A 56978-nucleotide genomic window follows, 5' to 3' on the forward strand; every position below is an offset into this window, starting at 1 on the left:
CCCCCCCCCCCGCCGATAAACAACAAAATATTGATGCGACCTGGCAAACGCTGGTGCAGATTACGCCGGAACAGATGAGCAATCTGGTCATAAACGCCGATGAAAACATCCTTCAGGGCTGGTTAGACCTGCTTAACGTCTACCGCTCCAACAGCAGCGATCCGGAGATGCTTAAGTCGGCCATCAGTGACTGGCAGGCGCGCTACCCTAACAATCCCGCGGCAAAAATGCTGCCCGCCGCGCTGAACCAGATGCAAAACTATCAGCCTTCCTCAACCGGTAAAATTGCGCTGCTGCTGCCGCTCAGCGGTCAGGCTCAGGTCTTTGCGAACGCCATTAAGAAAGGATTTGATGACGCCAGAAACGGTGTGCTGGCGCAGTCTGCGGCGGTAGCGCAGCCGGCGGAAAGCGCCACAGCAGCCGGCACGCCTGACGCTAACCCCGCCGATCCGGCAACGGTCGTCAGCCCTTCCGCCGCGCCGATTGAAGCACCGGGCGCTACCGACGGTGAGCCAAATCCGGTGCCGGTTGAGCAGCCTGCTGCGCCAGCTGCGCAGAACAGTAATGCCGCTCAGACCGCGCCGCCGTCCAGCGCGGCACAGGTTCAGGTTTACGACACCAGCACGCAACCCATCGATCAGGTCCTGGCGCAGGCGCAGCAGGATGGCGCAACGCTGGTCGTGGGCCCGCTGATCAAATCCAACGTTGAGAAGCTGGGCAGCATACAGACGCCGCTCAATATCCTCGCGCTGAACGAACCGGGTGAAATCCAGAACCATCCTAATCTGTGCTATTTTGCGCTTTCTCCTGAAGACGAAGCGCGTGATGCCGCCCATCATATGTGGGATCAGGGCGTGCGTTCGCCGCTGCTGATGGTGCCGCGCAGCTCGCTGGGCGATCGCGTCAGCAAAGCGTTCACCCAGGAATGGCAGACGCTGGGCGGCAGCACCGTTCTGCAACAGCAGTTTGGTTCAACCGCTGAGCTGAAACAGGGCATTAACAGCGGTGCTGGTCTGCGTCTCTCCGGTACGCCGGTGAATATCCAGCCGACGCAGCCTCAGGGCGTCACCATTGCCGGTCTGACCATTCCGGCACCGGTGGAAGAGACGCCGCCAGCGGCGGAAGGCGGCAGCGTTGATTCGGTTTATATCGTCGCCACGCAGAGCGAAATGGCGCTGATTAAACCGATGATCTCCATGCGCGTCAGCAGCCGCAGCATGGTAAAAATCTATGCCAGCTCGCGCAGCTATCAGGCAGGTGCCGGCCCGGATTATCGCCTGGAGATGGACGGTATACAGTTCAGCGATATTCCGCTGCTCTCCGGCACCAATCCGGCGCTGATGCAGCAGGCAGTGAAGAGCTTCAATAACGACTATTCGCTGGTGCGGCTGTATGCCATGGGCGTGGATGCCTGGACGCTGGCTAACCATTTTGACGATATGCGTCAGACGCCAGACTTCCGCATCCGCGGAGAAACCGGCAGCCTGAGCGCAACGCCGGAGTGCGTTATCAACAGGAAGTTGACATGGAACCAGTATCGTCAGGGGCAAATCGTCCCGGCCTCCTGAGCCGTCAGCAGGCGGGCGCGGCCAGTGAACGGCAGGCCCGCCGCCTGCTGGAGGAAGCTGGACTGGCATTTGAAGCCGCCAATGTGCGTTACCGGTCGGGCGAAATTGATCTGATCATGCGCGATCGGCAGACATGGATTTTTGTCGAAGTACGCTACCGGCGCAACGCCCTGTTTGGCGGCGCGGCGGCCAGCGTTACCCGCCGCAAACAGCAAAAACTGCTGCGCGCTGCCGCTTTATGGCTGCGCGAACAAGGAACCAGTCTGGACAGCGTCGACTGCCGTTTTGATGTGGTCGCCATAACCGGCTCAGAGATTGACTGGTTGCCCAATGCATTTACGGCGGAGTTATTCCCGCCAAGATAAACCAGGTGAAAGACGTGCTGGATAGAATAAAAGTCTGTTTTACTGAAAGTATTCAAACCCAGATTGCCGCCGCCGAAGCGTTACCCGATGCCATTTCGCGCGCGGCAATCACCATGGTACAGTCCCTGCTCAACGGCAATAAAATTCTGAGCTGCGGCAACGGTACGTCAAGCGCCAACGCCCAGCATTTTGCCGCCAGCATGATTAACCGGTATGAAACCGAGCGGCCCAGCCTGCCTGCCGTTGCCCTGAGTGCGGATAACGTCCTGCTGACGGCGATCGGGAATGACCGGCTGCATGATGAGATCTACGCCAAGCAGGTGCGTGCACTGGGCCACGCTGGCGATATTCTGCTGGCGATCTCAACCCGCGGTAACAGCCGTGATATCGTCAAGGCGGTCGAAGCTGCCGTAACGCGGGATATGACCATTGTCGCCCTGACCGGCTATGATGGCGGCGAACTCGCTGGCCTGCTGGGGCCGCACGACGTGGAAATTCGTATTCCCTCGCACCGAAGCGCGAGGATTCAGGAAATGCATATGTTAACCGTCAATTGCCTGTGCGATTTGATCGACAACACCTTGTTTCCCCACCAGGACGTTTAAGGAGCTTACATGAAAGCACTCTCCGCCATTGCCATTGTACTTACCGCGCTGATGCTGCAAGGCTGTGTGGCTGCGGTTGTCGGCAGCGCAGCGGTTGCGACCAAAACCGCCACGGATCCCCGCAGTATGGGAACTCAGGTGGACGACGGTACGCTGGAACTTCGCGTCAGCAACGCGCTGAGTAAAGATGAGCAGATTAAAACTGAGGCGCATATTGTCGCGACCGCCTATCAGGGCAAAGTGCTGTTAACCGGCCAGGCACCTAACGCTGAGATTGCCAGCCGCGCCAAACAGATTACGATGGGCGTGGATGGCGCCACCGAGGTCTATAACGAAATCCGTACCGGCAGCAAAGTAAGCTTTGGCACCGCCTCATCCGATACCTGGATCACCACAAAAATCCGCTCCCAGCTGCTGGGCAGCGACCAGGTGAAATCCTCAAACGTGAAGGTGACCACTGAAAATGGCGAAGTTTTCCTGCTCGGTCTGGTCACGGAGTCCGAAGCGAAAGCCGCCGCCGACGTTGCCAGCCGCGTCAGCGGCGTGAAGCACGTCACCACCGCCTTTACCATTCTCAAGTAACCGCGTCTCCGTCCGCGTCTCATCGCGCAGACGGAGAGGCATTTCCCGTCGCGGGACGCATGTAAGCGACGGGAAATGCCGCTGCCCTTGCTGCTACAACCGGCTTAAGCAATCCATGGCCACCCTTTTAAAACTGGCAAAATCGGGACTTTCACGCAGCCGCGTCATCGCTCTTTCACGCATAAAAGTCACAAAGAGATCGTAAATTGCCATCGCCTCTTCATACTCCGTTTTGCTGATCGCCAGCAGAAAAATAACGTAAGCCGTCTCTTCACCCCAGGCGATACCCTGCGGCGCCAGCACCGTGTATACCACCGTTTTTCTGGCCAGCAGCCCCAGCGAATGCGGCAGCGCGATCCCTTCGCCCAGCATCGTACTGACAATGGCCTCCCGCTCCTCAACCGAGGCGTAGAACGTGTCATCGACCACGCCTTCCGCTTCAAGCTGGTGACACAGGAGGCGGAACAGTTCCGTCTGATTCATCGGCTGGTCAACAATCAGGAAATGGCTGGCGTCGAAAAACTTCTCCAGCATATAAGGGCGGGTACGATCCACCAATACCAGCTTGCCGATCTGCTCGAGCTGATATTCCGTCGGGAAAGGTGACATCACTACGACCGGCTTATCCTTCTCGCTCAGCCTGACGGTAGAGATGACAAAATCCTCCTCAATACTTGCCTGCTGCTCATATTCCCGCAGCGAGACAATATTACTGACGATGATTTGTGGATATTTGCGTAACAGCATCGCCTGGATCATGCGTACCGTGGAGTTCCCGGTATCGCAGACCAGCAGGATCTGCGGGTGACGCTGATAGCCCACGTTATAGTGCCGCTCAAGACCGACGCCAATATGCAGCACCAGAAAACCGATCTCATTTTCGCTGATCGCATAGGGCGTATATTTTCCCCAGCTGGAGACAGCCGCCAAGGTGACATCATAGGCCATCGGATAGTGCTGCTTAATATTGGTCAGTAGCGGATTGGGGATAGTAATCTGATAGCGGATGCGGGTAATCATCGTTTTGATGTGCGTCAGCAAGTCGGCCCGCAGTTGCGGATCGTTTTGCAGATTGAAGTTGTAGTGCGTATTAATGTAGCTGAGGATGTAGTCCACCAGCGATTCACTGTCATCCGGGCTGATGGCGCTCGGCGCGATCTCTTGCACCCGACGCGCCGCGATATTGACCCGCAGACAGGCCTCCTCGGAAGAAGATATCGCCTTGCCGGTCATCGGCCTCATCAGGTTGATAATATGGCGGGCCGCCTCCCTGACGTCATCATCCACATCCTCTGCGCTGAACTCCGGCAGTGGATAGCCTTCGCTGATGCGCCGGATCGCCACGGCGCAGTACAGCCGCAGATAAAACTCGCTGTCGTCGGACATGCGGATATGAAAACGGCTGAAGCAGTCCTGCAACAGCGGCTGGAACGCCTCAAGCATACTGCTGTTCAGCACCTCCTGATTCAGCAGCGGGTCCTCGCTGTCCTCCTGCGCAATCTGATAAAGCTGATCCGTCAGGCAGGTGCGCATCGCCATCTCGCTGCCAAACAGCTTCATGCCGTGGCGGGGTTTCGTTTCAATCGCCAACTGATAACGTGCCAGCCGCTCCCTGACCTCAGCCATATCACTCTGTAGCGTGGCGCGGCTGACAAACCATTCGTCCGCCAGATCCTCCAGCTTCAGCGAGAAGGCTGAGGTGAGAAAACGGGTTAAAAGATAGTGTACGCGCGCGGCTGAAGTACGCGGAATGCGCAGCGGCGGCGACGACTGCTGGCGAAGCTGCCCGTAGCGGGCGGCATCCTCTATCTTAAGTTGATAGCCTTCGCCCCGGCTCAGGACAAAACGGGCGCCGTGATCGCCAAGGAGGTCATTCAGTGTGGTGATATCGGTACGCACGGTACGTGTTGATACCTCAAGACGGCGGGCAAGCTCGTCCTGCGGCAGGGTTTCGTTCTGGAGTAGATCAAAAAGCTGGGCAAGGCGCTGGTTTGGAAATCTCACGGTTCTCCCCGTCCTGATAGTAGGGGCCACATGCCGGCCCGCAAAATACGCTTCGGCGGCGTTGACGCCCGCTGCGAAGAGAAGCTTCTGGTCATGGATCGCTCCAGATGGCGTACCTGGTCTGAAGGAGAACAGTGTGTCACTGTCTACTTCCGGACTGAAACGCTGCGATCCATATCAGGGTCAAGGTACGCGTATCCTGAACTGCCGTCCAGACGCCAGCGATACACCCCTGTCGGGCTATCAGCTGGCCGGTGAACTGGCAATACCGTTGGTTTAAAGCTCAAGGTAACCTCTTCTGATACGCTGCACACGTTAGTGCATCAGCAGGTAACGCCTCCTGGGGCAGAATATGCTGGCAAAAAATCAGCCGGGTAAGATCTGTTTGCCGGCTGGATAAGCGCCTCTCAACACGGTGCGAGGATTACGCTACCTTAACCATCGCGCGTTATGCTGCTCAGCCCAAAGTACGCCAGGGGCTCAAAAGGCGGGCAGACTGCCCGCCACCGTAGTTTACCCCACCAGTTTTTTGGTTATTGCCAGCAGGGTGCTGACATCGGCTGGTCGGGTATTGCCGGATTCTTTATCAATAATGGAACTGTAGATATGCGGGATCACCCTGCTCACGCCAGCGTCGAGCGCGATCCTGAGGATCGCCTCATAGTTTTCCAGATCGATGCCGCCCGTAGGCTCAAGCCAGAAATCCTGCAGCGCGCAGGCCTCCGCCACGGCCCGAAACTCCTCTATCGCCTTCAGGCCGCCCATCGGGAAGTATTTTACCGAGCTGCCGCCCATGTCCTTGAGCATCGCGATGGCGGTTTCGATGGGGACGATACCGTCTGCCGCCTGTGAACTAAGCGGACCGGTCGAGATCTTCACCATGCCGGTTTTGCCGGTAGGGGAAATCAGACCGTTCACCAGCGTCTCATTCTGCCCGAGCAGCGCCCGGCTGGTTGCCACGCCGGTGAAGACCTGATTAACGTGCTGGGGCTGCACCTCAGCGGAAATGGCGCTGACCATCGCCGACTGATTAGGATCGCCTGCGCCCAGCCCGACGGAGAGCGCGTTATCGATCAGCGCGGCATACTCACGCATATCGGCCACCGCACTCGCCACGCTGTCATAGTTTTTCGACAGGACGCCCACCAGCACATGGCCTTCTGCCGCCTGCCAGATCTCCCGGGCGTTCTCTTTTGAACCGGCCAGCACGTTCAGGCATACACGGTTCTGATAAAATTTAGGTTGCAGCGTCATGCTTTGTTCTCTCCTGGCAGCAGGGCTTTAATGCAGAGATAAATCGTATTGAGCTGGTCGGGCGAAACGCTGCGCACGTCCACTTCAACGATGCCTTCGTTCGCCTTATAGCCGCGGAAATAGATGGCGATGTCGCCCGTTTTCAGCGCCTGTACCAGATCAGCGGTCGTCTGGCCAATGGCGGCTTCGTCAAAGTGAATTTCAGTACGGGCGATGTCGCGACCGGCTGCGTCCCAGACCACCCTGGCAGTAATGCCCGGCAGGTCACTCAGACTGGCGATAAAAGGCGTCATTTTTTCCACCATCTGCGCACCAGACACTTTCTCCTGCACCAGATAGTTTTCAATCGCCTGCGTCAGACCAAGAATGCCCTCTTTACCGACTTTCATGGCGCGGCCGATGCCCATAGACTGGCGCTTCACCCACTCCACGTACTGTCTGCGGCCCATTACCAGCCCGCTGGTGGGACCTTCGATGGCTTTGGCGCCGCTGTAGATCACCAGGTCCGCACCGTATTGGTAGTAACACTGCAAATCCTCTTCCGCCGCTGCATCCACAATCAGCGGCACGCCATGCTTGCGGGCGACAACTGCCGCCTGTTCCACATTGAGATGGCTTTTCTGCACGCAGTGGTGCGACTTAATGTAGAGGATCGCGGCGGTCTGTGGCGTGATAGCGGCAGCAAGCTGAGCCGGGGTGCATTCGTTAGCATAGCCCGCTTCGACCAGGCGCCCGCCGCCCATGGTCACCATGGTGCCGACCGGTGCTCCGTAATTGACGTTATGCCCTTTAGGTACAACGATATCATGCGGCACAATCAGCGGCGCGGCATGAAGATTTTCCAGCAGCCAGTCGTCATCCTTCACAATAACCGCAGCTACGGATTGCGCAATCCCAGCCGAGGCGCAGGAGACGACCACCGCATCCTCCGATCCCAGCAGCCCGGCAATATACGCCCCGGTTTTGTCGACCAGGTCTTTCATTTCAAAATAGTGATTCAGACCGTACTTCACCGTATCGACAACGTCAGCCGCAGGCGTTGAAACACCCAGGATGGTCATACGACCCGAGGCGTTGATGACCTGCTTCAGGTCATATTTTTCATAAATCGAAGACATGATGCTTTTTCCCTTCATCGGTAGTGAACCACTGGCCGCCTGCAACAGCGGCAAGCGGCACCAGCTGTTTCTCGCCCGCCACCGACTGCCCTTCGGAGTCGGTAAACAGACAGCTTTCCTCTTTGAGATCGAAAATGGTCAGGTCCGCGTCAAACCCGACTTCCAGCCTGCCCTTATCACGCAGACGCAATCCTTCCGCCGCCTGGGTGGTGACGCAGGTGATAATTTGCGGCAGCGTCATCCCGACGCTGAAGAATTTAGACATCACGTGCGCCAGGGTATAGACGGGGCCATTCAGCCGGTTACGACAGTAGATATCGGAGCTGATGGTATGCGGCAGGATCCCTTGTGCGATCGCCACACGCGCCACCTCAAAGCTGAAACTGGCGGTGCCGTGTCCCACATCCAGCCGGACGCCACGCTTCAGCGCGCGGCTTACCGACGCACGCAGCTCGCCCGATGGCGTCAGAACACGGTTAGGCTTACCGTTGTAGCAGTGGGTAATAATATCGCCGCTATGCAGCAGGTCGGCGATCTCATCAAGATCGGGTGGATTGTTGCCAATGTGTACCATTAACGGCAAACCGCCGGTTTCCTGCTGGATCGCTTTGGCCCGGATCAGCGGCTGAATGCCGTTAGCGCCCACCACGCTGCTGCTCATGCGTGCCTTGAGGCCGATAATAAAATCTGGCAGGCGACGGACCGCGTCGCAGATGCACCTCTTATCTATCTGGTTCATGTCCGCCAGTTCGTTCTGGGTAACGATACCGGTACGTGCAATGTTAAGCAGAGCATAGACATGGGTGCTGGCATGGCGGGTCAGCCGGTAAAATTCATCAACGTCATCCGCGCCCGTGCTGCCCGCATCCACCACGGTCGTGACGCCGGTTTCGACGCCCACCCGATCCGCCTCATCATGATAAATCGGCGATTTGGGATAGCAGTGAACGTGAGAGTCGATCCACCCCGCGCTCAGCCAGTAGCGGCCAGCAAGATCGCGCTCGGTAGCCGCTTCGCCCTGCACCTCGCCAAGCGCGGCGATTTTTCCATCGCGAACCGCGATGTCGGTCAGGCCGCCGTCAGCAAGGCGCGCCCGGCGAATGATTAAATCAAACATGGCAAACTCCTGTATCACCGGATGCCTGAGCATCCGTCAGCGCGGCCTGCCCATCGTTGAGCAGACCGCCAGTTCCTCAGAGCGCTACCGGGAAAAAAGCGCCCAGCAACATCGCACCCAGTATCGCGCCCCCCGTAATTGGCTTATTCCAGAGGTAGAACAGCAGCGCGCCAAGCAGCGATCCCAGGCCAATCGGAATGGAGGCGGCCATCGCCGAAAGAATAATCAGCGGGCCAAGGAAGCGGCCTGAGGAGTTACCCGCGCCCATCATCACATCCGCCCCGTAGGTGGAATCGCTGTTATTGATGGTGAATTTACGCGCCAGAATAATGACGTAGCCAATCGCCAGGCCAATCACTAGTCCAGTGATAAGCGAGGCGGCGAAATTGGCAACGGGATAGATAATTCCAGCGCCGAGCAGCAGCGCAGGCACGCCCAGCCCCACGCCGGTCTGGATCGCGCCGCCAATGTCCAGAATCCCGACCAGCGAACCTTCGATAATGCGGGCGAACAGAAAGCTGGCACCGAACGCCGCTACCGCACCGTATACGCCGGTTTCCATACCGGCCCGCAGCATAGAGACGAAGGCTACTTCGTTAAAAGCGCCGAGGCCGTAGACGTAGTACATATGCGTACCCGCAAACACCCCGGCAGAGAGCAGGCCGACAAAAATCGGGAATGACCAGTCGGCATACCAGAAACCGCTTTTTGACTCTTCCATTTTCCGTCCTCTTATTTTCCGCTCAGGGTGTTATGAATCATCTCAAGCCAGCCTGGCGCGCCCAGCTGGAAGGATTCGAGCACTTTCAAATCGAAGCCGCGGAAGAATCCGCTGAGCACGAACAGCAGAACGATGGCGAACATCATGGTTTTGGTGACTTTGTTCCAGCCGCTTTCCTCAACGCCTTTACCGATCAGGATGCCCAGCACCAGACCCGGCACGGCATTGCCCATGATCAGCTGCGCCAGTCCGCCGAAAATCGTCGCCCAGAAGCCCGATTTTTTACCGGCATCAATCGCGGCCAGCCAGAAAATAACGGGCATCACGGTATTGACCAGCAGGTTAGCGGCCGGTACCAGCACCTTAACGGCCGTCACCTGTAATGCCGCCGGAACCGCCGACGCGGTGGTATTCAGAAAGGCCACCACGATCATGCCGATGATGCCGCAGGCGATCGCCATCTTCTTCGGATCGTGCATTGTTTCGGCCACGTTGCGGTTTTTCACCATCAGCGCGGCGGTGCCCCAGTGAGGGATAATGCGGTGATCAACGTCCTGCGTGAACGAGCCGGCAGCCACCGAAGAGGCCCAGGCGTTAAAGAAGAACCCGAGCCCAAATGAGAAGTGAGAAGCGGGATCGCCCTCACAGGAATTCAGTTCACCCAGTGTACGAAACGCCCCCATCCCCTGCGTCGTCGGCGCATGGAACATCCGCGCGGCACCTGCGCCTACGCCCACGCCGACAAGTCCGCCGATGATGAGCGACTTAAAGAGAATTATTAAAAACATCAGTCTTTCCTTTCAGGCTTACGCCAACGTTTTTAAATCAGGATTATTGCTGCCCTGAAGGGCAGACCTTTATTGTGTGACGAAATCAACTTTGTCCACGTCAATCAGGGTTACGCTGACGGTAATCTCCAGCTCCACGCTGTAGCTTCGTCGCTCTCTCGCCAGAAAGAAAAACAGGAATTTCTCTTTTCTGACGCGCTCCCGCGCCTGCACGACCTGCACCTCCTGCGGCTCAATACGCAGCAGCACCTTACTGGTCGATTTCAGCAGCGTGTTCTGCACCCGGCTCAACGCATCGGCAAAGGCGCGCGCTTTACTGTCACCTTTGCCGCTGACGTTGACCGTCGTCGTGAAGTGCTCCTTCATCGGTCAGCTACCATGCTTCTTGTTCCAGGCCTGAACCAGCTTTTCACCCAGCTCTTCCTTATCCATAAAGCCGAAACCCAGCACGTTCGCGCCTTCATTGATGGCGGTAACGCCTTCATCGATGGAGCGCATACCGTGCTTCGCTTTGTAGCCATACTTGTTCTGCGCGGTGATTGCCCCGGCACCGCCACTACCGCAAAAAGAGATGCCGAAGGAGGCGCCTTCCGCTTTCATCACGTCGCCCAGCTTCATATCCGCCGCCACGCCGGGCACCACGATGGCTTTGCCGCCCGCCTTCTCAATGCCAGCCGCCACTTTCTGGCCTTTACCTAAACGATCGCCGATGACTACGATGACTTGTGACATGCTTTATTCCTTATGTTGCCGTTGCATAATGTTGTTGGCTGATGGGTTCCCTGATGCAGTGAACCTCTCCGCGCGATTTAGTCGTTCTCTTTCGCCACTTCAAAATGAACCGAGAGCAGCCAGGCCTCTTCCTGGGGCAAATTGCCAAACAGATCGACCACCTGCTGCGCCAGTAACATCGATTGGGGTGAAATATCGTCAAACAGCTCTGCCTCCACCTCCGGCAGCGGCTCGCCCGTCAGCGATCGCAGCGCCATTGCTTTGACGTGTGAGACGAGCATTTGCTGCTGCACCGCCGTGGGAGTGATCCCTCTTGCCGCAAAGAGATCGGCGATTTGCGCCATGACTTTTTCCGCCAGTGCCTGGATCGCCAGGTCATCGTTAGCCGTACTCACCGATACCGCTCCATTTCCCACGCTATATTCCCCATTTACCGTTCCGGCCCTGGCGCGAAACGTCGTTAATGCCTGATGTTTAAATTAACGTTAAGGGCCCCAGGTTTGTAGACCGGGTTTTTCCACTTCAAAGTGGAAATCCCTTCACCCGGTTTCGACTGAATCACAAAACCACGCATTCAGCATAAAACAGACAATTATTTGCGGTTTATCACAGAAAATCTGGTTTTATTATGAATAGCCATCCTATCGCCCGTATCACGAGGCGATAAAAAATCAGCGCGGAAAAATAGATAGGAAAAACTTATGCTTAACCGCTGGGGTTGCCGACAAATAACGTGTTGGCAGGAGCAAGATGAAAGGAAATGACCAACGAATAAGATCGCGATGCGGTTAATAACCGCCATAACAACCTTGTCATTTTCTACAACACGAATATCTGCGGAGTAATTCCTCCTGAATGAAAAAAAATAAAAAACACAGTAACGAAAGGATGCTCCCTTATTAAAACCAACAGGATAAAATTTCTTTTTAGGTCGGTCGTCTGTTTACCCAAAAACGGGGGAATGGGTAATAAAAAAATAGAATCAGTTTTTGCGCTGGTAAAGCCTGATTAAACATCCACCAACGCCGCGTAAGCGTAAAAATATGTCCTCATAGAAGGCGGCATTGAATGTCTCCATGAGGACGTGCCAATACTTAAAAAGAAGTCTCTGCCAGCCATGTAAGATTTAAAATCAAAGATAATGACAGAGCCAAAACCTGTTGATGATCACGTCCACAGGATGTGATTTTCAGTTAGCAATAAAAAAGCGTCCTGAAGCGCGCCTGAGAGTGCTGGTAAAGGTAAATTGAGAGGAACTAAAAGAGGAAATAAAGCGTCCCGCACCATAAAGGGCACGGGACGAGCAAGGGCGGGACGATACTGTTAGCGCTCTGACGAGCTGGCTCTGCTCCCAAAGCCAGCACCTAACAAATCATCTCAGGCGCCCTTTAAAACGCGCGCTGAAACCCGTGCTGGTGTAAGCCGCTTACTGCCCGGCGATCTTCATTTCCGGCAGCAGTACGGAACCGCACTGAATATTGCTGCGGGTTTCGATGTCGCTGCCAACGGTAACGATGTTGCGCCACATGTCTTTCAGGTTGCCTGCGATGGTGATTTCACTCACCGGATACTGGATCTCGCCGTTTTCCACCCAGAAACCTGCCGCACCGCGGGAGTAGTCGCCGGTAATCCCGCTCACGCCCTGCCCCATTAGCTCCGTAACGACCAGCCCGGTGCCCATTCTTTTCAGCAGTTGCGCAAAATCGTCGCCCTGGCCGGCAATTCGCCAGTTGTGAATGCCGCCCGCATGGCCGGTGCTTTGCAGTCCCAGCTTGCGCGCTGAATAGTTGGTCAGTAGCCAGGTTTGTAATACGCCATCTTTGATGATGTCACGCTGGGTGGTGCGCACGCCTTCGCTGTCAAACGGCGAGGAAGCCAGTCCTTTCAGCAGATGCGGCTGCTCCTGGATCGTCAGCCATTCCGGTAAAATTTGTGTTCCCATCGCATCCAGCAGGAAAGTGGATTTCCGGTAGACGCTGCCGCCACTGATCGCGCCCACCAGATGGCCGAACAGGCCGGTCGCAACTTCCGCAGCGAAAATAACCGGGGCTTTCATGGTGGAGAGTTTGCGCGGCGAAAGGCGTGACAGCGTGCGACGCGCGCACTCTTCACCCACCCACTCTGGCGATTTCAGGTCTTCCATGGCCCGGCCAATGGTATAGGCGTAATCGCGTTCCATATCCCCGTTGGCTTCAGCAATCACGCTGCTGGAGATGGAGTGGCGGCTTGAGGCGTAGCCCTGCAGCATGCCGTGGCTGTTGCCGAACACCTTCATGCCGATATGGCTGTTAAAGCTGCCACCTTCGGTGTTGGTAATGCGGGAGTCGGTTTTCAGCGCGGCCTGCTCTGCCCGCGCCGCCAGCTCAATCGCCCGATCCGGATCGAGATCGGACGGATGGAACAGATCCAGATCCGGGGCATCGAAAGCCAGCAGTTCAGGATCCGCCACGCCGGCATAAGGATCGGGCGAAGTGAAACGGGCAATATCGATAGCCGCCTGCACTGTCCGTGCGATCGCTTCAGGACTCAGATCGGTCGACGACGCGCTTCCTTTGCGATTCTGATGATAGACGGTGATGCCAAGCGCACCATCGCTGTTGAATTCGACATTTTCCACTTCACCAAAACGGGTACTGACGCTGATGCCGGTCGTTTTTGTGACGGCAACTTCAGCGCCATCGGTCGTCGCCTTCGCCAGATCGAGTGCTGTTGCGACCGCCTGTTCAAGGGTTTTACGCTGTTCTGCAACTTGGGAGAGTAATTTCATCGACCTACCATATAATTAGCAGAGGGCTTTCTGGCCTGTGCCTGTGCCAGTTTTGCAAACTCTTCGGTGTTTAAGGTTAATTTGAGTCTAACAGACTCAGAGAACAATTTCGCAGTACCTCAGTTTCCTGATAGCATTAGCCTCTTTTTTAGGGAGCCTCCCATGACTAAACAGCCCGACGACTGGCTCGATGATGTACCAGATAACGAAGAAGAAGATGAAGAGATTATCTGGGTCAGCAAGAGTGAAATAAAACGTGATGCCGAGGAGCTGAAGCGCCTGGGTGCCGAACTGGTGGAACTGAGCAAGACCTCGCTGGACAAGATCCCGCTGGATGAAGATCTGCGCGCGGCGATCGAGCTGGCGCAGAAGATCAAAAAAGAGGGGCGTCGCCGCCAGCTACAGCTGATCGGTAAAATGCTGCGCTCGCGTGATGAAGACCCTATTCGTCAGGCACTCGACAAGCTGAAAAACCGCCATAATCAGCAGGTTGCGCTTTTCCACAAGCTGGAAGTGTTGCGCGACCGCCTGATCGAACAGGGCGACGATGCGATGACGGAAGTGCTGAATCTCTATCCCGATGCGGATCGTCAGCAGCTTCGCTCCATGATCCGTAATGCGCAAAAAGAAAAAGCGACGAATAAGCCGCCAAAAGCGTCCCGCCAGATTTTCCAGTATCTGCGCGAACTGGCGGAAGCCCGCTAGCGCCTGGCTCTCAGCCACCGCGCCTTAATGGCCCGCAGAGCACGCCGCAAGGGCGGCGGGCCGCTAATTTTCCCGCCGCTTTTATCCCAGACTCAGTCAGCCAGCCTGTCCAGCAGCTTCTGGTGAATACCACCGAAGCCGCCGTTGCTCATCACCAGGATGGTATCGCCCGGCTGCGCCGTTTTTGCCACCATCTCTACCAGCGTATCCACCTCTGCACTCCAGTGTGCGGGTTGTACACAGGCCTCGGCCACTTCCGCGACCTGCCAGGGAATATGGTGTGGCTGTAGCAGAAAGACCTCATCAGCCCGCGCCAGCGCTGGTGCCAGCGCATCCTTGCTGATCCCCATCTTCATGGTATTGGAACGCGGTTCCAGTACCGCCAGAATCCGGGCCGTACCGCCGACTTTGCTGCGTAGCGCCGTCAGGGTCGCCAGGATAGCGGTCGGATGATGCGCAAAATCATCGTAAACCTGAATACCGTTCGCTTCACCCCGCAGCTCCAGCCGGCGGCGCGCGTTAATAAAATCGTTCAGGGCGTGGGCGGCATCTTCCGGTTTGATCCCCACGTGCCGGGCGGCAGCGATGGCCATCAGACCGTTATGCATGTTGTGCTCGCCCACCAGCGACCAGTTCACTTCCGCCACGCGCTCGCCATCCAGCCAGACTTCCCAGTGAGACGCATCCACCGTCAGCTTTTTCGCCTGCCAGCGCCCTCCTTCGCCAAGGCTTTCCTGCTCGCTCCAGCAGCCCATGGCGATTACCTGCTTCAGGTTAACATCGTGCTCAGGGACCAAGATCCGGCCCTGCCCCGGCACAATGCGGATCAGGTGGTGAAACTGGCGCTGGATTGCCCGTAAATCGTCAAAAATATCCGCATGATCGAACTCAAGATTATTGAGGATCAGCGTACGCGGAGAGTAGTGAACAAATTTGGAGCGTTTGTCGAAGAAGGCACTGTCATATTCATCCGCTTCAATCACAAAGAACGGACTTTTACCTAAGGTCGCTGAAACATCGAAATTTCCCGGCACGCCACCGATCACAAAACCAGGTTCCAGACCACAGGCTTGCAGGATCCAGGCGGCCATGCCCGCCGTCGTCGTTTTACCATGCGTACCGGCGACCGCAATCACCCAGCGATCGCGCAGGACGAAATCGTGCAGCCACTGTGGGCCGGAAAGATAGGGAATATTTCGCTCAAGCACCGCTTCGACGCAGGCGTTACCGCGGGTCATTGCATTGCCGATGATCACCAGATCCGGTGGCGGATTAAGCTGGGAAGCATCGTAACCTTCTATTAAATCAATACCTTGACTTTCTAAAAGCGTGCTCATCGGTGGATAAACATTGGCATCTGAGCCCGTCACTTCATGACCTAATGCACGGGCAAGAACCGCCAGCCCGCCCATAAATGTGCCGCAGATACCGAGAATGTGAATACGCATAACAGGTCCGTTTACTGAAAAGTTCGTGGCACAGTGTAGCGCCCTCCTTGTGGGGAAGAAACGGATTTGCCCTATGTTCTTTCACGTTCATTCGGCTAAACTGCTTACGCATTCGTTAGCAGTTTGTAATTCAGGCTGCTGCTCAACCGCAGATTCAGGGATAGTGTTATGAAAACGTTAGGCGAATTTATCGTCGAGAAGCAACACGACTTTCCTCACGCCACTGGCGAACTGACGGCGCTGATTTCCGCCATCAAGCTGGGCGCGAAAATTATTCACCGTGATATCAACAAAGCCGGACTGGTCGATATTTTAGGCGCCAGCGGCGCTGAAAATGTGCAGGGCGAACAGCAGATGAAACTCGACCTGTTCGCCAACGAAAAGCTGAAAGCCGCGCTGAAAGCCCGTGGCATCGTTGCCGGTATCGCATCAGAAGAAGAAGATGAGATCGTCATCTTCGAAGGCGTTGAGAACGGTAAATACGTGGTGCTGATGGACCCCCTTGATGGTTCATCCAATATCGACGTCAACGTCTCTGTCGGTACGATCTTCTCCATCTACCGCCGCATCACCCCAATGGGAACACCGGTCACGGAAGCGGATTTCCTGCAGCCGGGCAGCCAGCAGGTTGCCGCGGGCTACGTAGTGTATGGCTCCTCCACCATGCTGGTATATACCACCGGCTGTGGCGTTCATGCCTTTACCTACGACCCTTCACTGGGCGTCTTCTGCCTTAGCGCGGAAAAAATGGCGTTTCCGGAAGAGGGCTACACCTACTCCATTAACGAAGGTAACTACATCCGTTTCCCACAGGGTGTGAAAAAGTACCTGAAGTTTTGCCAGGAAGAGGATCAGGCGACCCATCGTCCTTATACCTCCCGCTATATTGGCTCGCTGGTCGCGGATTTTCACCGTAACCTGCTGAAGGGGGGTATCTATCTCTACCCAAGCACCGCCAGCCATCCAAAAGGCAAACTGCGCCTGCTGTATGAGTGCAACCCTATGGCCTTCCTGGCGGAACAGGCTGGCGGCAAGGCGAGCGACGGCGCTAACCGTATTCTGGATCTGGTGCCGGAAACGCTGCACCAGCGCAGCCCCTTCTTTGTGGGCAATACGTCAATGGTCGAAGATACTGAGCGCTTCCTGCGCGAATATCCTGACGCGTAACCCTGACCTTTGAAGTCAGGGTAAAAGAGGGCAGATCGCCCTCTTTTTTATCTGGCGCGTCAGCTGTCAGACCACATGCAGTTTGAAGGCCGACATGGACTGAACCAGCTGCTGAGACTGCTCTTCCAGCGACTGCGTGGCTGCCGTGGCCTGTTCGACCAGCGCCGCATTCTGCTGAGCCACTTCATCCATCTGGGTCACCGCCATGTTGACCTGCTCAATCCCCCGACTCTGCTCCTCTGACGCGCTGGAGATCTCTTTCATAAGCGTCGTGACGCGCATCACTTCGCTGGTAATCTCATCCATCGTTTCCCCCGCCTGAGTCGCCATTTGCGCTCCTTCATCCACACGTCCCTGAGATTCAACAATCAGTTCCCGGATCTCTCTTGCAGCAGTGGCGCTGCGCTGCGCCAGGTTACGCACTTCACTTGCTACCACGGCAAAACCGCGTCCCTGCTCACCGGCGCGCGCTGCCTCTACCGAGGCGTTCAACGCCAGGATATTTGTCTGGAAAGCGATCCCATCAATCACGCCTAAAATATCGCCAATGCGTTTAGAACTGTGGGCAATTTGCTGCATTTTCTCAATGACGTAGCAGACCACTTCACTGCCACGATCGGCGCTTTCAGAAACAGACTGCGCCAGCTGGTGCGCCTGGCTGGCGTTTCCGGCGTTCAGCTTCACGGTGGCCGTTAGCTGCTCCATGCTGGCGGCGGTCTGTTCCAGCGAGGCGGCTGACTCTTCGGTGCGCTGCGACAGATTAAGGTTGCCGGAGGCGAGCTCCCGGCTGCCTGTGTCGATTTGCAGGCTGGCATCACGTACGCGACTAACGGAGAGTTGCAGGGAAGCCTGCATGCCAGCCAGCGCAGTATTAAGACGCCCCAGCTCATTTTTCCCGCCTTCCGGCAGATGCTGGGTAAGATCGCCTGCAGCGACGAACTCCAGATGCTCAATGGCCGCATCAAGCGGCTTAAGCAGAAGCGACCGTAGCAACAGCCAGGAGATGGTCAGCAGCGCCACGGTCAGGATGCCGCAAAAGAGGATCAGCAGGGTAAGCGTTTTTTCGTTGCTGGCCGCATCCGCCAACTGATCGTCCGTCACCTGCCCGGCATAGAGATTAAAATCATTTACCGCGTTACTGAATGCGAAGTTCAGCGACGAGAGATTCTCTTCAAGGACACGGTAGTATTCTCCAGAATCCTGCTGCTGGAGTGAGATGAGCATGGGGGTAATGCCTTTTTCAATATAGTTGTTATACGTTGCAACAACGGCATCAGCCAGCGTTTTACCCTTCGCCGTAACGGTACCTGCATCAACAAAACGCTTCAGCGCCTGATGAGAGTTTTCAATGTATTCCTGCGCACGTGCCGTTGCTTCATTTGCTTCATCCAGCAAACCAATTTCCAGCTTTCTGATGGAGAGCGCTCCTGCCGTCCTGGCACGCAGCAGCGAGGCATTAGATTGCGCCAGGCTGTTTAGCTCAATACCCTGAATACGGTTAATCACGTCCAGCGAGCGATTCCCTTTGCTGATGGCCAGAATGCCCATCACGCTGACGCTGAGCAGCATTAGCGTCATCAGCGCCAGCAGCACTAGTAGCCCGTTACGGATTGAAATTTTTCTAAGCATGATCGTGTTCGCCCCTCGTTAAGGCTGATGTGGCAGGATTCCAATGGACGAGAAAGGTATCGGTCAGCCGGATGCCAACCTTTAGCAGGTATAATGTAATCAGGTGCACTCATTGCGACTAAATTGATTTAGATCAATTTCTCCACAACCCAATGAAAAGGAAACCTTAATGAAAAAAAGCGTCCTGATAGCCGGTTTGCTGGGCACCTTTGCCTGCCATGCTGATGATCATCCGGTTGATGTCGCAGAGCAGCACTGTCTTCAGAGCGCTGTCACCACCCTGGCGATGCAGCAATGTTACAGCACAGCCAGCCGCGACTGGGAAAGTGAGATGAACAAGGCGTATACCAACCTTATGTCGCGGCTTAATGGTACACAAAAAGCCAAATTACGCAGCGCGCAGCGCGCCTGGCTGAAATACCGCGACGGCTGGCTGGAAGCCAGTAAAGCCCGGCTGAGCGAAGGAGGAACGCTGGCGTCGGTTGAAGTGGCGGCGCAGGGTGTGAATCTTGTTAAAAACCAGACGCTGGCGCTGAAATCCCTGGCGGCGGCTGGTTGCGCCAACCCCGATGATTGCTGAACTCCTCCCGGTTAAAGGCCGAAAGGCGCCGGGCGCTGCGCTTTCAGAACTGGAGCATTCCGAAAGGCCAAAAAGGAGGGATACTTTCATATTCAGTTGGCTATAATGAGCGTCACTCGATCTAGACTGAATGAAGGAAATGACCATGAGTTTGAACCTGGTTCCAGCGGGCAAAGATATGCCAGAAGACATCTATGTTGTTATCGAGATCCCGGCTAACGCCGATCCGATCAAATACGAAGTCGACAAAGATTCCGGCACCCTGTTCGTTGACCGCTTTATGTCTACCGCGATGTTCTATCCGTGCAACTACGGTTACATTAACCACACGCTGTCTTTAGACGGCGATCCGGTAGATGTGCTGGTCCCGACTCCTTACCCACTACAGCCTGGCTCGGTAATTCGCTGCCGTCCGGTTGGCGTGCTGAAAATGACCGACGAGTCTGGCGAAGATGCCAAGCTGGTCGCCGTGCCGCACAGCAAGCTGACCAAAGAGTACGATCACATTAAAGATGTGAACGACCTGCCGGAACTGCTGCGTGCGCAGATCACCCACTTCTTCGAGCAGTATAAAGCGCTGGAAAAAGGCAAATGGGTGAAAGTGGAAGGCTGGGACAATGCTGAAGCCGCCAAAGCAGAAATCGTGAGTTCTTTCGAACGCGCCGCGAAGAAGTAATTTTCGCTGACCATAAAAAAACACCGCTCACTGAGCGGTGTTTTTATTTATCCCTGTCGATCACTCCGGTTCCGGCGCAGGCGCATCGCGCAGCAGCCAGTCGCCGCTGTCGATACGTTTTTTACCCTTCACCGAACGCTGATAAACATAGAGCCATGCGCTGCCGTAAGGCGTGGATACCAGCTCTCGCTTATACTCCCCGCCTTTGGTTCTCAGCGCATCCAGCTCACCCAGCATTGAGGCATCCACGCGGTAAACTTCACAATAGACCTGTCCGCTACCCGTGATGACGCCAGGATAGTGACCCAAACTGTACAGTTCATAGCCGTCGATCAGATGATCGCCCAGCCACTGCCCGTTGGTCATCCAATGACTGTTGCCTTGCTTACGTCTTAAGCTGCCGTAGACAATTATTCGCATTGCTAGAACTCAAACTGATAGAGCACATCCAGTGCCTGGTCGATACCAGACACCGCTTCCAAATAAAGTTTTGGCATCAGGCGATAACGCAGGGTTAAGGTCGCCAGAGAATCAAATATGCCGACACCATATTTTACCTGTAGACCCGGCAGTACGTAGCCACTGACCTGAACCTGCTGGCTGTCACCGACGCCAGCCGTGTCCAGGGCCAGATTACTCACGCCGAAGGTCTCACCGATTTTACCCACAACCTGACCACTTTGCGCAAGCCCCAATCCCACCAGGGCGGAAGTTAATGCATCATTATCGCTGCCGTTAGCGTCCAGCCCCTGCCCGCGAAGCAGGTAGGACAGGGCTTCCTGCTGCGACATGGCGGGATCGGAGAAGACTTCCGCCTTCGGCTCATCGGCCAGACCGGTCACGCGCACCCCTGCAATCACATCATTTTCGGTGGCTTCCGGATTACGAATCGCCTCGATGTTCAGATATGGCTGGTCCGGCGGACCGGCAAACTGCAGTTCGCCCTTACGTACCACCAGATCCTGTCCGTAGGCGTGGAAACGCCCCGAAGGAATATTGATCTGCCCATTCAGACCCAGCCCGCGGCTGTCCTGCACCAGCTTCAGATCGCCGTTCAGTTTCGCTTTCAGGCCGAAGGCGCTGAGCCGGACGTCATTGCCGACGTGGATAATCAGATTGCTGTTGATCGGAATAGCAGTACTTTGCGGCGCGACAGGCTGCAGGTTTTTATCCAGCAGGACCTCATCGGAAGAGACGCCGACCGCGCTTTCTGGCACTTCCTGCACGGTAATACGCGCCCAGGGAATGTCCACGCGGCCATCCAGATTGAAGAGCTCCGGCGTGGCTTCAAACACCAGATCAGGTGACACATCCATTCTTACCATCGGCGGCACCGTGACGCGCAGGCGATCGCCCTTCGCCGCGACGCGCGCGCGCCAGGCGTCCAGCTGTCGCCAGTCAGCGTCGCCATTCAGCGCAATATTGCCATGCGCCGTCTGGATCATCCCCTGCAGCGTTGAGCTCATGCCGTTGAAGATCATATTGAGATTGGCGGACGTCAGCTCGACCGGCATAAAGCTGCCTTCAACATTGACATCTTTCAGGCCCAGCTGTCCAAATACCTGAGGCTGCTGCAGATTACCGCCCAGCCGCAGATTACTGTTCAGCATGCCTTTGATATCCTCGCCCTTCATCAGCGCCGGTTTAAGCAATGCCAGCGAAAGGTTAGCAATATTCACGTTGCCGGAGAGCGTGCGGCGACCTTCGGGATCGGCGATTTGTACGTTACCGTCAAGCTGACCGTTATTGGCAATGCGGATCAGCCAGTCAAGCTGCGCCCGGCCGTTACGCATTGCGGCATTCAGGTTGAGCGTATCAAAGGCGATCGGCAGCGTGTTGCCCTGAACATCCTGCACCACTTTAACGCCGTTGCCTTTCAGCGCCACCCGGCCCTCTGGCAACCCGCCGTCGGCACGCCAGCTGACGTCAGCATCGCCGCTGAATATGCCGCTGAGCGCAGTGGCATCGCCGAGGAAAGGTTTTATCATCGCCAGATCGAAGCGATTCAGCGTCACTCTCGCACGGCCTGACGGGCCGGCCTCAATGGTCTGAGGTACACAAAGTTCAGCGTTCGGATTGCGCCAGCAGTGCGGTCCAATACTGACGGTCTGCTTCGCGTTAAGGTAATCCAGCGCTATCGCCCGGGTTAACCGCCATTCGCCTACCGGCGTGTCAAAACGGGTATTGTTCAGCGCCCCTTTCCAGCGCTGCGCCTGACGATCGAAACTGCCGGTTAGCGCCAGCTGACCCGATACCGGTTCGCCGTCAACGGTGAGCTTCAGCTGATGCTGTTTTTCCGTTCCGCTGGCGTCAAGGACCAGCCGGGAAATCGCCAGCGCATCCTGTTTCAGCTGCTCAACGCGCAGCGCAAGCTTGCCCTGGACCTGCTCACCGGAAGTGACATCGCCATCAAGCTTAACGCGGCCTATCGTCAACGCCTGCCAGCGCAGGCCGGTGGCAGTCAGATCGGCCAGCAACTGCGGCGCGGTCAGATCGCCACGCGCTTTGATTGTTCCTTTTGCCACGCCGCCTAATCCCGGCAGCGCGTTATCCAGATGCTCCGCATCAATGCTGGCATCCAGATTCAGCTTGTCGCCAAGTGAACCTTTAAGATCGATATTGTTACGGCCCAGCACCAGCTTGATACCCGGAATGTTCCACTGGTTGTAGCTGTTGCCGTACAGGGATCCATCGGCGGTTACCGCGTTCTGCTTCACGTTACCGCGCAGCTGCAGTTCGGGAACCCGCACCTGCCAGCTACCGCCATAAAGGCTGCCGCGCGTGGTAATTTTCCCCGCCAGCTTTGCCGGCCAGTCGGGATACTGCTTCGCCGTGTTGATATCGGTCAGCGTCAGCTCGCTGCGCCAGCTGATCGCCTTGCTCCAGTCGAGCAGCGCGGTCAGATCGGCATGCCCCTGCAGCGCCGCCAGCCGCAGCTTATCGAGCGAGAACTGCTCAGCGTTGCCTTTACCGTCCAGTTGAACCGTCGCCGGAGGAATGTCCTGCCCCTGCAGCCCGGTTCTGAACGACATCACATAATCCGTCGCCTTACCCTTGATGCTGAAGTTCAGGTTATCGGCCTGATACTGCATTTCGCCGTTAAGCGGCCAGCGCAGCCGCGCGCTCTCCACCGTCATAGCGAGCGGAAGCCCTACTTCAGCCAGCTCGGTTTGCGCATTCAGCTGCATTCTTACCGGACCGGAGAGATTCAGCGCCAGATTGAGCTGCTCGCGCAGGCCGCCATCCACCGTCATTTTTATCTTCTCGCCCTTAAGCGGATCGATATTCAGCGCGCTGTAGAGCGTGAAGCTAACCGGCCAGTTGCCGGCCAGCGTCGCCTGCCCCTGCGCATTAAGCTGCCCCTGCGGTGAATCGACGTCGAGCGTCTCCAGGTGAAGCAGACGATCCTGAGTCCGGGCTTTCACCAGCAGACGATCGACAGCGATATCGGTATCTCCGGTGATGCGCAGCTGTTCACCCAGGATCTGCTGGATATTCACATCCAGCGGCAGGGTAAAGTCAGGAAGATCGGGCAGCAGCGGTTTGGCAAACATCGCTTTGATCGTTTCGCCCAGCGGCGGCTCGTCCGCTTCCGGCTGCTGCACTTTAGGCTGCACTACCTGCTCATTAGCGACTTCCGCCGCTTTTGGCAGGGCGATCAGCAGTCCCTGGATATGGGTTGGCGTCAGCGTCAGAGCGCGTTCCTGCCAGTGCATACCGGAGGTGAAATCGGCAAGAGAAATAGCCGTATCGTCGATTTTGACGTTGATGTTATGCAGTGCAAGCTGCCGCAGCGTAAGGGGATAAGGCGTACTCAGATCGCCAGAAGAGGACTCTTCAGCTACCGGTTCCTGCGAGGCGGGCGCCATTTTACTGCTGTCCACCACCACATTAACGTCCTTCAGCGAAAGATCGTTAATGCAGAAAGCGCTGTTTTTCAGGCAGCCCAGCTGGAGCGCCAGATGAAATTCTCCGGCATTGACAGTCACGCCCGGCATCTCATACTGCACCCCTTTCAGGGTCAGATTGCGCCAGCCGCCATCAACCTGTTTGATCTCAAGCCCAGGCACCCAGCGCGAAGCGCCGTTCAGTACCAGGTGCAGACCCGTCGTTGTGCCAATCAAAAATGCGATGCCACCGGTTAACAGCAGCAGAAAAATCAGAATGCCAACAAGGACCTTCTTCCAGCGACTCATAATTCAGGCCCCAATCCGATATAAAACTGAATGTCCCGCTTTTCGTCATCGCCAATGGGCCGGGCGATGTCCAGCTTGATTGGCCCGACCGGCGACTGCCAGCGCACGCCAACACCCGCGCCGGTTTTAAAATTGCTTTGCTTGATGTCATTGACCGCCTCACCGGAGTCGATAAACACCGCGCTCCACCATTTGCCGGTCACGTTGTACTGATACTCCAGTGAACCGGTCGCCATTTTCGACGCACCGGTCAGCTTGCCATCTTCATCGCGGGGTGAAATACCTTTGTATTTATAACCACGAATACTGCGGTCGCCCCCGGCGAAAAAACGCAAATCCGGCGGAACACGGTCGAAATCATTGGTTTCTATCCAGCCGAGGTTACCGCGCGCCACAAAGCGGTGCTTATCCGCCAGCGTACGTATCCAGACGTTTTGGGCCTGAATCACCGCAAAGTCCACATCCGACCCCCAGGTGGTGTCCGAGACATCGAGCGAGTAACGCTGCGAATCTCCCCAGACCGGCATCAGGCCACCCCGGGATCGGGTACGGTTAATGCTGACGCCAGGATAGAGCAGCATGGTGCTGTTGGTCACGTTCCCCTGGGTAAAGTGGTCGAAGCTCCAGCGAAGATTGATCGCCCGCTGCCAGCCGGTTGACGACTCCCAGTAGCGCGATGCCGCAAGCGTTGTAGAGTCAGATTTGGTGTCATTAAGATCGGTGCGCTTTAACCCGCCTTGCAGGAGGTAATACTGCTCTATCGGGCTTTTTAACAGTGGAATTTTATAGGTGAAATCGAGCTGTTGTTCGGGTTCGGATACATTGGCGCTGCTGGTGAAACTGTGCCCGTAGGCGTTGACCCAGGGTTTTCGCCAGGTCGCTTTTACACGGGGGCCAACGTCGGTCGAATAGCCAACGCCCGTTTCAATGGTGTTTTCCGTACGCGGGCTGACTACGCCATGCAGCGGCAAAATTTTGGTTTCGCGAGCCTCTGCGAACTCGGGAGCGACCACCACCGAATTAAACCAGCCGGTGGCGGAGAGTCGCCGGTTAAGTTCGGCCAGATCCCGGGAGCTGTAATAGTCTCCCTTTTTAAACGGCACCAGGTTTTGCAGATACTCTTCCCGAATTTGCGAGCCTTCAAAGCTGACGTCGCCGAAGCGGTAGCGCCTGCCGCTGTCGTAATCGATATCCCAGAACGCCTCGCGTCGCTCCACCGAGACGCCGAGCTGGCTTTTGGCAAAGTCGCCGTCGAAATAGCCCTTACGCAGCGCCATATTATTGAGCGAACCTTTAAAGCTGTCGTAATCGCTGTGGTTAAGTATGCCGCCGATTTTGCCTTTTCCGTCGCGTACCAGCGTCTGATAATCTTCATCCGTGCGGGCTTCGCCGCGGATAATCACCGTCTCGCCCGCCAGGCGGACAGGTTCTCCGGCGGACACTTTGGTCAGCAATACCTGGCGGTTACCGCCAGCTGGCGGTGGCTGAAGTTCAAAGTTAATCGTGGGTTCGTAATAGCCCAGCGCTTTCAGCCCTTCCTTTATAGCCTCGCTGACGCGTGCGCGAAAGCGCCCGTCTGACGAGACTTCATCGCCGGAGATGGTAGAAAGTCTGGCCCGGACATTTTTCTCTAACTCTCCCGTTAGTCCCGTTACCTGTAACCGCACGTTGGCGCTGTGTGCAACCGGAGCCGCTGCGATCAGACAGAACATGCAGTAAACTTGAATTCGTGGCACGCTTACTCCTGTTATTTTGCCCGCCCTGATCCCTGATGGGCAGAACATTTTCTTTTGAACCGTTAAACTTCCTGGCGTTCCGTTAACCCGGGAAAATTATTTCGCCCGTCACGAACCTCTTTTTAATAAGTAAAGCCAAATTCTTGACATATTGTGTGCAAAGAACCGGCACGTTACAACTCAGGATCGTGATTGAATGTCTCTGGAACGCCCGACCTGTTCACACTCAGATAAATCTCATGCCGCTTATCGCCGCAATTGTAAGCAGGGTTTACCACAGCTATAATCCACTGCGAAAGCCGTCCTGCGGCTGAAACACTGACTTCTGCCCCGGCTAATGCCGAATCGGTGCAGACATTTTTGGCACGGACAGCCCAGCGCCACCAGGCGGTACATACTCCTGACCGATTTTCACTCGCTGCCCAGGCCAAAAATGACAAGTACTTAACCCAAGGCGGATTCGCGCGATGTTATTAACAGCCACTGAATCACGTCATTTACTGGATGCATTATGTTAGACAGCTTGCTTGTCATTTTACTGCTGATTGCGATCAGCTCATTTTTTTCTCTTTCAGAAATCTCACTGGCGGCCGCGCGCAAAATTAAGCTCAAGCTGCTGGCGGACGAAGGCAATATCAACGCCCAGCGGGTGATGAAAATGCAGGAAACGCCCGGGATGTTCTTTACCGTGGTGCAGATTGGGCTGAACGCCGTAGCGATTCTCGGTGGCGTGGTCGGCGATGCGGCATTTTCCCCTGCCTTCCGCACGCTGTTTGAGCGCTTCACCGGGCCAGAACTGGCTGAGCAACTCAGTTTTATCTGCTCATTTACCGTGGTGACCAGTTTGTTCATTCTGTTTGCCGACCTCTTCCCTAAACGTCTTGGTATGATCGCCCCGGAAGTGATTGCGCTGAAAATCATCAATCCGATGCGTCTCTGCCTGTTTATTTTTCGCCCGCTGGTCTGGTTTTTCAACGGCGGCGCCAATATTATTTTCCGCCTGTTTAAGATTCCGTTAGTGCGTAAGGATGACATCACCTCTGATGATATCTATGCCGTGGTAGAGGCGGGTGCGCTGGCTGGCGTATTGCGTAAGCAGGAACATGAGTTGATCGAAAACGTCTTTGAGCTGGAGTCGCGTACCGTTCCCTCTTCGATGACCTCTCGTGAGAACGTAGTCTGGTTCAACCTGAACGAAGATGAATCAAGCCTGAAGGAAAAGATCGCCAATCATCCTCACTCTAAATTTCTGGTCTGTAATGACGACATCGACCATATCGTCGGCTATGTGGATTCAAAAGAGCTGCTGCTGCGCGTGCTGGGGAATCAAAGCATGGCGCTTAACAGCGGCGTGCAGATCCGCGCGGCGCTTATCGTACCGGATACGCTGACGCTGTCTGAAGCGCTTGAAAGTTTCAAAACGGCCGGTGAAGACTTCGCGGTTATCATGAATGAATATGCGCTGGTGGTGGGGATCATTACCCTCAATGACGTCATGACCACGCTAATGGGCGATCTGGTCGGCCAGGGGATGGAAGAGCAGATTGTCGCACGCGATGAGAATTCATGGCTGGTGGAAGGCGGTACGCCAATCGATGACGTGATGCGCGTGCTGGATATTGACGAGTTTCCGCAATCGGGCAATTACGAAACCATTGGCGGCTTTATGATGTATATGCTGCGTAAGATCCCTAAACGCACCGACTTCGTGAAGTTCCACGGTTACAAATTTGAAGTGGTTGATATCGACAGTTACCGCATTGACCAGCTGCTGGTGACGCGTATTGATGCCAAACCGGCGACAGCGCCCGTGCTGGTAAAAACGGTAGAAGAGTAAAAACAGAAAAGGCGCGAGAATTCGCGCCTCTAACTTTAGTTAAACTCGGTCTGCAAACGCAGCACCTGACGGTTAACTTCTGACATCACGCTGTAATGCTGTTTGTCTTTTACGCGTGGGATCAGGATTTTGCCTTTATCAAATTCAAAAGCGCCAACGTCTTTAATGTAAATTCTGCCACGAAACAGTGTTTTAACATATTTGGCTACCTGCAGCGGATTATATCGCTGGAAGATTTTCATTCTGGTTCAACTCCTCAATCATCAATGTACGCTGCGTCGTATCCAATCGCGGAACGACTCTGTGCAGTGCAAAGTGAAAATACTATAGACCAACATTCGCTTCCTGAAGTCCGAAAATCACCTTATTTTCCTGCTTTTACATATCATGACAGTGGGGTCTGTCAGCGATGTCCGGTAAAACAGTATAATCCTTCGTCTGACAGGGAAATGTGCCTTGTGTTGCAAAGATGTTAGCTCATAACGACAGGCGCAGTATCTGCGCTTATTATTGCAGGAACATGACCATCTGGTCCGATCACTAAAAGAGGGCTCAAATGCTGACTTCCCGCCTGCTACTGATTGTTACACTGATGCTGCCTTTTGCCGCTCATGCGCATAACTTCATCACCGGCCAGCGCGTTACGCCAGTTGGCATTGCTGACAAGGGTGAACTGTTTTACCAGCATGATGAGTTCAGTTATAAAAACTGGAATAGCGCGCAGCTGCCTGGAAAGGTGAGAGTTGTTCAGCATATTGCCGGGCGGTCATCATCAAAGGTGATGAATGCGGCGGTAGTTGAGGCGATAAAAGCGGCCCATCTGCCCCGCGAACGCTATCAGACCACCACCATTGTCAACACTGACGACGCGATACCCGGCACCGGCATGTTTGTTCGCAGCAGCATTGAAAGCAATAAAAAGCAGTTCCCCTGGTCGCAGTTTATTGTGGACGATAAGGGCACGGCGAAAAAGGCCTGGGGACTGGAAGATGGTGGCTCGGCTATCGTCGTCCTTGACGCAGCAGGCAAGGTTCGTTTCGCGAAGGATGGCGCGCTGACCCAGCAAGAAGTGAAGCAGGTTGTTGCTCTGTTACATCAACTCCTGCAGGCATCCTGATGCCAGGATCCGCCACGGTTTGTCGCCTGGCGGATGTTTTCTGTTTAACGCAGCAGCCGCACGCGGGAACATCCCTGCTCCACACGGTTTTCTGGACGGTAACGCACATGACAGGGACGGCAGACGTCCCTGCGTCGGTCAGAAAATGGAGACGCGGAAACCGGGATTCAGGAAAGACTCGCGCGGCGCGTAATCAAGCGTTTTCCCTTTCCAGTCATGGACATGTGCACCCGCAGCCATCGCTACCGCATGCCCCGCGCCGGTATCCCAGATATTGGTGGGTCCAAAGCGGGGATAGAGTTGCGCTTTACCCTCCGCCACCAGGCAGAACTTCAGAGAAGAGCCGATTGCCGTGGTCTGGTGTTCACCAAGCTGGCTGAGATACTCTTTCAGTTCCTCATCATCATTGGCGTGGCTGCGGCTGATCACTACCAGCGGTGGTCGCGCTTCCCGCACCTGAATCTGCTCACGGTGCCCTCCTTCTTCTTTCCAGGCTTTGCCTTCCGCAGCGGAGTACATCACGCCCAGCACCGGCGCATAAACAACACCCAGCACCGGTTTGCCCTTCTCAATCAGCGCGATATTGACGGTGAACTCACCGTTACGCTTGATAAATTCTTTGGTCCCGTCAAGCGGATCAACCAGCCAGTAGGTCTGCCAGTGCTGGCGTATTTCCCAGGCAGGCGGATCTTCTTCTGACAGAACGGGAATGTCCGGTGAAAGCTGAGACAGCCCCTGCAAAATGATCTTGTGTGCGGCGATATCCGCTGCCGTCACCGGTGAATCATCGGACTTCTGGGCGACATCGGGCGGTGTATCAGCGTCATAGACTTGCATAATGGCATCGCCCGCTTCGCGAGCCAGCTGACAGATTTTTTCTAGCATGGTAAACCCCTTGATCGTCATCATGATGCCAGCCGCGCCAGCTGGGAAATCGGCTGCTTTTCACCGCAAGAATGCGCTTTTCTGATCTTAGCAGCAGATCGCGCCAGGCTCCGGACCGACAGCCGCTTGCCATACTGGCCGGCGGATGTGCAAAAGCGTTAGCTTAATTATCAAAAGCATAATGCATTTTCTACCACAGAAGTTTCTGTTTTTTGCGATACCGGGTGATTTGCTTACATAAATCACCGGGAGCGAGCCATCACGGCCGCAGCAGGGCTAAATACCTTGCCGCCGATCACAAATATGTGTGACATAACATAAATGTTTTACAAAAATCTGAGATGTTTAGACTCTTTGGCACTGGTGACATGGAGAGAAAAATGAAGAAGTCATGTGTGACGCTGGCAGCACTGCTGGTCAGCTCAACCCTTCAGGCTGCAACGGTGGATTTTCGGTTGCTGGAAACGACCGACCTTCACAGCAATATGATGGACTTTGACTATTACAAAGACACGCCAACGGAAAAATTTGGCCTGGTCAGAACCGCCTCGCTGATAGCCGTGGCGAGAAAAGAGGTGCGCAATAGCGTGCTGGTCGATAACGGCGACATTATTCAGGGCAGTCCTTTAGGGGATTATATGGCTGCAAAAGGATTGCAGCAGGGTGAAGTGCATCCCGTCTATAAGGCAATGAATACACTGGATTATACCCTGGGTAACTTAGGTAATCACGAGTTCAACTACGGGCTGGAATACCTGCATAAAGCGATTTCCGGCGCCCGCTTTCCTTATATCAACGCCAATATCATCGATCTGAAGACCGGCAAACCGCTGTTTACTCCTTTTCTGATTAAAGAGGAGCAGGTTACCGATCGTGACGGTAAGAATCAGACGCTGAAAGTCGGCTACATCGGCTTTGTACCGCCGCAAATCATGGTCTGGGACAAAACTCACCTCAGCGGCAAAGTGAAGGTGAATGATATTACCGAAACCGCGAAAAAATGGGTTCCTGAGATGCGAAAACAGGGAGCAGACCTGGTGGTTGCCGTAGCCCACTCGGGCCTGTCAGCGGACCCTTATCAGGCCATGGCGGAAAACTCGGTTTATTATCTCAGCCAGGTGGCGGGTATCGATGCCATCCTGTTTGGCCATGCGCATGCGGTCTTCCCCAGTAAAGACTTTGCCAGCATTAAGGGCGCCGATATCAGCAAAGGCACGCTTAACGGCGTTCCTGCGGTGATGCCCGGCATGTGGGGCGATCATCTTGGCATCGTGGATCTGGTACTGAATAACGACAGCGGTCGCTGGTCAGTCACCCAGGCCAGCGCCGAGGCGCGCCCTGTCTATGATAAGACGGCTAAAAAATCACTGGCCGCAGAAGATTCGGCGCTGGTAAAAGTGCTGGAACACGATCACGCCGCTACCCGCCAGTTTGTCAGTAAGCCGATCGGCAAGTCGGCTGACGTTATGTACAGCTACCTGTCGCTGGTGCAGGATGATCCAACCGTCCAAATCGTTAATAACGCCCAGCGTGACTACGTGGAAAGATTTATTCAGGGCGATCCGGACCTTGCCGGTCTGCCCGTACTTTCTGCCGCAGCACCCTTTAAAGCCGGCGGCCGCAAGAACGATCCGGCCAGCTATGTGGAAGTGGAAAAAGGGCCGTTAACGTTCCGCAATGCAGCCGATCTCTATCTCTATCCCAATACGCTGGTCGTGATGAAGGTCAGCGGCAAAGAGGTGAAAGAGTGGCTGGAGTGCTCAGCGGGACAGTTCAACCAGATTGATATTCACAGCAGCCAGCCGCAGTCGCTGATCAACTGGGATTTCCGCACCTATAACTTTGATGTGATTGATGGCGTGGATTATCAGATTGATGTCACCCAACCTGCGCGTTATGACGCTGAATGCCAGCTGGTGAATAAGCAGGCTTCACGTATTAAGCAGCTCACTTTCCACGGGAAGCCCATTGATGCTGACGCCACCTTCCTGGTCGCCACCAACAACTATCGGGCGTACGGCGGGAAATTTGCTGGCACGGGCGAAGCGCATATCGCCTTTGCGTCACCCGATGAGAACCGCAGCGTAGTGGCGGCCTATATCAGTGCGCAAACGAAAGCGCAGGGTGAAGTCCAGCCCGGCGCGGATAATAACTGGCGGCTTGCCCCCATTAACAGTAAAACGCCGCTCGATATCCGTTTTGAGACCTCACCAGGGGATAAGGCGCGTGACTTTATTCGCGAGCGTGCAGCCTATCCGCTGGAGCTGAAAGGAAAAGATGAGATCGGTTTCGCTATTTATAAACTGGATCTTCAGAAGAAGTAATTGCTGCTCTTCACGGCAGATAAAACCGGCCTCGCTCGCTTAGGCAGGCTGGTTTTAACGAAAAAGCGCGCCTTGCGCGGGTGGCATTGAGGCGTTTTATTGTGGGATAAATCGCCAGCCTGCTGGAAGCGGGATAGAACGACGCAAAAGGCGGTGTTTAACACCGCCCTCTGCTAACTGGCTAATCAGCGCTGATGGCGGATTACAGAATTTCCAGTAGCTCAACTTCAAATACCAGCGTGCTGAACGGCGGAATAGAAGCACCCGCACCGCGTTCGCCGTATGCCAGATTCTGAGGGATAACCAGTTCCCATTTGGATCCTACCGGCATCAGCGTCAGCGCTTCGATCCAGCCTGGGATCACGCCGCTTACCGGAAATTCAGCCGGCTCACCACGCTGCACAGAGCTGTCGAACACGGTACCGTCAATCAGTTTGCCGGTGTAATGCACGCGTACGCGATCCTGACGAGATGGGATTGCGCCTTCGCCCTGATGAATCACGCTGAACTGCAGGCCTGATTCAGTGCTGCTCACGCCCTCGCGTTTGGCGTTTTCTTCAAGGAATGTCTGACCTTCCACTGCCATCGCCTGCTGGCGTTCGCGGCGAACGGCGTCGGCACGCTCATGAACTTCACGCAGCGCACGATGCACGACATCGACAGGAACAGCAGGTGCGTTCCCTTCCAGCGCATCGCGCAGGCCCGCCAGCAGCGCTTCAGGCTGCAGCCCCTGCAAGCCAGATTCCAGCAGCTGCTGACCAACCTGTAAACCGATACCGTAACTTGCTTGCGCTTCAACGCCGTCAAAAGAAGGGGTAGTCATGGATTTTCCTTTCATCATTGATAAAACCGAAGGCGAAGCATAACAGCGCGGGCATCAGGCGTAAAATCCCATCTTAACCGGATGACATTTCGCCGTGAAAAGGAAACAATACTTCCCTCTCAACGTAGGTGTAAACTCCACACCAACAACGCGTTATCAGCTATATTTGTGTCGAGGTAAACATGGGCCATCCTGCCCGCCGGCGAAGGAAAAGCCAGTCGCTTTCATTACCGCGGTATCTGCACCGCTTAATGAAAAGCTCATTGTTCGCGCGAGCTTCGCGCCAGGAGGAGGACGCCATGCCTAAAGCGTCTGCAACAGTAACGCAGCTAGTTAACCAGATCTGGCACCTGCCGGACCGGGCCCACTGGATGGATCCGCTGCCATCCTTTCATCGTCGGGCCATTATTATTGCCGTCGCGGTCGTTCTGCTGGCTTTTTTATGGCCGGGTCCCTCTCCGGAACAGCCTCAACGCTCTGTGACAACAGGTAATCAGTTGGAAAGCAGTGTTCCGATGCAGGCCGAACTGAGCGGCCAGCAGCCTGAAGTTGAACAGCCTGCGCCGCCTGCCGCCTCCCCTGACTCACAGGGAAGATGGCACGCTTATCAGATCGCCTCAGGTCAGACACTGGCGCAGCTATTCCGCGACAATAATCTGCCGGTCAATGATGTCTTCGCGATGGCTCAGGTTGAAGGGAATGACAAGCCGTTGAGTACGCTGCGTACCGGACAGGCCGTGCGGATCCGTCAGAGCGATGAAGGGACGGTGACGGGCCTGACGGTTGAGACGGATAATGGACAGGTATTGTTCACCCGCCAGCCGGACGGCAGTTTTATCCGCGCGCGTTAGGTCTGAAAGCCGTCACAGGGCGGTTTACAGAAACAAAAACGCCGGCGCGAGGCCGGCGTTTTTATGCGTGAAAGCGAAAGCGATTAAGCTTCAGCAACCACGTTTACGATTACTTTAGCGAAAACTTCGCTGTGAACCTGGAAGCTCACTTCGTGCTCACCGGTAGTACGCAGAACGCCGTTTGGCAGGCGAACTTCGCTTTTTGACACTTCAACGCCAGCTGCAGTAACTGCATCAGCGATGTCGCGGGTACCGATGGAACCGAACAGTTTACCTTCGTCGCCTGCTTTAGACGCGAGAGTAACGGTGCCCAGTGCGTTGATTTTTTCAGCGCGTGCGTTAGCCGCAGACAGAACGTCAGCCAGTTTGGCTTCCAGCTCTGCACGACGTGCTTCAAAGAACTCAACGTTTTTCTTGGTAGCAGGAACAGCTTTACCCTGTGGCACCAGGAAGTTACGAGCGTAGCCCGCTTTAACGTTAACCTGATCACCCAGGCTGCCCAGGTTTGCTACTTTATCAAGCAGAATAACTTGCATTACCTTATCCTCTTAAAGTCGTTATGGACAGTGGCCGTTACTGATGACGATCAGTGTACGGCAGCAGGGACAGGTAACGCGCGCGCTTGATAGCACGAGCCAGCTGACGCTGGTATTTTGCGCGAGTACCGGTGATACGGCTCGGTACGATCTTACCGCTTTCAGTAATATAATTTTTCAGCGTTGCGATATCTTTATAATCGATTTCTTGAACGCCTTCCGCGGTGAAACGGCAGAACTTGCGACGACGGAAATAACGTGCCATTAGGCTAGTCTCCAGAATCTATCAATTCAATCTGCTCGGCATGCAGTACCGTTTTATTCAGTCCATTGCGCCCTTGATGGCAGCTAATGAAGCCTGAAACGGTGACCGGCGTGCCGACCGTTATACTTTGAGTAATGGCCTGATGGGCCTTGCCGCTGATGATCACCGGCATCCGACACCAGGCTTGCCGGGTAAAACCGGCTTCCACCTGCTCTGAACGGTGCTCAAGCACGAACTGGCAGTGTGGAATCCCTGACGGGCTGACTTTTCGCATCGGCGTCTTGCACACGGTGCCAGACAGCGTCAGACGGTTAGCCGTCACGGTCAATTACTCTTCAGAATCCCCAGCATCAGCATCATCAGAGGTTTCGTTAGCAAAATCTTCACGACGCTCACGGCGCTCGTCTTTCGCTTTAACCATCGGAGAGGCTTCAGTTACCGCGTGCTTAACGCGCATAACCATGCTGCGGATAACGGCGTCGTTGAAGCGGAAGTTTGTTTCCAGCTCATCGATCGCTTCCTGCGGCGCTTCAACGTTCAGCAGAACGTAGTGAGCTTTGTGCAGTTTGTTGATCGGGTAAGCCAGCTGACGACGGCCCCAGTCTTCCAGGCGATGGATCGTTCCTTCTGCACCAGTGATGGTGGCAGAGTAACGCTCGATCATACCAGGAACCTGTTCGCTTTGGTCAGGGTGAACCATAAATACGATTTCGTAATGACGCATCGAATTTGCTCCTTACGGATTATTCAGCCTCCTGTCGGGGTCAGCCGCGGCCCATGGAAGCAAGGAACGTTATAGGTTGTGAAACACAACCTGCTAGTGCGGCTGAAAAATTGACGCGTAATCATACTGGCGGCGGGGAGGAAACTCAAGGTAAAGTCACTGCACAGAGGAAATTAGTTTTCAGCATGAGCGCCGGAGGTGCCAGGGCGGCCAGCTAATCCTGCCCTGCCGGTTTTTTCCTGCCCGGACGCCAGTGAAACAGTGCTGTCGCTAGAGATGCTTACTGAAAAATGCCGTTACCGCATCCAGCGCGGGCGGCGTAATTCGATGGCCCACACCAGGTTCGGTAAGGTAAGTGAGATGAGCGTCCAGCTCCGCTTCACGTAGCGATCGCTCAAGCCTGGCGCTTTCCTCAGCCGGGACGACCTCATCCGCCTCGCCATGCCACACCAGCAGCGGACGGTTGGCAACCCTGGCTAACTGATGGCGAATATCATAGTCAGCAAGCGGCGCCATACGCTTTGCAAAACAGGCTTCATCGTCAGGCGATTTCACCTCCAGCGGCGGAAACAGCGTACGGGACAGCGACATGTAATAGCCTGACCCCATCAGGCAGGCGACGCTGGTGAGATGTGAATAACGAGCCATCGCTCCCAGCGCCGTCATTCCTCCCATTGATGCCCCCGCCACCGCAAATCGTGCGGCGTCTACCAGACCTTGTCCACGCAGGGCCGCTTCCAGCTCAGGCAATTCATCAATACTGGTTTTCATGATTTCCCAGAAATGGCCAAGGCGAAACGCTGCATTGCCGTCAAAACGTGCGCCGTGCCGATCGGCATCGGGCAGAATGACGCGGAAACCCGCCTGTGCCAGCGCTACGCCAAAATAGGCATATACCGCCTTTGAAGAGCAGAAGCCGTGATAGAAAAGCAGCGTGGGCAATGGCTGATGGCGCTTGCCAGCTGGCACCGCGTGCAGGCATTCAATACCTGCAAAAGATTCAGTAGCAACCTCGATCATCTCGTCTCCCGCAACAGGCTGTGGCTGGTAAGCATAAAATAACTGTCTATTTACCCTTGTTCATTTTTTTTGACCTAACTCAGCAAATTCATCCGCTATCAATCATTCCGGCCAGCCTCTATGATTATTCACATCGAGGCAGAGCGCCTCTCAACTAACAAAATCATCCTGAGGACACCACCATGAAATCCATCAAAACTTTTGTTGCAGTTACCGCCCTGACACTGGCTTCTTTTGGCAGCTTCGCCCAGACCGTTACCGTCACCGCCGCCACGCTGGCTGGCGCGGAAGCCAAAGTGGCCGAACAGGCCCAGCAGGCTGGTGCAATGTATAAGATTATCGGCGCACGTGTGGATAATAACGCCTTCGTGACAGCCGAGCTGATTAAATAATCATGGTCGCATAAGAGAGCGTCGATAAAAGCCCGCCCAGGCGGGCTGATACAATCATTCTTTACGTCGCAAGTCACGCAGCATGGCTTCACGCAAAATAGCGTTAAGCCGTGTCTGATAGCCTTTACCGGGTTCTCTCAGCCACGCCATCACATCTGCATCGATCCTGACCGAAGCCTGCGTTTTTACCGGACGATAAAAATGGCCCTTTTCGGCTTTCTCCCAGAACGACTCATCGAGCGGCGAGATGTCACTGTAGTCAATCTCGGCATCAGGCTTTGTAGCCATTGCTTTCAGTTCTGATTCGCGCCCTTCTGCCAGCGCCGGCAATGTGCTTCTTTTAAATCTGACTGTACTCATAACGCCTCCTCTCAGCACGCTCAGCACGGCGTGCACTGACGATCCGAACAATTTCAGTACCCTCTTCAAAGCGTAGGGTATGGGCAACCAAAACGACCAGACATCCCTTCACTACGCCGATTGTCTGCCACCGGTATTCCCCATGTTCAAAACGATCCTGTACGGATAAATGAAAAGGATCGTCAAATACCCGTGCCGCTTCCTCAAACCGAATCCCGTGCTTGCGATAATTTTTCGCCGCTTTGACAGTGTCCCACTCGAATTCCATTTCGATGATCCTTGCCGCTCACTTTGTATATACAAATAAGTATATTCAAAAAAGACATCCTTTCAAAGATAGGCTGCCAAACTATCCAGTATGTGATGCTGGGTTACTCAGAAACCGCGATTTTACTCTCTCCGGAAAATCCCGCTTTGCGGTCGCTTTACTTATTTAACCGTTAACGGAGAGATAAAATATTATTCATTTTTTTTGATTTAACCGGGCAAATCTCTTCGCTAACAATCCTTCTCCGTCAGGCATAAAATTATTCACATCGAGGCAGAGCGCCTCTCAAATTACAAAATCATCCTGAGGACACCACCATGAAATCCATCAAAACTTTTGTTGCAGTTACCGCCCTGACACTGGCTTCTTTTGGCAGCTTCGCCCAGACCGTTACCGTCACTGCCGCCACGCTGGCTGGCGCGGAAGCCATAGTGGCCGAACAGGCCCAGCAGGCTGGTGCAATGTATAAGATTATCGGCGCACGTGTGGATAATAACGCCTTCGTGACAGCCGAGCTGATTAAATAATCATGGTCGCATAGGGAAATGCCGACAAAAGCCGCTGATAATGCGGCTTTTGTCGTATCTGAACTCGCGCTTTATAACGACCTGAAAACGGCTTTCCCTTTCCGTAAGGTCATAAGGTTAAGGCATTCACTCATGGCTTTTTCTTCGTAGTACCGGACAGGCGAGGTATAAAAGAGTAAGCGAAAGAGTGAGGAAAATGATGTTATTACAAACAGAGCGTCTTTGCTGCCGGGCTGTCAGGTCATCTGATGCAGACAGGCTTTTCGGTATCTACGGCGACCCGGCAACTAACGTTTTTAACCCCGCCGGGCCCTATACTGATATTCACCAGGCGACATCTGTACTGAAAGAGTGGATGACTCACTGGACAGAAAAAGGTTTCGGAAACTGGGCCATATCACTGCGCAGCGAACCCGAAAAAATCATTGGGTTTGGCGGCATCAACATAAGATGCTGTGCCGATCTTCTCATTAATAACCTGGGTTACCGGTTTGCAACAGAAGCCTGGGGAAAAGGCGTAGCTACAGAATTTTCCAGGGCCGCCATTCACTATGGATTTAACGAACTCAACCTTGATGAAATTTCCGCAGTGGTGAGGGCGAATCACCTCGCGTCACGGAATGTGTTGCAGAAGTCCGGCATGGATTTTAGCAAAGAGGTGCATGATGTGGAGAGCGCTCCACCCAGCCTGCTTTTCTCCCTTACTCGTGATAAGTGGAAAAAAAGTGTCAGGTAAGACTGCCTCCCTGCTGTCTCTGGCTTAAAATCCCGACCACAACGTCGCCGCGATAGAGGTAGTGGAGAATGACCGGGAGAAAAGATGGGTAGGTTGTCGATACCAGAGGAAGGTAAAGAAGGTTAATCAGCACAAATAAAAATATGATGCGCTGTGTCATGCGGATAAAGGATGAACCGCCAGCTCAGGGAGGTATCAGAAAGCCTGCAGGAAGATTTATCCTCTGCATCCTACAGGCCAAAATGATTTCTATAACCAAAACGTAGTTAATACGTTCAGGTTTGCGGCTGATATAACAGGATCTGCCAGGCCCTGGCGGTTGGATGCGTCTTTCAGAGCGAACACCTGCTGAGGCACCTGACAGAGTGCCTGCCTCACTGATTTATCTGGTGCACCCTCGCTTTTACGGCGGACCTCTAAGCTTTGACAGAAATACGTTCCAGGGCTACCTGCGCAAGGAAGCCCGAACGGCTTTTATACTCAGGATGGCTCGCCACACAACGATCGATACGATCGATAAGAGATTTGGGCAGGGTGACATTAATTTTCTCGGAGCCACCGAGTAAACGCGTGACGTCCACATCAACAAGCGCCCAGATATACCCTGCAAATTCTGGATTGTTAGCCAGTGTGCCGAGCGCAGATACGGCAGGAATATCGTCACCCAGTTCCACGAGTAACTCGATATGCCCGGTAATGGCCTCTTTTGCATTCAATACCGCTTCATCCAGCGTCTCTCCCGCCGAGAAACAGCCCGGTAAGTCCGGCACCGTGACACCAAACGCGCTTTTCTCATCGCCCGCTTCAATTGCAATTGGATATAACATTTTCAGCCTCTGTAGAGCATGCCGGGATCAGATTCCCGCCTGTATCCTGATGCTTTTTACCGTTTTTATCGGTAACTCTTTTTTGGGATGAGGTACAGTGACCAACCCTTTTTTTGTCGGATGTTTAAAATGATGATGGCTGCCGTTAACGCGTACCAGCGTCCAACCACCTGCGAGCAGCTCCGCAATAATTTCTTTGCTGGTGGCCATCCCTGGCTCCTGTAAGGCCTGATGTTGAATATATAACCCCAATAACCCTGAAAATCAACTTACGTGACATATTTGAAGTTATTTCTGTGGCTACGGTCAGGAGGCAGATTAAAGCAAGTGACGAACGAATGTCGGGAAAAATAGATATCAAGGCATTAACAGGGTGAAAGGAAAAAAGGAACTGAAGCTGAAGTCATCGTTTTACCTAAACGGTAGAGCAGTAGCATAACGCCCGGAACGAATATGACGCCCTGTCCCGAAGGGAGCAGCTTTAATCCACGAAGGCCCACGCTTGAGAGATTATTTTTCTCAGACACGGGAAAAAGCCAACCTCGTTGTCAGATTCTCCGCTTCCCCTGAAACAGCGCAACGCACCATCCTGCCGCAACGCCTGGCGAGAAAGTGCCATTTTATTGAACTGGATCACATAAATTGTGGGGTTATTGGTTAATAAAGTTTTGAAATTAAGCGCTAAATGTTTCCAAAAGGTTGCCGTTAACCGTTATAACCCTATTCTCACCTGCACAGGTTAACCTATGAAACACCTCTCTTTCCGGCGCTGGAGTATCGGCGTCAAACTCTCGATCATCACTTCCACTACGGTGGCCATCCTCTTCCTGATTCTGACGCTGTCGCTTACGCAGAGTGCCTCCAGACAGATGCAGAGCCTGACGCTTGAAAATATGGCTAATCAGGTCAGCGGCATCGCGGATATGACCTCCATGTTCAACAGCACCCTGAACGAAGAAGTCGCCAACTATACCTCCCTGTTCAAAAGTTTCCTGCCGAAAAATTTTACCCTTGATGAAACCGAAACGATGAATATCGGCACGGAGGCCGCGCCAACGCTGCGCGCCGGATTGAAAACGCTCAACCTTGACGAAACGCTCGTCGATGATTTTTTAGATCGCACCGGCGCGATTTCCACCATTTTTGTCCGTAAAGGCGATGATTTTCTCCGCGTTTCTACCTCATTAAGAAAAGAGAACGGGGAACGCGCCATCGGCACACTGCTTGATCGCAGCAGTAAAGCGTGGAAGCTGGCGCAGGACGGCGAAATTTACCAGGGCGTGGCGATGCTGTTCGGCAAGCGCTATATCACACAGTATCAACCGGTTAAAGATGGCAGCGGCAAAGTTATCGCTATCCTTTTTGTCGGCGTGGATATCACAAAGCAGTATGCAGAAATCCGTGAAAAAGTCCTGACGAAAACACAGGGAGAGAGCGGGCGCTTCTACGTCCTGAATAATGCCGAAGGGAAAAATCGGGGACAGTTTATCTTTCACCCTACGCTCGAAGGTAAGCAGCCGACATGGCCGGATGCTTTGCAAAAACAGCTGCTGAGCAGCGAGCAGGGTACTATCGAAGCGGTTGATGAGAGCGGTGAGGACCAGATTATCAGCTGGCAGCAACTACCGGGCTGGAACTGGGTGATCCTGGGCGAGGTGAATAAAGCCAGTCTGCTAGCCCCAATTAACCATACGGGAAATCTGTTCCTGCTGATTGGCGCGACGCTGGTCATTTTGTTTGCGCTCGGCTTTGTCATTACCACCCGTCGCTGGCTGAGCCAGCCGCTACAGCAGGTTATTGAGCTGGCCCAGCACTACTCCGCAGGCAATCTGCAGGCCACGCTGGAAACGAAGCGTTATGATGAGGTTGGTCAACTGATCGTCGCCATTAACGGTATCGGCGACGGGCTTGAACGTATCGTTTCCCAGGTCCGCGAAGCGGCTCAGGATATCAGCAGCGGCACGGATGCTATCGCCCTTAGCAGCGAAAATATCAGCGAACAGATTACCCGTCAGGCCAGCAGCGTGGAGGAAACCTCCGCCAGTATGGAACAGCTTAGCGCAACGGTGGCGCAGAACGCCGCGAACGTTAACCAGGCGCTGACGCTGGTCGGCGAAGCCGCAGAGGTGGTGAAAAACGGTGGAGAAACCGTATCACGTTCAGTGGTCACGATGACGGACATCAAAAATGCTTCGCAAAGCATTGCCGATATCACTCACGTTATCGAATCTATCGCTTTCCAGACCAATATTCTGGCACTGAATGCGGCCGTTGAAGCCGCCCGCGCCGGTGAGCATGGCAAGGGCTTTGCGGTTGTCGCCGCCGAAGTACGCGCCCTGGCGCAGCGCAGCGCGCAGGCAGCCAAAGAGATCGATGGCCTGATTGATAATTCCCTCAGCAAAGTGGTGCAGGGGCATGACCTTTCCGAGCAGACCCGCCAGGCAATGGAAGATATCGTTGGCCGTATTGAGCAGGTGAAAGTGCTGATGAGCGAGATTAACGTGGCGTCGAAAGAACAGTCTCAGGGCATTGGTCAGGTCAATCTGGCAATGAACCACATCGGTCAGGCAACCCACCAGAACACCGAACTGGTGGCAAATTCTGAACAGACTGCCCAGGAACTGAGCCGTAAAGGCCATCATCTGACGCACCTTGTCAGCGTATTTACCCTCAAAGCCTGATAAAAACCCGTGGGGTGGCTTACAATTAACGCTACCCCACTGTTATGAGGCCGCTATGATCCGCTTAATATCCCTGGCAGTTATCCTGCTGATGGCAGGTTGTAGTCAATTTCAGACGACCCCGCAGCCCCCGCCTCCCGCCACCGCAACGGCTCAGGAGATCACCCGTGCGCAGAGTCTTACTCTGCATAAATTAGGCTCCATTACCGCTCACGTTCGGGGTTCGCCCGATGACGCTGAGCGGGCTATTGCCGCGAAAGCCAATGAAGCTGGCGCGCCCTGGTACCGGATCCAGATGATCAGCGAGACGGTGATGCCCGGCTACTGGTATGCCAGCGCCCTGCTTTATGGGCCATCAGATGCTGCCAGTCGCACGGAGCAGTAACTTCTCACAAACTTCTTCAGGCAGGCTGGTGGTTCCCCGGGGATCGAGATACTGACGGCACCATGCGTCTGCCAGAAGGGGTTCAAGGTGCATCATAATCTGGACGCCGGTAGCAAGATTAAACAGCCCCTCGCTCAGCAGACGGGCCTGTGACTCCTGCGGCTTATGTAACAGCTTTTTCATCTGCCGCCACTGGCTGTCAAAGTGACGGTTCTGCCCTTTTACCGCATCAAACTCGGCCGCGAGAAGCTCGCTGATGCCCGGCTGTTTCCTTACGACGCGCAGCACATCCAGACACATTACGTTGCCCGATCCTTCCCAAATGCTGTTAACAGGCATCTCCCGATAGAGTCTCGGCAGCTCGCTGGTTTCGCAATATCCCACCCCACCCAGCACTTCCATGGCTTCGGCCACAAAAGCGATGCCGCGCCGGCAGACAGCGTATTTCGCGGCGGGCGTAAGGAGACGGCTGAAGGCCCGTTCCTGACTATCAGCGCCCTGCGACCAGGCCCGCGCCAGGCGAAACAGCATTGCAGTCTGGCCTTCCAGCATCAGCGCCTGGCCGCTCAGCACCTGACGCATCAGCGGCTGATCGATCAGATTTTTTCCCATGGCCTGGCGCTGGTGCGCATGGCAGAGCGCCACGGAAAGCGCGCGGCGCATCATGCCGTGGCTTCCCAGCGCGCAATCGAAGCGGGTATAGCCACCCATCTTCAGGATCTGGCGAAGCCCCTCGCCTTCCTCTCCCATCAGCCAGCCGGTGGCCTCAAAAAACTCCACTTCGCCGCTGGCGTTGGAACGGTTCCCCAACTTCTCTTTCAGCCGCTCTATTCTGACCGCATTTCTTATTCCCTCCGGCAGCAGGCGAGGCAGAAAAAAGCAGGATAGTCCGCCTTTCGCCTGTGCCAGCACCAGATGAGCATCGCTTTGTGGCACCGAAAAGAACCATTTGTGTCCGGTCAGGCGATAAGCTTCACCGCTTCCCCGTGAAGCCACAGGTTCAGCCCGGGTTGTATTACTCAGGACGTCAGTTCCACCCTGCTTTTCTGTCATGCCCATACCAATCAGCAATCCCCGCTTATGCGGCGCGTTTTGCAGATGGGCATCATATCGGTCGGAGAGCAGCGGCGGCAGCCACGCCTGAAAGGCGGCAGGAAGCTGTTTTTGCAGTAGCGGAATCGCCCCAAAGGTCATCGTGACAGGACAAAGCGTGCCCGCCTCGACCTGCGCATGCAGGATGAAACGGGCGGCACGGGCCACAAACGCCGCTGGCGGCGCATCCGGCTGCCAGGGCAGGTTGTGTACGCGATTGGCACACAGTCCCTGCATCAGCATATGCCAGGCGGGATGGAAACGAACGTCGTCCAGCCTTTCCCCGCGGGCGTCATAACGCAAAAGTTCCGGCGGATGGCTGTTTGCCAGCCGGCCCAGCTCCAGCGACTCCACTCCACCAAGCTGCTGCCCCACAGAAGCGAGCAAATCGCCGTCCCATCCCGCGCCTTCGCGCATCACCGCCTCACATAACGGCGTATCGGACAGGTATAAATTACTGTTGCTCAGCGGCCGGGGCTGATTGAAAACAAGATGGGTTTTCCAGTCCATGCCTTCTCCTTTGCACAGGCAGGTTAATCAGGTGACCCTTCTGACATTAATCCGCACGGGATGGCTTTTTTGCGGCGCAGATCACAAGCCTGCCAGGTAAAGAGGAATTACAGATTTGACTGAAATGGAAAACTGGCGCGGTTAAAAACCTGCCCGAAGCGCGGACAGGTTTTTCAGGTTAGCCCCGGCGCTGCCGGACGGCTTCGAACAGACAGATGCCGGTCGCGACCGAAACGTTAAGCGAGGAAACGCTGCCTGCCATAGGGATGCGGATCAGTTCATCGCAGTGTTCACGCGTCAGGCGACGCATGCCCTCACCTTCAGCGCCCATCACCAGCGCCATCGGACCCGTCATCTTACTCTGGAAAACGTCATGATCGGCTTCACCGGCTGTCCCGACGATCCAGACATTCGACTCCTGAAGCATACGCATGGTACGGGCCAGATTGGTGACGCGGATCAGCGGAACATGCTCCGCAGCGCCGCTGGCCACTTTTTTGGCCGTCGCATTCAGCTGGGCGGAACGATCGCGCGGCACAATCACGGCATGGACGCCTGCGGCATCCGCGCTGCGCAGGCAGGCACCGAGGTTATGCGGATCGGTGACGCCGTCCAGAATCAGCAGAAAGGGTGCATCCAGGGTAGCCAGCAAATCGGGCAGATCGTTTTCCTGATACTGACGACCTGGCTTAACCCGGGCCACGATGCCCTGATGAACTGCGCCTTCAACCTGCTTGTCGAGCCACTGGCGGTTTGCCACCTGAATAACAATGCCCTGCTCTTCCAGCGCTTTAACCAGCGGCTGAAGACGGCGATCGTCACGACCTTTAAGAATAAAAACTTCCTGAAAACGTTGTGGATCGCTCTCCAGAAGCGCCTGTACGGCGTGAATACCAAAAACTATTTCACTCATTGAACGGTTACTCAAATGGTCATGTTATAGCAGGAGAAAAGCGTTTCTCTTCCCCTGAAACTCCCGGCGGCCTTGCGGCGAGCAGGCCCACCTTCACCAGATTGCAAAGAGGGATGAAAGTGGGCCTTAGGGTTATGCTGGATTATCCGGTTTCTTTTTCGCTGCGCGTTTAGCCCGCGTGGCGGCACCGATTTTACGGGTTTTGTCCGACGGTTTTTTGGCCTTTTTACCGCTGCCTTCCGCCGCACCCTCTTTTGCTTTCGGCGTGCGGAAAGCACTGTCCGGCTCAAAATTGGTGCGCTTGCTCTGCTCACGACGGCGCTTGCCGCTGTTCTGCGGTTTTTTGGCCCGGTCGCGTTCGGTTTTCCCTTCGCCACGCGGTTTACGTGAACTTGAGACCAGCGCAAAATCTATTTTACGCTCTTCCATATGCACGGCTTCCACCCGCACTTCAACGGTATCCCCAAGGCGGTATGATTTGCCGCCTGATTCACCGATAAGGCGCTGTCCTGCCGCATCGAACCGGTAGTAATCGTTGTCCAGCGTGGAGACATGCACCAAACCATCAATAAACAGATCGTTGAGACGAACAAAGAAGCCAAAGCCGGTGACGCTGGAAATGACGCCGGTGAAGGTTTGCCCCACCTGATCCTGCATAAAGTCACACTTCAGCCAGTCCGCAACGTCACGCGTGGCTTCGTCGGCGCGGCGCTCGGCCATGGAGCAGTGCTGGCCCAGCTGCAGCATTTGCTGAAGCTCGTAATGGTAGCCGCCGGTTGGCGTGGTGATACCGTCCAGCGTGCCGTTCTCTTTTGCCAACAGATACTTGATGGCGCGGTGTAACAGCAAATCCGGATAGCGACGAATCGGTGATGTGAAGTGCGCGTAGGAGGCCAGCGCCAGGCCGAAGTGGCCCCGGTTTTCCGGATCGTAAACCGCCTGCTTCATCGAGCGCAGCAGCATCGTCTGCAGCATCTCCGCATCCGGACGGCTTGAGATCTGCGTCAGCAGCTCCGCATAATCCAGCGGATGCGGCTTATTGCCGCCGCCCAGCGTCAGGCCCAGTTCATTCAGCACCGAGCGGAAGCTTTTGATGTTCTCTTCGCTCGGGCGATCGTGATCGCGGAACAGCGCCGGTTCGTTATTTTTCTCCACGTAGCGTGCTGAGGCGATATTCGCCAGGATCATGCACTCCTCGATCAGCTTATGCGCATCATTACGTGAGACCTGCTCAACGCGCTCGATGCGGCGATCGGCATTGAAGATAAACTTGGCTTCGTCCGTTTCAAACGAGATGCCGCCGCGCTGTTCACGCGATTTTTCCAGCACCAGATACATGCGGTGCAGCTCTTCCAGATCTTTTACCAGTGGCTGATATTGCTCGCGCAGCTCCTGGTTCCCCTGCAGGATGCTCCAGACCTTGTTATAGGTCAGGCGCGCCCAGGAGTTCATCACGGCTTCATAGTGCTTGTAGCCGGTCAGCTTACCGGTAGCGGAAATGGTCATTTCGCACACCATGCAGAGGCGATCAACCTGCGGGTTCAGCGAGCAGAGGCCGTTTGATAACACCTCAGGCAACATCGGAATGACCTGTGAAGGGAAATAAACGGACGTGCCACGGTTAACCGCTTCATCATCCAGCGGCGTGCCGGGACGGACGTAGTAGCTCACGTCGGCAATAGCGACCCAGAGGCGCCAGCCACCGCCGCGTTTCCTTTCGCAGAAGACCGCATCATCAAAGTCGCGCGCATCCTCGCCGTCAATGGTGACCAGCGGCAGATCGCGCAGATCGACACGTCCGGCTTTCGCCTCTTCCGGCACTTCTTCTTTCAGTTTGGCGATCTGGCGCTCCAGCTCCGGTGGCCAGGTGTGCGGGATATCATGGGTACGCAGCGCCATTTCAACGGCCATGCCAGTGCCCATATTATCGCCAAGCACTTCGACCACTTTACCCACGGCTTTGCTACGGCGGGTTGGGCGCTGCATCAGCTCCACCACCACCACAAAGCCCATACGGGCGCCTTTTAACTCTTCTGGCGGGATTAAGATATCAAAGCTCAGCCGGCCATCGTCGGGCACGACAAAGCCCACGCCCGCTTCGGTAAAGTAGCGGCCCACGATCTGATTGTTGCGCGGCTCAAGAACGCGCACCACACGGGCTTCACGGCGGCCTTTACGATCTGCACCCATGGCCTGAGCCAGGATAACGTCGCCGTGCATACACATTTTCATCTGATCGGCAGAGAGATACAGGTCATCTTTGCTGCCTTCAATACGCAGGAAGCCGAAGCCGTCGCGATGGCCGATTACCTTACCGCGCAGCAGGTCCAGACGCTCAGGCAGCGCGTAGCACTGGCGACGGGTAAAGACCAGCTGACCGTCGCGCTCCATGGCGCGCAGGCGCCGGCGGAGCGCTTCAATCTGCTCTTCGCCTGCAATGGAGAGTTCTTCAGCCAGCTCTTCACGGCTGGCTGGTTTTTCGCGCTTATCCAGATGTGCCAGGATAAATTCACGACTGGGAATGGGGTTTTCGTACTTCTCTGCTTCCCGTTCCTTAAAAGGATCTTTTGACATTGCGGTTCCTCCGTTGTCATCGGTTGCGTAGTGAAGGTTTTTCACTCAGCAATAATTGGTAGAGCGGCTGGTTGTTTTCAACCATATCGGCCAGCGTGTAGCTATCCAGCACGGCGAGAAAGCTCTGCACCGCCTCGTTCAGCGCGTTTTTCAGCCGGCAGGCCGGGGTGATATGACAAAAATCACTGTGACAGTTCACCAGCTGTAGCGGCTCCAGATCGCGGACAACCTGACCGATAATGATTTCTGAAGCGGGTTTGCCAAGGCGAATGCCACCATTTTTGCCCCGGATAGCCATCACATAGCCATCACGGCTTAGCTGATTGATGATTTTGACCATATGGTTGCGCGAGACGCCATATGTCTCAGTGACTTCAGTGATGCTGGTCATTTTTCCGGACGGCAGGGCGGCCATAAAAATGAGCGCACGCAAGCCATAATCAGTAAAACTCGTTAGCTGCACGATAACCTCGCGGAAAAGAAACACGCCAGAGACGCTGCAGTAATCCGCTCATAAGTAAGAGTTAATAATGATGATAAACCAGCCTTCGCCTTCAGGGGCATTTTATTTAAGCAAGCGGGGTTGAGGCGAAGCAGGACGGAAATGCGAGGCGGAATGATAAAGACCGGGCAAAGCCCGGCCTGTATGACAGCGTTATGCGTCAAAGGGATCGCGCAGGATCATTGTCTCGCTGCGGTCCGGACCAGTAGAGATGATATCAATCGGCACGCCGGTCACGTCTTCTACGCGTTTGATGTAGTCGCGTGCTGCCTGCGGCAGGCCTTCCAGCGTTTTCACGCCAAAGGTATTCTCACTCCAGCCTGGCAGGGTTTCATAGATCGGCTCAATGCCTTCCCAGCCTTCTGCAGCCAGCGGGGTCGTGGTCACTTCACGGCCATCAGGCATACGGTATGCCACGCAGATTTTCACTTCTTTCAGGCCGTCCAGAACGTCCAGTTTGGTCATACAGAAGCCGGAAAGGGAGTTGATCTGCACCGCGCGGCGGACGGCAACGGCATCCAGCCAGCCGGTGCGACGGCGACGACCGGTGGTCGCGCCAAACTCATTGCCTTTGCTGCAAAGGAATTCGCCGGTCTCATCAAACAGTTCCGTCGGGAACGGGCCTGCACCGACGCGGGTTGAGTAGGCTTTAACGATACCCAGCACATAATCCACGTAGCGAGGACCAATACCAGACCCTGTTGCCACACCGCCTGCGGTCGTGTTTGAGGAGGTGACATAGGGGTAAGTCCCGTGATCGATATCCAGCAGCGTACCCTGAGCGCCTTCAAACATGATCAGATCGCCACGCTTGCGCGCGCCATCCAGCAGTTCGGAAACGTCGACAATCATGCCGGTCAGAACGTCAGCGATAGCCATCACATCGCTCAGAACCTTGTCGTAATCGACCGCTTCTTCTTTGTAGTAGTTCACCAGCTGGAAGTTGTGATAATCCATCACTTCTTTCAGCTTCGCGGCGAACGTTTCCTTGTTCAGCAGGTCACTGACGCGCAGACCACGACGGGCGACTTTATCTTCATACGCCGGGCCGATGCCGCGACCAGTGGTACCGATCGCCTTGGCACCGCGGGCTTTCTCACGCGCCATATCCAGCGCAACGTGATATTCCAGGATCAGCGGACAAGCTTCGGAGATAAACAGGCGTTCACGTACCGGGAAACCACGATCTTCCAGCCCCTTCATCTCTTTCATCAGCGCGGCAGGCGACAGCACCACACCGTTGCCGATGATGCTGGTCACGTTTTCACGCAGGATGCCAGAGGGAATTAAATGGAGGACGGTTTTCTCACCGTTGATGACTAGCGTATGGCCAGCGTTATGGCCGCCCTGATAGCGAACAACGTATTTTGCACGTTCAGTCAGGAGGTCAACAATCTTACCTTTACCTTCGTCACCCCATTGGGTGCCCAGTACGACGACGTTCTTACCCATTTCTCAAAACCACCGGTTGCTTAAAAATGGATTCTACCACCGTAAAATCCGTCTTTCAGCTCTTTTAGCAGTCGATTGCGCAGTTTTTTGACAGCGGTTAATTTCCGGCATGGGTGCTGACCATATAGTAAATTACCCCACCTGCAACAACCAGGCCGCCACCAAAACGCCGCAGCAGCGTATCGGGTAACTGAGCCATTGAGAGGATCATTCGTCGCCAGATACGCGGCAGCAGCATCGGTCCCAGACCTTCCAGAACAAGTACCAGCGCCAGCGCCATCCAAATAGTTGCATTCATTATTTTTTCCCGCCCATAAAAAAAGGGCCGGAGTTACCCGGCCCTTCGCTTTATAGCAGATTCTTAGCGTGTGGAGGTAGCAGGCGATTTCATAAAGCGGAAGAAATCGCTGTCCGGGCTAAGTACCATCACGTCCTGATTGCTCTTGAAGCTGTTGTCGTAAGCGCGCAGGCTGCGGACAAAAGCGTAGAAGTCAGGATCCTGGCTGAACGCATCGGCGTAAAGTTTGGCTGCGGTTGCATCCCCTTCACCTCGGGTGATCAGCGCAGTGCGCTGTGCTTCTGCCAGCGTGCGTGTCACCTCATAATCGGCACCAGCGCGCAGTTTTTCAGCCTCTTCCTGTCCCTGAGAGCGCTGGCTACGGGCCACAGCTTCACGTTCGGCACGCATACGGTTGTAGATCGCATCGGAAACTTCCGTCGGCAGGTTGATCTGCTTGATGCGCACATCGACAACTTCGATGCCCAGCGCGGCCATACTGTTAGGGTTAACCGCAGGCTCACTGCTGTTGGTTTCACGCTCAACGCGCGCAGCGATGGAGGCGATCGCATCATCGGCGGCCGGCGTGGCGATATCGTCGTCCTGACCCGCACTACCGGTGTTCAGGGCGTCACGAACGTCGGTCGTCAGACGACCACGGGAATCCGTAACGATATCTTTCACGTCCAGACGACCAAATTCAGAACGCAGACGGTCACTGAATTTACGCTTCAGCAGCACTTCGGCCTGGGAGACGTCGCCGCCGCCAGTGGCCAGGAAGTAACGACTAAAGTCGCTGATACGCCATTTGATATACGAATCGACGATCAGATCTTTTTTCTCTTTGGTGACGAAACGGTCCGCCTGGTTGTCCATCGTCTGAAGACGGGCATCCAGTGTTTTCACTGATTCCAGGAAAGGGATTTTGAAATGCAGGCCTGGCGCATAGACCAGCGGCTTGTTTTCATCATCCCGCAGAACTTTACCAAAGCGCATCACAATGCCGCGCTGGCCTTCCTGGACAACAAACAGTGACGCGTACAGCACCACCAGCACAACAATCAATACTACGATTAATGGCTTACGCATCGCTTACTCTCTCCCTTCGCGCTGGGAATCGCTGCGCTGGGCATTCACCCGACGCTGATCCATGATGTCGTCCGGGCTGAACGACGTACTGCCGCTGGCGCGTTCACCGCTGCCTGAAGCCGGTGGCAGGCGCAACAAGCTATTGCTGCTGCTGTCCTGAGTCGTACGCTGGCTGTTTGCCTGACCACCGCGCATCAGCTGATCCAGCGGAAGCATCATCAGGTTATTGCCCTTATCGTTAACCAGTACCTTACGGGTCTGGCCGAGGACGCGTTCCATTGTTTCAATATAGAGACGCTCGCGGGTAATTTGCGGCGCTGCTTTATATTCCGGCAGGATTTTGGCAAAGCGAGCTACTTCACCCTGCGCTTCAAGCACAACGCGAGTCTTATAGGCGCGGCCTTCTTCAAGGATACGCTGTGCCTGGCCGTTAGCCCGTGGCTGAACTTCGTTCGCATAGGCTTCCGCTTCACGGACGTACTGCTCACGGTTCTCACGTGCGGCGATCGCATCATCGAATGCGGCCTTAACCTCTTCAGGCGGACGTGCAGCCTGGAAGTTCACGTCGAGCAGGGTGATGCCCATATCGTACGGGCGGATCGTCTCTTCCAGCTCGCGCTGGGTTTCGCTACGCACCACGGTACGGCCTTCGGTCAGAATACGGTCCATGGTTGAGCGACCAATAACGCCACGCAGCGCACTGTCCGTCGCCTGGCGCAAACTGTCATCAGCATTGTTTACCGCAAACAGGTAACGCTCCGGGTTGGTCACGCGGTACTGCACGTTCATTTCAACGCGCACAACGTTCTCATCGGAGGTCAGCATGGTTCCTGAAGCCGCCAGTTCACGCACAGTTTCAACGTTAACGGTACGAACCTGATCGACAAAAGTCGGTTTCCAGTTAAGGCCCGGCCCTTCCAGATGATTAAATTTACCGAAGCGCGTCACTACGCCACGCTCCGCTTCTTTAATCGTGTAGAAACCACTGGCTGCCCAGATCACCACCGCCGCAACCGCGACGATACCTACCAGACGGCCTGCACCTCGCCCTGGCGTATTCTGTCCACCACTGTTGTCGTTTTTACCACCGCCAAATCCACCAAGCTTTTTGCTCAGTTTGCGAAAGATATCATCTAAATCAGGAGGCCCCTTATCGCGCCCTCCTTTGTTTCCCCCAGAGTTGCCGCCTTGATTATTGCTGCTTCCCCACGGGTCGCGGTCCTGTCCGTTATTCCCGGGCTGATTCCACGCCATGTTTATACTCCATTAATTGTGTGTGCGGTGGTATCCCAAGCCGGGATACGCGTGTCAGGCAATACCGTTAAACAATGTAGTCGACCAGGCTCGGCTCCTGTTTACACAGGCGACGCCAGTCAACGATCGGCATACGTATCTGTAAACCTACGCTACCATCGTCCTCATTCCACTCTTTTTCTATCGCCTGAAGCTGATAAAAACGACTGCGAAGCCGTCCCGCTTCAGGTGGAAGACGAAGATTGTACTGCGCAATCTCGCCAGCCAGTCGTTCGGTTAACGCCTGAAATAACAGTGGGATCCCCTCTCCCGTCTGCGCTGAAAGCCAGACACGGACAGGTAGGTTTTCCTCATTACGATCGATTCTGGGGACAAAATCCTCCAGCATATCAATTTTGTTCATCACCAGCAGCGTGGGAATATCGTCAGATTCTATCTCTTCAAGAACCTCATCCACCGCTTCGATGTTTTCATCCACGCGCTGATCGGCTGCATCAATAACGTGCAGCAGCAGCGTGGCCTGACGGGTTTCCTGCAGCGTGGCTTTAAAGGCTGCCACCAGATCGTGAGGCAGATGACGGATAAAACCTACCGTATCGGCCAGCACGACTTCTCCCACATCCGCTACGTCAATCCGGCGAAGGGTAGGATCCAGCGTGGCGAAAAGCTGGTTAGCGACGTAAACCTCGGCAGAAGTGATGCAGTTAAATAAGGTGGATTTACCGGCGTTGGTATAGCCCACCAGCGACACTGTAGGCACATCGGCCTTGCTGCGTGCCTGTCTGCCCTGCTCGCGCTGTTTTTCAACCCGCTGCAGCCGCGAAAGAATCAGTGTGATGCGGTTGCGAAGCAGGCGGCGGTCCGTCTCCAGCTGGGTTTCGCCCGGGCCGCGCAGGCCGATACCGCCTTTCTGACGTTCAAGGTGGGTCCAGCCGCGAACCAGACGCGTGGCGAGATGGCGAAGCTGGGCCAGCTCTACCTGTAATTTACCCTCATGGGTACGCGCACGCTGGGCAAATATATCCAGGATCAGGCCGGTGCGATCGATAACGCGGCACTCACACAGGGCTTCAAGATTGCGCTCCTGTGCCGGGCTCAGGGCGTGATCGAACAACACCACCGATGCACCGCTGGCTTTTACCGCTTCGGCAATCTCAACTGCCTTACCTTCACCGACAAAATATTTGGGGTGGGGTGACTTACGGCTGCCCGTGACGACTCGCAGCGCTTCGACACCCGCGGAAGAGACCAGGGTTTCAAACTCCTGCAAATCTTCCATATCTCTGTCTTGGGAGAAATAGATGTGTACTAGTACGGCCTGCTCACCGGCATCATAACGGTCAAACAAACTTAAAACCTCTCAGAACCTTGTTAAACCTGCTACACAATGGCCATACAGCGTGAAAATCAGATTCAGAATGCGCGTCTTTGTTAAAAGACGGCCTGTGTCGCCTGGTTCAGCTCGCCCGTGGGCAAAAAGCCGGACCTGACGGGAATGACCAGGACGGGGATCCTGAATGCACAGGGCCCCCCGCCATCAAAAACGCTGATTACTCAGCGTCTTCACTGTCTTGCTGAGGCTGAGATGCTGCCCCCTGGTTGCTGCTACCATGATGATAGTTGTTGCTTCCGCCACCTGCATTATTGCTATGGTGGGAGACCGGACGGGACGGAACAACGGTAGAGATAGCGTGCTTATAAACCATCTGACTAACCGTGTTTTTTAATAAAATTACAAATTGATCAAACGACTCGATCTGACCCTGCAGTTTGATACCATTCACCAAATAAATCGAAACCGGAACACGTTCCCGACGCAATGCGTTCAGGAACGGGTCTTGCAATGATTGCCCCTTAGCCATTCTATCTTTTCCTTATATGCTTGTTGTTTGCTACTTAAGAACCTCATCGGCCCTGAAATACTGCGTAAAAATTTGCGCAAGGTAACGTACCAATTGTACACAATCACCCATGCTTCGCATCAAGAACCTGTAAGACCTGAGCGAACGCCGCATCAGGTTGTTCGCTATCCAGCCAGTGAACGTCCTTCCAGCCGCGCAGCCAGGTAATCTGACGCTTGGCCAACTGGCGGGTTGCGCAAATTCCCCGATAAACCATCTCATCGTAATCAATTTCACCGGTCAGATATGACCACATTTGGCGATAACCAACACAGCGAATGGAAGGCATGTCCGTATGTAAATCACCCCGGGCAAAAAGTGCCCGGACCTCCGCTTCAAACCCTGCTGCCAGCATCTGATGAAAACGCAGCTCAATACGCTGATGGATCAGTTCGCGTTGCAAAGGCGCAATAGCAAACTGAATAACATCATATGGCAGCGCTTCTCCAGAAGTTTTCGTCAGTTCTGTTAAAGTTTTACCCGAAATAAAAAAAACTTCCAGTGCTCGCGAGAGTCTCTGGGGATCATTCGGATGAATACGATTTGCAGCAATGGGATCTACTTCACATAACTGGCGATGAAGGGTATCCCAGCCCTTTTCAGCCGCCATTTGCTCAATACGCTGGCGCACCTCCAGATCCGCCGGGGGCAACGGCGATAATCCTTCCAGTAGAGCCTTGTAATAGAGCATGGTGCCACCAACAAGCAGCGGTATCCGCCCTTTTTGGGTAATCTCCGCCATTTCAGCCAGCGCATCACGACGAAACTCTGCCGCCGAATAGGTTTCGGCAGGATCGCGGATGTCCAGTAAACGATGAGGCGCCAGAGCGTTTTCCTCTGCGGTAGGTTTGGCGGTGCCAATATCCATGCCGCGATAGACGAGGGCAGAATCAACGCTAATCAACTCAACTGGCAGCGCCTGGCGCAATGCCATCGCCAGCGCCGTTTTACCGGAAGCCGTTGGCCCCATCAAAAAAATTGCCTTTGGCCGGCCAGCCTTGGATGTTTCACTCATGCTTCAGGGCATTCATCGCCTGTTCAGTATCGACGTACTGCAATAATCCAGAAGGTGGCGATTTCATCAGCTGTGGGCAGAGTCGTTCCACCTCGGCCAGCAACGCAATCGCCTGCGAGTGATTCCAGTGCGGATGTTCAGCAAGCGAATGACGCGCTAACCACTGCGCCACCTGCGTTGCAGAAACCTCCTGCTGCCGGGCGAGATAGCCTAACAGGTCTGGAATCAAGTTTTGTAAATTTTGTTGGCGTAACGGTAAAGGCACCGCGCGCAGGGTCACATGCTGACCATCTGCTTTCAGTTCCACCCCCATCCGCAACAGTAGCTCGTGGCAGCGGCTCAGCGCTTCGCGCTCGGGAGCATCTATTTTCATACGAACCGGGATCAGTAGCGGCTGAGGTTTCAACCCTTCCTCACCCGGATCAAGCTGTGCCTGTTTTAGCCAGCGTTGTGCCACCGGAAGTGAAATCAGCGCCAGCCTGTTTTGCTGTTCGACCAGCGCGAAATTCTCATTCAGTACCGTGAGAACGCGACCAAAGCTTTGACAGTGGCCGTTCAGCGGTGTGGCCGCTGCCTCAGCGGGAGCAGGTTCTTGCGCCTGCGGCGTCGCCGGCGTTTTCAGCAGTTGCTGATAAACGATTCCTTCCCGTTTTTGATAAACCGGGGCCTGCCGCTGCCAGGCAGGCAACGATGAAGGCGCGCTTTTTTCCTGTGGCGCCCGACCTGCGCCTGACGAGTCAGCCTCGCCGCGTGCGGAAGATGCCCTTGCTTCGCTGCCAGAGCTTGTGCCCGAAGGAACTGCTCTCGCCGGTGCAGGTGCAGGTGCAGAAAAATGATTGCCGCCCGCGGCCTGGCGATTTGCTGGCTGCCAGCGTACCGTCTCTTCTTCCGGCCCGGCGTCGGGCAGGCGCGCCTGTCCGCTTTCCTGTAAAACAGTGACGATACCCTGATAGATAAAGTCGTGCACAAGGCGCGACTGGTGAAAGCGAACTTCATGTTTTGCGGGATGGACATTGACGTCCACCTGATGAGGGTCGATCTCCAGATAGAGAACATAAGCGGGCTGATGGTCAGCGCCGAGCTTATCCTGGTATGCCTGGCGGATGGCGTGATTGATCAGTCTGTCACGCATCATCCGGCCATTCACATAACAATATTGCAGCTCGCTCAACGTGCGGGATCCGACAGGGTCCGCCACCCAGCCGTGTAGCTTCAGATCGCCATGCTCCCATTCGATGTTCAGCGCATGGGTAAGAAACGCGGTACCGCAAATAGCCCCGAGGCGGCGCTCCCGCTGACTCGTCTCGCGCACGCCACGATATTGCCGTATCAGTTTGCCATTGTGGGTTAGCGAGAAAGCGACGTCGAAGCGCGCCAGCGCAATACGGCGGATAATCTCATCAATATGCGTGAATTCTGTTTTTTCGGTACGCATAAATTTGCGACGGGCTGGCGTATTGTAAAAGAGATCCAGCACCTCAATCGTAGTGCCTACAGGATGTGCCGCGGGTTTAACGGTTACGGCCATCTCACGCCCTTCCGCATAGGCCTGCCAGGCTTCACTTTGCGTTTCAGGACGTGAAGTCAGGGTCAGCCGGGAAACCGAGCTGATACTGGCCAGCGCCTCACCGCGAAACCCCAGGCTCATGATAGCCTCAAGATCGTCCAGCGAGGTGATTTTGCTGGTGGCATGGCGGGCCAGCGCCATCGCCAGCTCATCTTTGCCTATGCCACAACCGTTGTCGCGCAGACGAATCAGCTTTGCGCCGCCCTTCTCGATATCAATATCAATCCGCGTTGCGCCGGCATCAAGGCTGTTTTCTACCAGCTCTTTAACGACCGACGCCGGGCGCTCCACCACTTCGCCAGCCGCGATCTGGTTTGCGAGCTGGGGGGGCAAAACCTGAATCGGCATACAGGCTCCTTGGTTGGTTAAGACGCCGGGATGGTCAGCGTCTGGCCGAGCATAACATTCTGTGACTTCATATTATTCGCCTGCTGGATCGCTTTGGCGCTGACGCCATATTGAACCGCAATAGCGGTCAGCGTGTCACCTCTTACGATTTTATGCTTCGCGGGCCGC

Annotated in this window: 58 protein-coding genes (1 of these 58 running past the window's edge); 18 read left to right on the top strand and 40 right to left on the bottom strand. The window is 55.0% G+C overall.

Translation table 11 applies throughout. From position 1 onward, the window contains the following. From EA20_RS0105345 to dolP, 4 genes are all read left to right on the top strand, one after another. On the top strand, positions 1-1568 hold a 1568-nt coding region (locus EA20_RS0105345), incomplete at its 5' end, for a penicillin-binding protein activator (protein ID WP_024965852.1). Beyond that, positions 1526-1933: a YraN family protein gene (locus tag EA20_RS0105350; RefSeq protein WP_024965853.1), complete on the top strand. Its 408-nt coding sequence runs from the start codon at positions 1526-1528 to the stop codon at positions 1931-1933. The genes EA20_RS0105345 and EA20_RS0105350, both read left to right, overlap by 43 nt. Positions 1934-1947: 14 nt before the next feature. Beyond that, complete coding sequence (gene diaA, locus EA20_RS0105355; protein WP_024965854.1) at positions 1948-2538, top strand: DnaA initiator-associating protein DiaA; 591 nt, start codon at positions 1948-1950, stop codon at positions 2536-2538. Positions 2539-2547: 9 nt separating this feature from the next. Then, positions 2548-3120 (top strand): division/outer membrane stress-associated lipid-binding lipoprotein, encoded by a 573-nt coding sequence (gene dolP / locus EA20_RS0105360; RefSeq protein ID WP_024965855.1) that lies wholly within the window; start codon positions 2548-2550, stop codon positions 3118-3120. Between the two features lie 93 nt (positions 3121-3213). On the opposite strand, the gene EA20_RS0105365 is transcribed toward dolP, so the two are convergent. Continuing rightward, entirely contained in the window at positions 3214-5124 is a 1911-nt protein-coding gene (locus tag EA20_RS0105365) for a transcription antiterminator (RefSeq protein ID WP_024965856.1), read from the bottom strand. A gap of 136 nt (positions 5125-5260) precedes the next feature. Here EA20_RS0105365 and EA20_RS20935 point away from each other — a divergent pair, with 136 nt between their 5' ends. Continuing rightward, entirely contained in the window at positions 5261-5404 is a 144-nt protein-coding gene (locus tag EA20_RS20935; protein WP_161635078.1) for a hypothetical protein, read from the top strand. A 233-nt stretch (positions 5405-5637) separates the two neighbouring features. Here the strand turns inward: EA20_RS20935 and EA20_RS0105375 are convergent, their stop codons facing one another. The 9 genes from EA20_RS0105375 to pmbA all read right to left on the bottom strand — a co-directional run bounded on the left by EA20_RS0105375 (position 5638) and on the right by pmbA (position 13621). Continuing rightward, positions 5638-6378 (bottom strand): KDGP aldolase family protein, encoded by a 741-nt coding sequence (locus EA20_RS0105375; RefSeq protein ID WP_024965857.1) that lies wholly within the window; start codon positions 6376-6378, stop codon positions 5638-5640. After that, a complete protein-coding gene (locus EA20_RS0105380) occupies positions 6375-7496 on the bottom strand; it encodes a DgaE family pyridoxal phosphate-dependent ammonia lyase (RefSeq protein ID WP_024965858.1) in 1122 nt (373 codons plus the stop codon). Before EA20_RS0105380 ends, EA20_RS0105375 begins: the two co-directional genes overlap by 4 nt. Further along, positions 7480-8613 (bottom strand): amidohydrolase/deacetylase family metallohydrolase, encoded by a 1134-nt coding sequence (locus EA20_RS0105385; RefSeq protein ID WP_024965859.1) that lies wholly within the window; start codon positions 8611-8613, stop codon positions 7480-7482. The genes EA20_RS0105380 and EA20_RS0105385 overlap by 17 nt, the downstream gene beginning before the upstream one ends. Before the next feature lie 76 nt (positions 8614-8689). Next, positions 8690-9334 (bottom strand): DUF4310 family protein, encoded by a 645-nt coding sequence (locus EA20_RS0105390; RefSeq protein ID WP_024965860.1) that lies wholly within the window; start codon positions 9332-9334, stop codon positions 8690-8692. An 11-nt stretch (positions 9335-9345) separates the two neighbouring features. Next, a complete protein-coding gene (locus tag EA20_RS0105395; protein WP_024965861.1) occupies positions 9346-10122 on the bottom strand; it encodes a DUF4311 domain-containing protein in 777 nt (258 codons plus the stop codon). A gap of 69 nt (positions 10123-10191) precedes the next feature. Then, positions 10192-10488, bottom strand: coding sequence for a DUF4312 family protein (locus EA20_RS0105400; RefSeq protein WP_024965862.1), 297 nt, complete (start codon positions 10486-10488; stop codon positions 10192-10194). Positions 10489-10491: 3 nt separating this feature from the next. Beyond that, positions 10492-10854 (bottom strand): SFCGS family glycine-rich protein, encoded by a 363-nt coding sequence (locus EA20_RS0105405; RefSeq protein WP_024965863.1) that lies wholly within the window; start codon positions 10852-10854, stop codon positions 10492-10494. 77 nt (positions 10855-10931) lie between these two features. After that, the gene (locus EA20_RS0105410) at positions 10932-11249 is read right to left on the bottom strand and encodes a glycine dehydrogenase (RefSeq protein WP_152540211.1); all 318 of its coding nucleotides are present in this window, start codon (positions 11247-11249) and stop codon (positions 10932-10934) included. Between the two features lie 1031 nt (positions 11250-12280). Next, a complete protein-coding gene (pmbA, locus tag EA20_RS0105415; RefSeq protein WP_024965865.1) occupies positions 12281-13621 on the bottom strand; it encodes a metalloprotease PmbA in 1341 nt (446 codons plus the stop codon). Positions 13622-13783: 162 nt separating this feature from the next. Between pmbA and yjgA the strand changes: the two genes are divergently transcribed. Beyond that, on the top strand, positions 13784-14326 hold the full coding sequence (gene yjgA, locus EA20_RS19540) for a ribosome biogenesis factor YjgA (protein ID WP_038381530.1): 543 nt from the start codon (positions 13784-13786) through the stop codon (positions 14324-14326). A 92-nt stretch (positions 14327-14418) separates the two neighbouring features. Here yjgA and mpl read toward each other — a convergent pair whose 3' ends face one another. Beyond that, entirely contained in the window at positions 14419-15774 is a 1356-nt protein-coding gene (gene mpl, locus EA20_RS0105425; RefSeq protein ID WP_024965867.1) for a UDP-N-acetylmuramate:L-alanyl-gamma-D-glutamyl-meso-diaminopimelate ligase, read from the bottom strand. Positions 15775-15942: 168 nt separating this feature from the next. Between mpl and fbp the strand changes: the two genes are divergently transcribed. Next, positions 15943-16941 carry a class 1 fructose-bisphosphatase gene (gene fbp / locus EA20_RS0105430; protein ID WP_024965868.1) on the top strand — a complete coding sequence of 333 codons (999 nt, stop codon included), beginning with the start codon at positions 15943-15945 and terminating at the stop codon, positions 16939-16941. 66 nt (positions 16942-17007) lie between these two features. Here fbp and EA20_RS0105435 read toward each other — a convergent pair whose 3' ends face one another. Next, entirely contained in the window at positions 17008-18570 is a 1563-nt protein-coding gene (locus tag EA20_RS0105435; RefSeq protein ID WP_024965869.1) for a methyl-accepting chemotaxis protein, read from the bottom strand. 169 nt (positions 18571-18739) lie between these two features. Here EA20_RS0105435 and EA20_RS0105440 point away from each other — a divergent pair, with 169 nt between their 5' ends. Both EA20_RS0105440 and ppa read left to right on the top strand, forming a co-directional pair. Further along, positions 18740-19150: a lysozyme inhibitor LprI family protein gene (locus EA20_RS0105440; RefSeq protein WP_024965870.1), complete on the top strand. Its 411-nt coding sequence runs from the start codon at positions 18740-18742 to the stop codon at positions 19148-19150. A gap of 145 nt (positions 19151-19295) precedes the next feature. Then, positions 19296-19826 carry an inorganic diphosphatase gene (ppa, locus tag EA20_RS0105445; protein WP_024965871.1) on the top strand — a complete coding sequence of 177 codons (531 nt, stop codon included), beginning with the start codon at positions 19296-19298 and terminating at the stop codon, positions 19824-19826. A 60-nt stretch (positions 19827-19886) separates the two neighbouring features. Here the strand turns inward: ppa and EA20_RS0105450 are convergent, their stop codons facing one another. Genes EA20_RS0105450 through EA20_RS0105460 form a run of 3 tightly spaced genes read right to left on the bottom strand, consistent with a single transcriptional unit; the run spans position 19887 to position 25734 of the window. After that, complete coding sequence (locus EA20_RS0105450; RefSeq protein ID WP_024965872.1) at positions 19887-20246, bottom strand: gamma-glutamylcyclotransferase; 360 nt, start codon at positions 20244-20246, stop codon at positions 19887-19889. A gap of 2 nt (positions 20247-20248) precedes the next feature. Continuing rightward, complete coding sequence (locus tag EA20_RS0105455) at positions 20249-24022, bottom strand: translocation/assembly module TamB domain-containing protein (RefSeq protein WP_024965873.1); 3774 nt, start codon at positions 24020-24022, stop codon at positions 20249-20251. Beyond that, positions 24019-25734 carry an autotransporter assembly complex family protein gene (locus tag EA20_RS0105460; RefSeq protein ID WP_200868310.1) on the bottom strand — a complete coding sequence of 572 codons (1716 nt, stop codon included), beginning with the start codon at positions 25732-25734 and terminating at the stop codon, positions 24019-24021. The genes EA20_RS0105455 and EA20_RS0105460 overlap by 4 nt, the downstream gene beginning before the upstream one ends. 535 nt (positions 25735-26269) lie before the next feature. Here EA20_RS0105460 and EA20_RS0105465 point away from each other — a divergent pair. Continuing rightward, positions 26270-27595 (top strand): hemolysin family protein, encoded by a 1326-nt coding sequence (locus EA20_RS0105465; protein WP_024965875.1) that lies wholly within the window; start codon positions 26270-26272, stop codon positions 27593-27595. Positions 27596-27630: 35 nt separating this feature from the next. Here EA20_RS0105465 and EA20_RS0105470 read toward each other — a convergent pair whose 3' ends face one another. Then, positions 27631-27837 carry a DUF1107 domain-containing protein gene (locus EA20_RS0105470; protein ID WP_013200508.1) on the bottom strand — a complete coding sequence of 69 codons (207 nt, stop codon included), beginning with the start codon at positions 27835-27837 and terminating at the stop codon, positions 27631-27633. Positions 27838-28154: 317 nt separating this feature from the next. On the opposite strand from EA20_RS0105470, the gene EA20_RS0105475 reads away from it, so the two are divergent. Next, positions 28155-28712, top strand: coding sequence for a YtfJ family protein (locus EA20_RS0105475; RefSeq protein WP_024965876.1), 558 nt, complete (start codon positions 28155-28157; stop codon positions 28710-28712). A 138-nt stretch (positions 28713-28850) separates the two neighbouring features. On the opposite strand, the gene cysQ is transcribed toward EA20_RS0105475, so the two are convergent. Next, the gene (cysQ, locus tag EA20_RS0105480) at positions 28851-29597 is read right to left on the bottom strand and encodes a 3'(2'),5'-bisphosphate nucleotidase CysQ (RefSeq protein ID WP_024965877.1); all 747 of its coding nucleotides are present in this window, start codon (positions 29595-29597) and stop codon (positions 28851-28853) included. Between the two features lie 380 nt (positions 29598-29977). Here cysQ and EA20_RS0105485 point away from each other — a divergent pair, with 380 nt between their 5' ends. After that, the gene (locus EA20_RS0105485; RefSeq protein ID WP_024965878.1) at positions 29978-31921 is read left to right on the top strand and encodes a bifunctional 2',3'-cyclic-nucleotide 2'-phosphodiesterase/3'-nucleotidase; all 1944 of its coding nucleotides are present in this window, start codon (positions 29978-29980) and stop codon (positions 31919-31921) included. A gap of 202 nt (positions 31922-32123) precedes the next feature. Here EA20_RS0105485 and fklB read toward each other — a convergent pair whose 3' ends face one another. Next, a complete protein-coding gene (gene fklB, locus EA20_RS0105490; RefSeq protein ID WP_024965879.1) occupies positions 32124-32744 on the bottom strand; it encodes an FKBP-type peptidyl-prolyl cis-trans isomerase in 621 nt (206 codons plus the stop codon). 299 nt (positions 32745-33043) lie between these two features. On the opposite strand from fklB, the gene EA20_RS0105495 reads away from it, so the two are divergent. Further along, the gene (locus EA20_RS0105495; RefSeq protein WP_024965880.1) at positions 33044-33595 is read left to right on the top strand and encodes an OapA family protein; all 552 of its coding nucleotides are present in this window, start codon (positions 33044-33046) and stop codon (positions 33593-33595) included. A gap of 83 nt (positions 33596-33678) precedes the next feature. On the opposite strand, the gene rplI is transcribed toward EA20_RS0105495, so the two are convergent. From rplI to yjfP, 5 genes are all read right to left on the bottom strand, one after another. Then, complete coding sequence (gene rplI / locus EA20_RS0105500; RefSeq protein WP_024965881.1) at positions 33679-34131, bottom strand: 50S ribosomal protein L9; 453 nt, start codon at positions 34129-34131, stop codon at positions 33679-33681. A gap of 37 nt (positions 34132-34168) precedes the next feature. Beyond that, positions 34169-34396 carry a 30S ribosomal protein S18 gene (gene rpsR / locus EA20_RS0105505; protein ID WP_000135199.1) on the bottom strand — a complete coding sequence of 76 codons (228 nt, stop codon included), beginning with the start codon at positions 34394-34396 and terminating at the stop codon, positions 34169-34171. Positions 34397-34400: 4 nt separating this feature from the next. Next, positions 34401-34718 carry a primosomal replication protein N gene (gene priB / locus EA20_RS0105510; protein ID WP_024965882.1) on the bottom strand — a complete coding sequence of 106 codons (318 nt, stop codon included), beginning with the start codon at positions 34716-34718 and terminating at the stop codon, positions 34401-34403. A gap of 6 nt (positions 34719-34724) precedes the next feature. Then, positions 34725-35120, bottom strand: coding sequence for a 30S ribosomal protein S6 (rpsF, locus tag EA20_RS0105515; RefSeq protein ID WP_004160104.1), 396 nt, complete (start codon positions 35118-35120; stop codon positions 34725-34727). 270 nt (positions 35121-35390) lie between these two features. Continuing rightward, a complete protein-coding gene (gene yjfP, locus EA20_RS0105520) occupies positions 35391-36140 on the bottom strand; it encodes an esterase (protein ID WP_024965883.1) in 750 nt (249 codons plus the stop codon). 182 nt (positions 36141-36322) lie between these two features. On the opposite strand from yjfP, the gene EA20_RS0105525 reads away from it, so the two are divergent. Then, complete coding sequence (locus EA20_RS0105525; protein ID WP_024965884.1) at positions 36323-36532, top strand: DUF1471 domain-containing protein; 210 nt, start codon at positions 36323-36325, stop codon at positions 36530-36532. 54 nt (positions 36533-36586) lie between these two features. On the opposite strand, the gene EA20_RS0105530 is transcribed toward EA20_RS0105525, so the two are convergent. After that, positions 36587-36892 carry a BrnA antitoxin family protein gene (locus tag EA20_RS0105530; protein WP_024965885.1) on the bottom strand — a complete coding sequence of 102 codons (306 nt, stop codon included), beginning with the start codon at positions 36890-36892 and terminating at the stop codon, positions 36587-36589. Beyond that, the gene (locus EA20_RS0105535; RefSeq protein WP_024965886.1) at positions 36873-37166 is read right to left on the bottom strand and encodes a BrnT family toxin; all 294 of its coding nucleotides are present in this window, start codon (positions 37164-37166) and stop codon (positions 36873-36875) included. The genes EA20_RS0105530 and EA20_RS0105535 overlap by 20 nt, the downstream gene beginning before the upstream one ends. Before the next feature lie 311 nt (positions 37167-37477). Here EA20_RS0105535 and EA20_RS0105540 point away from each other — a divergent pair, with 311 nt between their 5' ends. Together EA20_RS0105540 and EA20_RS0105545 are read left to right on the top strand one after the other, a co-directional pair. Beyond that, positions 37478-37687, top strand: a complete 210-nt coding sequence (locus tag EA20_RS0105540; protein WP_024965887.1) for a DUF1471 domain-containing protein — start codon at positions 37478-37480, stop codon at positions 37685-37687. 199 nt (positions 37688-37886) lie between these two features. Beyond that, positions 37887-38423, top strand: a complete 537-nt coding sequence (locus tag EA20_RS0105545) for a GNAT family N-acetyltransferase (RefSeq protein WP_024965888.1) — start codon at positions 37887-37889, stop codon at positions 38421-38423. A gap of 416 nt (positions 38424-38839) precedes the next feature. Here the strand turns inward: EA20_RS0105545 and EA20_RS0105550 are convergent, their stop codons facing one another. Then, entirely contained in the window at positions 38840-39250 is a 411-nt protein-coding gene (locus tag EA20_RS0105550) for a type II toxin-antitoxin system HicB family antitoxin (protein ID WP_024965889.1), read from the bottom strand. 27 nt (positions 39251-39277) lie between these two features. Then, positions 39278-39460, bottom strand: coding sequence for a type II toxin-antitoxin system HicA family toxin (locus EA20_RS0105555; RefSeq protein WP_024965890.1), 183 nt, complete (start codon positions 39458-39460; stop codon positions 39278-39280). A 536-nt stretch (positions 39461-39996) separates the two neighbouring features. Here EA20_RS0105555 and EA20_RS0105560 point away from each other — a divergent pair. Together EA20_RS0105560 and bsmA are read left to right on the top strand one after the other, a co-directional pair. Beyond that, positions 39997-41931, top strand: a complete 1935-nt coding sequence (locus EA20_RS0105560; protein WP_024965891.1) for a methyl-accepting chemotaxis protein — start codon at positions 39997-39999, stop codon at positions 41929-41931. A 55-nt stretch (positions 41932-41986) separates the two neighbouring features. Beyond that, entirely contained in the window at positions 41987-42316 is a 330-nt protein-coding gene (gene bsmA / locus EA20_RS0105565) for a biofilm peroxide resistance protein BsmA (protein WP_024965892.1), read from the top strand. Here the strand turns inward: bsmA and EA20_RS0105570 are convergent. From EA20_RS0105570 to amiB, 13 genes are all read right to left on the bottom strand, one after another. After that, positions 42287-43918, bottom strand: coding sequence for an isovaleryl-CoA dehydrogenase (locus EA20_RS0105570; RefSeq protein WP_024965893.1), 1632 nt, complete (start codon positions 43916-43918; stop codon positions 42287-42289). The genes bsmA and EA20_RS0105570 overlap by 30 nt on opposite strands. 178 nt (positions 43919-44096) lie before the next feature. Then, positions 44097-44831 (bottom strand): 23S rRNA (guanosine(2251)-2'-O)-methyltransferase RlmB, encoded by a 735-nt coding sequence (gene rlmB, locus EA20_RS0105575; protein WP_024965894.1) that lies wholly within the window; start codon positions 44829-44831, stop codon positions 44097-44099. Positions 44832-44963: 132 nt separating this feature from the next. After that, positions 44964-47405 (bottom strand): ribonuclease R, encoded by a 2442-nt coding sequence (gene rnr / locus EA20_RS0105580; RefSeq protein ID WP_024965895.1) that lies wholly within the window; start codon positions 47403-47405, stop codon positions 44964-44966. Between the two features lie 16 nt (positions 47406-47421). Next, a complete protein-coding gene (gene nsrR, locus EA20_RS0105585) occupies positions 47422-47868 on the bottom strand; it encodes a nitric oxide-sensing transcriptional repressor NsrR (protein ID WP_024965896.1) in 447 nt (148 codons plus the stop codon). Positions 47869-48060: 192 nt separating this feature from the next. Next, positions 48061-49359 carry an adenylosuccinate synthase gene (locus EA20_RS0105590; protein ID WP_024965897.1) on the bottom strand — a complete coding sequence of 433 codons (1299 nt, stop codon included), beginning with the start codon at positions 49357-49359 and terminating at the stop codon, positions 48061-48063. A 97-nt stretch (positions 49360-49456) separates the two neighbouring features. Further along, on the bottom strand, positions 49457-49657 hold the full coding sequence (locus EA20_RS0105595) for a DUF2065 family protein (RefSeq protein WP_024965898.1): 201 nt from the start codon (positions 49655-49657) through the stop codon (positions 49457-49459). A gap of 63 nt (positions 49658-49720) precedes the next feature. Further along, a complete protein-coding gene (gene hflC / locus EA20_RS0105600; RefSeq protein ID WP_024965899.1) occupies positions 49721-50725 on the bottom strand; it encodes a protease modulator HflC in 1005 nt (334 codons plus the stop codon). Between the two features lie 3 nt (positions 50726-50728). Next, entirely contained in the window at positions 50729-51979 is a 1251-nt protein-coding gene (hflK, locus tag EA20_RS0105605; RefSeq protein ID WP_024965900.1) for an FtsH protease activity modulator HflK, read from the bottom strand. Positions 51980-52046: 67 nt separating this feature from the next. Further along, positions 52047-53327, bottom strand: a complete 1281-nt coding sequence (gene hflX / locus EA20_RS0105610) for a ribosome rescue GTPase HflX (protein WP_024965901.1) — start codon at positions 53325-53327, stop codon at positions 52047-52049. A gap of 202 nt (positions 53328-53529) precedes the next feature. After that, the gene (hfq, locus tag EA20_RS0105615) at positions 53530-53841 is read right to left on the bottom strand and encodes an RNA chaperone Hfq (protein WP_024965902.1); all 312 of its coding nucleotides are present in this window, start codon (positions 53839-53841) and stop codon (positions 53530-53532) included. A 103-nt stretch (positions 53842-53944) separates the two neighbouring features. Further along, positions 53945-54895 carry a tRNA (adenosine(37)-N6)-dimethylallyltransferase MiaA gene (gene miaA, locus EA20_RS0105620; RefSeq protein ID WP_024965903.1) on the bottom strand — a complete coding sequence of 317 codons (951 nt, stop codon included), beginning with the start codon at positions 54893-54895 and terminating at the stop codon, positions 53945-53947. Further along, the gene (gene mutL / locus EA20_RS0105625; RefSeq protein WP_024965904.1) at positions 54888-56810 is read right to left on the bottom strand and encodes a DNA mismatch repair endonuclease MutL; all 1923 of its coding nucleotides are present in this window, start codon (positions 56808-56810) and stop codon (positions 54888-54890) included. Before mutL ends, miaA begins: the two co-directional genes overlap by 8 nt. Positions 56811-56827: 17 nt before the next feature. Further along, positions 56828-56978, bottom strand: the 3' portion of a protein-coding gene (amiB, locus tag EA20_RS0105630) for an N-acetylmuramoyl-L-alanine amidase AmiB (protein WP_024965905.1). It continues 1490 nt past the right edge of the window; only the last 151 of its 1641 coding nucleotides appear in the window; its start codon lies off the right edge, out of view; its stop codon occupies positions 56828-56830.

This window comes from Pantoea sp. IMH, assembly GCF_000599885.1.
Taxonomy (GTDB): domain Bacteria; phylum Pseudomonadota; class Gammaproteobacteria; order Enterobacterales; family Enterobacteriaceae; genus Erwinia.

Bases quoted from the DNA above. Each gene is read 5' to 3' on its own strand.
- EA20_RS0105350 (WP_024965853.1), top strand. From the start codon at position 1,526: ATGGAACCAGTATCGTCAGGGGCAAATCGTCCCGGCCTCCTGAGCCGT.
- dolP (WP_024965855.1), top strand. From the start codon at position 2,548: ATGAAAGCACTCTCCGCCATTGCCATTGTACTTACCGCGCTGATGCTG.
- EA20_RS0105375 (WP_024965857.1), bottom strand. From the start codon at position 6,378: ATGACGCTGCAACCTAAATTTTATCAGAACCGTGTATGCCTGAACGTG.
- EA20_RS0105380 (WP_024965858.1), bottom strand. From the start codon at position 7,496: ATGTCTTCGATTTATGAAAAATATGACCTGAAGCAGGTCATCAACGCC.
- EA20_RS0105385 (WP_024965859.1), bottom strand. From the start codon at position 8,613: ATGTTTGATTTAATCATTCGCCGGGCGCGCCTTGCTGACGGCGGCCTG.
- EA20_RS0105390 (WP_024965860.1), bottom strand. From the start codon at position 9,334: ATGGAAGAGTCAAAAAGCGGTTTCTGGTATGCCGACTGGTCATTCCCG.
- EA20_RS0105395 (WP_024965861.1), bottom strand. From the start codon at position 10,122: ATGTTTTTAATAATTCTCTTTAAGTCGCTCATCATCGGCGGACTTGTC.
- EA20_RS0105400 (WP_024965862.1), bottom strand. From the start codon at position 10,488: ATGAAGGAGCACTTCACGACGACGGTCAACGTCAGCGGCAAAGGTGAC.
- EA20_RS0105405 (WP_024965863.1), bottom strand. From the start codon at position 10,854: ATGTCACAAGTCATCGTAGTCATCGGCGATCGTTTAGGTAAAGGCCAG.
- pmbA (WP_024965865.1), bottom strand. From the start codon at position 13,621: ATGAAATTACTCTCCCAAGTTGCAGAACAGCGTAAAACCCTTGAACAG.
- yjgA (WP_038381530.1), top strand. From the start codon at position 13,784: ATGACTAAACAGCCCGACGACTGGCTCGATGATGTACCAGATAACGAA.
- mpl (WP_024965867.1), bottom strand. From the start codon at position 15,774: ATGCGTATTCACATTCTCGGTATCTGCGGCACATTTATGGGCGGGCTG.
- fbp (WP_024965868.1), top strand. From the start codon at position 15,943: ATGAAAACGTTAGGCGAATTTATCGTCGAGAAGCAACACGACTTTCCT.
- EA20_RS0105435 (WP_024965869.1), bottom strand. From the start codon at position 18,570: ATGCTTAGAAAAATTTCAATCCGTAACGGGCTACTAGTGCTGCTGGCG.
- EA20_RS0105440 (WP_024965870.1), top strand. From the start codon at position 18,740: ATGAAAAAAAGCGTCCTGATAGCCGGTTTGCTGGGCACCTTTGCCTGC.
- ppa (WP_024965871.1), top strand. From the start codon at position 19,296: ATGAGTTTGAACCTGGTTCCAGCGGGCAAAGATATGCCAGAAGACATC.
- EA20_RS0105450 (WP_024965872.1), bottom strand. From the start codon at position 20,246: ATGCGAATAATTGTCTACGGCAGCTTAAGACGTAAGCAAGGCAACAGT.
- EA20_RS0105455 (WP_024965873.1), bottom strand. From the start codon at position 24,022: ATGAGTCGCTGGAAGAAGGTCCTTGTTGGCATTCTGATTTTTCTGCTG.
- EA20_RS0105460 (WP_200868310.1), bottom strand. From the start codon at position 25,734: ATGTTCTGTCTGATCGCAGCGGCTCCGGTTGCACACAGCGCCAACGTG.
- EA20_RS0105465 (WP_024965875.1), top strand. From the start codon at position 26,270: ATGTTAGACAGCTTGCTTGTCATTTTACTGCTGATTGCGATCAGCTCA.
- EA20_RS0105470 (WP_013200508.1), bottom strand. From the start codon at position 27,837: ATGAAAATCTTCCAGCGATATAATCCGCTGCAGGTAGCCAAATATGTT.
- cysQ (WP_024965877.1), bottom strand. From the start codon at position 29,597: ATGCTAGAAAAAATCTGTCAGCTGGCTCGCGAAGCGGGCGATGCCATT.
- EA20_RS0105485 (WP_024965878.1), top strand. From the start codon at position 29,978: ATGAAGAAGTCATGTGTGACGCTGGCAGCACTGCTGGTCAGCTCAACC.
- fklB (WP_024965879.1), bottom strand. From the start codon at position 32,744: ATGACTACCCCTTCTTTTGACGGCGTTGAAGCGCAAGCAAGTTACGGT.
- EA20_RS0105495 (WP_024965880.1), top strand. From the start codon at position 33,044: ATGCCTAAAGCGTCTGCAACAGTAACGCAGCTAGTTAACCAGATCTGG.
- rplI (WP_024965881.1), bottom strand. From the start codon at position 34,131: ATGCAAGTTATTCTGCTTGATAAAGTAGCAAACCTGGGCAGCCTGGGT.
- rpsR (WP_000135199.1), bottom strand. From the start codon at position 34,396: ATGGCACGTTATTTCCGTCGTCGCAAGTTCTGCCGTTTCACCGCGGAA.
- rpsF (WP_004160104.1), bottom strand. From the start codon at position 35,120: ATGCGTCATTACGAAATCGTATTTATGGTTCACCCTGACCAAAGCGAA.
- yjfP (WP_024965883.1), bottom strand. From the start codon at position 36,140: ATGATCGAGGTTGCTACTGAATCTTTTGCAGGTATTGAATGCCTGCAC.
- EA20_RS0105525 (WP_024965884.1), top strand. From the start codon at position 36,323: ATGAAATCCATCAAAACTTTTGTTGCAGTTACCGCCCTGACACTGGCT.
- EA20_RS0105530 (WP_024965885.1), bottom strand. From the start codon at position 36,892: ATGAGTACAGTCAGATTTAAAAGAAGCACATTGCCGGCGCTGGCAGAA.
- EA20_RS0105540 (WP_024965887.1), top strand. From the start codon at position 37,478: ATGAAATCCATCAAAACTTTTGTTGCAGTTACCGCCCTGACACTGGCT.
- EA20_RS0105545 (WP_024965888.1), top strand. From the start codon at position 37,887: ATGTTATTACAAACAGAGCGTCTTTGCTGCCGGGCTGTCAGGTCATCT.
- EA20_RS0105550 (WP_024965889.1), bottom strand. From the start codon at position 39,250: ATGTTATATCCAATTGCAATTGAAGCGGGCGATGAGAAAAGCGCGTTT.
- EA20_RS0105555 (WP_024965890.1), bottom strand. From the start codon at position 39,460: ATGGCCACCAGCAAAGAAATTATTGCGGAGCTGCTCGCAGGTGGTTGG.
- EA20_RS0105560 (WP_024965891.1), top strand. From the start codon at position 39,997: ATGAAACACCTCTCTTTCCGGCGCTGGAGTATCGGCGTCAAACTCTCG.
- bsmA (WP_024965892.1), top strand. From the start codon at position 41,987: ATGATCCGCTTAATATCCCTGGCAGTTATCCTGCTGATGGCAGGTTGT.
- EA20_RS0105570 (WP_024965893.1), bottom strand. From the start codon at position 43,918: ATGGACTGGAAAACCCATCTTGTTTTCAATCAGCCCCGGCCGCTGAGC.
- rlmB (WP_024965894.1), bottom strand. From the start codon at position 44,831: ATGAGTGAAATAGTTTTTGGTATTCACGCCGTACAGGCGCTTCTGGAG.
- rnr (WP_024965895.1), bottom strand. From the start codon at position 47,405: ATGTCAAAAGATCCTTTTAAGGAACGGGAAGCAGAGAAGTACGAAAAC.
- EA20_RS0105590 (WP_024965897.1), bottom strand. From the start codon at position 49,359: ATGGGTAAGAACGTCGTCGTACTGGGCACCCAATGGGGTGACGAAGGT.
- EA20_RS0105595 (WP_024965898.1), bottom strand. From the start codon at position 49,657: ATGAATGCAACTATTTGGATGGCGCTGGCGCTGGTACTTGTTCTGGAA.
- hflC (WP_024965899.1), bottom strand. From the start codon at position 50,725: ATGCGTAAGCCATTAATCGTAGTATTGATTGTTGTGCTGGTGGTGCTG.
- hflK (WP_024965900.1), bottom strand. From the start codon at position 51,979: ATGGCGTGGAATCAGCCCGGGAATAACGGACAGGACCGCGACCCGTGG.
- hfq (WP_024965902.1), bottom strand. From the start codon at position 53,841: ATGGCTAAGGGGCAATCATTGCAAGACCCGTTCCTGAACGCATTGCGT.
- miaA (WP_024965903.1), bottom strand. From the start codon at position 54,895: ATGAGTGAAACATCCAAGGCTGGCCGGCCAAAGGCAATTTTTTTGATG.
- mutL (WP_024965904.1), bottom strand. From the start codon at position 56,810: ATGCCGATTCAGGTTTTGCCCCCCCAGCTCGCAAACCAGATCGCGGCT.